The organism is Lacticaseibacillus sp. 30 (assembly GCF_053819265.1).
On the sequence record NZ_JBSOQX010000022.1, the window covers coordinates 1 to 44,005 of the forward strand.

The following is a 44,005-nucleotide window of genomic DNA, read 5'->3' on the forward strand; positions in this document are numbered from 1 at the left end:
AAAGTCTTTCTTTCGAAAATAAGACTTTGTACCAGCAATTTCTTTGTAAATCTTCAGCATTTCATTGTGATTTACCAACAACTTGTTGTCTGTGCCAGCCAACTCGCCGCTTGTCGCACGGGCAGCTTTTTGCAACTGCGCAAAAGCAGCATCCAACACCACACTTTTACCAGCACCGGCATCACCCGAAATGATCAATAGATGCGTTGACGTTGTGTTGTGATTGTCGTTGATAAAGGTCCAAATTCGCTGTTCCAATGCTGACTGTTCTGAGGTCAGTGTCGCATCTTGCGGCAAAATAAACGTTGACTGTGCTAAATCTGGCATACGAACACCTCCGTTAACAACAATACAGCATTCTGGCGTGCAAACACTGCTGTGACTTGATTTTGTCGGTACTTTTAAAACATTTTAAAAAAGAACATTAAATATACACAACAATTAACAGCATATTACATACTTTAACCCAGTAAACCGGTTACACTAGAGATAGTCAGTTTCTCGAAAAAGTTATTCAAGAACTAGGAGTATTGAAATGCCTTCAATTGCTGATTACCCTCAACGCCATAGCTTGGCGTCATTTCAACAAACACCGCTCACTGAACTTGATGCGGGTTTATTTGCGCAACTCGGTTATTTGAACTTCAATTACCTGATCGGCCAGCCATATGCGCGTTTTGCCGATTTAAATGACAGTACCCGCCTAAACAGGGCTACCTTGACTACTTGGGCGATTCCAACTCATCAGATCATGTTAGACGCCATGCGCCACAGTGAACGTTTTGCCCGGGTTACTTGGGAAAACTGGCTGGAAACTTGTAGCCATCGCAACGAAGAAGACTTCGCGGCCATCACATTCACATTAGCCCCCGGGGTTTATTGTGTCAGTTTTCGGGGGACAACCAATAAACTGGTTGGTTGGAAAGAAGATTTCAATATGAGCTTCATGCCAACGATTCCAGCGCAGCGTCGGGCATTAAGCTACTTGATTAAACAAATCAGTCAGCATCCCGGCACTTATTACCTGACTGGCCATTCCAAAGGCGGCAGTATCGCCACCTATGCGTTTGACCACTTGCCACAACCATTAGCCAGTCAAGTTGCCCATGTCTATAGCTTCGATGGGCCGAGCGGTGTCCCGCTTGATCCAAGCCATCGTGACCGTGTCACCAAGCTCGTTCCACAAAGCTCCTTAATTGGCGTCAGTCTCGATCCAGCGATGAATTTTGAGGTGGTCAAAAGTCGCGTGAAGTTGTTCGGCCAACACGATGTTCTTACTTGGAACATTGCCGACACGACCTTCGCTCACTTGCCAACCACAACATGGGCATCACGCTATTTCCAAAAAACTTTTGCCCTTTGGTTAGCTGGCCTTGATGCCAAAGCCACCGCGGTTACCGTGGACGCACTTTACCGCATTTTGCGCAGCGGCAATGCCATCACCTTGGATGATCTAGCAAAAACAAAAAATCATTGGCGCCACTATCTTGGGGCTTTCCGGCGCCTCGATAAACATCATCGGCAACAACTTGGCCGCTCATTCCGCTGCCTCCTCGGTGCCATGGCTGGCTCGCTGGTTCAAACGCATTAAGAGGGTCACAAGCTCGGCAGATGCCGGGCTTTTTTAATGCACCCATGGTCGTGAAAGCTGGCCAAATCATCTGCATCCTGGCCAAAAGCTACCCCACATTTTAGCAAGCATTCAACTTATCCTGCGCACTAGTGTCAACAATCATTCATCAGCAATGTGCATCAAAATCGCGTCATATCAATGACTCTATGATTCTCAGACCTCTATCAATTGAAAAAAGCTTGTGTAATTTTATTCCTGCCTCAACAATAATAGCAGGTGGTGAAGGACATGCAATTCAGCGACAAACTCAAACTGGCTCGCCAACAGCAACAACTCACACAAACACAAATTGCCGAGCAATTACACGTTTCCCCAAAAACAATTTCCAGCTGGGAAAATGCGCGCAGTTTTCCTGACATCGGCACACTCGTCAGGATTAGCGATTTTTATGATATTTCTTTGGATCAACTATTACGGGAGGATCAGACGATGACAGATCATTACGACGCGATTGACAAACATGCACAACGGGATCAAAAGTATTTTCAAGTTACCTATTATTTGAATATCATTCTCTTTTTAATTGGCTGGGCACTGATAATCATCTCGCCCAACTTGAAACCATTCGCAGGCTTATTCTCACTTGCGCTCAGCATTAACGTTGTTGTACTAGCAACCCATTATCCTAACTATCGTGCCTGGGTTAACAACATTCCTCATCAACTATTGCTGGGCCTTTTTGTGGTCGGCTTTGGCGCGATCTTCTTCCTTATTCATATAAAAACTATTGGCTTAGTTCCACCCTCCATATCCGGTGGCAATAAATTAGCGGCCGCAGCTGGATTTTATACGGGCACACTTGTTAAACCACTAGCCCAAACTTTTAGTGTCATCTTCATGATTTTTGGCTATGGTGAGCTAAAAGAAACTAAGTAACCCACCAGCTCAGGCTGATACGCCCAATTAGTCAGCATATGTTGCTGACTTTTTTCTTAAATGTGTATCTTGCTTTACAAGGTACCCCCTCACGATTATACTATGCTTAACAAGGTACCAAAAGGAGGTTAAGCCATGCAACCTTCATCGCAAATGTTAAAAGGCATTCTCGAAGGCGCCATTTTACAGATCATCCAACAAGGCGATATTTATGGCTACGGATTACACGAACAGTTAGGTGCGCTGGGCTTTGGCGATATTCCTGAAGGTACCATTTACCCGTTGCTACTGAAACTGCAAAAAAATAAATCAATTGTGGGCGTCCGGCGAGCATCGGAAAGCGGACCGGATCGAAAATACTATCACTTAACCGAGGCTGGCCAACAAACGCTGGCTGATTTTCAACAACAATGGCACCAACTGAGTCAAGCGATGGCTAAGCTCAACCAAGGAGGCACAACATGAAAAAGTTGAACCAAATGCGTATGGCTAACGATCAACAGCTCAAACAAATTCACGGCACAGATTACGCTTATACCGAAACGGTGGTTATCTATCTGCGTGGTGCGCTTCGCAAGAATCCATATGCGGTTGAGCATGCGATTAGCGATTTGTTGACAACTTTGATTGATGCTCAAACAGCAGGACGCAAAGTCTCAACCTTCTTTGGCGATGATCCTGAAACAGCAGCAGATAATATTTTAAAAGAATTGCCGCCTGCCCCGCTTGATTATTTTGTCAGCCTATTCTGGCCTTTTGCCATGTTTCCGCTGATTGACGGCATCTTGATGATGGTGGTCGATCACGAAACCCGCCTCTTACTAACCGACTTTTTCCCCATGTTGATCGTTTCGTTAGGCCTCTTTGGCATTTCATTTGGTCGAGGTATCTCGTTTAATCGGCTTTCTCGTAAAACAATCCGTCGTGTCTTGATCAGCCTATTCCTCATCGTTGGCCTGCCTCTACTAATTGGCTATGTGTCAAATCATGTTTTCAACCTATCGTTTTCTAGCACCACACTGATTCCCATCTGTGGCGGCTTTGTCTTTCTGAATTTAGGGCTTGCGGCCTGCTTTCGAAAAAACGCTTTATTATTCCTTGGGTGGTCAGCAATCTGGGCTTTCACGGCGGCGACGCTTTTCTTGCCAATTTCGGAATTATCCGTTGGCTTGGCCTTTGTTGGCCTAGGCGCTTGTTTGCTGCTACTTTTCTACCGTCCTGAGTCACAGTCACATCTGGAAGTATCCTGACCTGACGATCCTTATCACGACAACGGTGCCAAATGCTTTATGGAGGCTACTCATGAAAAAGTTAAAACAACTCCGAACTGCAAACGATCAACAACTAAAAGCCATTCACGGCACTGACTATACCTACACCGAAACCGTCATCGGCTATTTGCGGACTGATTTACGCAAAGATCCGTACGCTATTGAACAAGCTATCAATGACCTACTAACGACATTGACCGATGCACAAACAGCCGGCCATCGCGTGGCTGCATTCTTTAGTGACGATCCGCAGACCGCGGCGGACAATATTTTGAAGGAATTGCCGCGTGTGCCTGCCTGGTATCTCTTTGATCAATACTGGCCGATTGTCATGTTTCTATTTGCATCCATCATTTTCACGATGCTAGTTGGCCAAGAGCATCGACTTTCATTAAGCAGTATCGCGGCACCTGTTGCTGTCGTGTTTGCTTTCATTGGCGTTCCCTTTGCCCGCGGCATTTCATTCAACAAAGTCTCTTCTAAAACCATTTTCGGCCTTCTAATCGCCTTTGCTCTTTTTATCATCGTCCCTTTGCTAATCGGCTATTTTTCGGCTAAAACAAATGCCTTTTCGTTTTCCCGCCCACTCCTCATTAGCCTTTGTGTTGGCATCGGGCTGGTCAACTTATGTCTGGCTGGCTACTTTCGCACCATTGCTTTACTCCTAATTAGTTGGACTGGCATCTGGCTGCTCGCCTTGCTCGGTTTCCTCTTACCAGCATCCAGTTTAACGGTCGGCCTAGCAATCGCTGGTGTCCTGTGCGCAACAGTACTGCTTTTCTATCATCCTGAGCCAAAATCCGTGATTGCGGCAAATTAAAAAAGCCCTTGCTTGTGCAAAAGCCCTTCTGTAGGTAGTCAAGTTCATCTAAAAATCTGAGTCAATCCCCAGTCTCGATCGTCCATTGGCCCAATCTTCATATAAAGTTTGTTCAGTGCGTCAGGTGCATCCAACTGATGCAAGGCCACGTAGCGTGAAATGCTGTTCTTCAACTTCACAGCAACCATCTGATAGGGATCACCATTTTGCAGATGTTGCGCTGATGTGAACAACAACTTTCGAAGATCATCCTGTTTGGCAATCTCAGGATCTGCATAAGCAACATCGATTGCTTCAAACAATTGTGTTTCTTGTTTTTTCATGGACGTGTCCTCCTTACAAATATTCAAAGCCAAACGCTCAACCCGCCACCTCCGCGCGCTCGCATACTAGCGCCTGCTACCAATTTATAAACTGGCTCAAGTGCAGACGGATACTGAAAGTGATGAACCTGCGAATAAGACGCGATGAAGCTGTCAAGGCGGGCAGCGACGTAACTGAACCGATCACCACTTGCCAATCGCTGGGCTGATTCAAATAAAAAACGTTTAATCTCATCATCCGACTGAACTGCGGCATCATTATAGGCACCATCAATGGCCTGAAATAACCGTGTTTCCTTTCCACCCAATACGATCAGCTCCTAACGATAACGGCAGTTTAACACTTCAAAAAATGCGGCGCAATGTTGATACGGATGACCGATCAGCCACCAACCACCGACATGCCAAACATAACGGCTGGTTTTAATTTTTCAAATTGTCATGTGAACTGAACCATGATTGACTGCTGTTACCGCCCCCAAAACACTGGATAGCTATTGTTAGTAACCATACCGAATATTCGCCAGGGCCATCAATACATCAAGCTTATCCGACTCTGAAACAGTTAACACAATCTGGTTGTTTTTCAGAGCGCTGGAAATGTCAAGATTCATGCGGCTCAGAATGAACGGAACAGCTGAGTCCTTCTTTCTAAACGCCTCTATATAATCACTTAACACTTGTTGTAACGGCATTTTCTGCTGGCTATGATTTAGGTCTGCCACCAGTTCAGTTAAAATACTGATCGCTTGTTCTGCTCGGTCTTGACCGCCAGCATACCATTTTAAAATACTCATTCTTCCTTCACCTCTTAAAAGTCTTTCGGAACACAAAAAGGCCCATTTCGCGCCATGGTACCACGTGAAATGGGCCTTTTGTGTCCAACCAAATGATGCTCTCAATCACTTTTCCGCCATCGCGAATCCATGATCAAGCGGGCCGTAAACAGTCCCAATGGTAAAAACATGATAATCAAAGCGGCGCGGGTCATCCATTCAGCGCCAACGCCGATATTATTTAAGCCGATGTTATAAATCGCTCGATAAATATACAAGCCAGGCACCATGATCACAATGGATGGCACTGTGAGCGAGATCCGTGGGTAGCCGTCAATTCGATTGATCGCCGAAGCAAGTAACCCCGCGACCAATGCGCCAATAAAAGCGGCAGCCGCCGGTGGAATCGTGCTCAAATCGACCAGTTCAAGTCGCAGTGTATTCGCCACTGCCCCAATCAACCCAGCTTGTACCGCCATGCGCTTTGGACTGTTAAACATAACCGAGAAACCAAAGACGCCACTGAAACTGGCAATCAACCGAAAAAGCAGCAAAAGCATTGGATTCAATCCCAGATCAACAAAGTTTTCAGGGCGCAAGTGCACAATCATCGCGACTAACCAACCGACCAGTGATGCGACAATCGTAATCATCAAGGCATACAGCAGGCGCTCCATCCCTGACCGCATATCTTGCTTCGAAATATCTAACATACTCGTGATGAACGGAAAACCGGGAATCACGAACAGCATGGCACCAATATAACCGGCCTCATGCCGCGCAGCGATGCCTAGACTCATTTCCAATCCACGAAAAACAAGGAAGTACGCTAAGCAAGCAACAGCAACACTGACGCCAATGCAGGCCAACAAGGTCCAGCTGCGGCGAATCATAATACCACGCAACCAATTGCCGATACCCGCACCAACAAAACAGCAAACCATCTCAACTGGACCACCGCCAAGCAGAAAAACGAAAGCGCAACACGCCAGTGCCGCAGCCAATCCTGCTCGCAGCGGATCATAATTACCCGACATTTTCTGGATCTGATCGAGCCGATGATGAATCTCGCGCACCGTTTCCGTGGTATATTGCTTTTCAAAATTGCGCACAAACCGTTCAAGTGCATCAAGTTTATCTGTGTTCACGCCGCTTTGCGATAATGAGAGAACTTCGGAGTAGGCGTGGTTGTTACTAAAACAAGTGTAGGATAACGAAATGAGGCCAATATCAGCAGAACACGACATTCGCAAAGCACGCGCAACCGTGTTCATAGCTTCACGCACGCGCCATGCCCCAGTTCCACACGCCAGCAACATAATCCCCACCCGACCAACGAGTGAAGCACGTTCCTCAAGCGTGGCATGATCTGCCTGCCGTTCTTCGCTGACAATCACGTCATACCATGGAATCTGCATGTGATGTTTTTCTGAAAGTGGCCGCGTTCCTCGCGCTGTCTGATTACTTTTTGCCGTCATAACTTGTGCCGATCCTTCTTCTTATAGGAATGTGTTATCTTGAAAAAATGAAAATAAACATTCACTATTTTAGCACATCTAACGTACACGCGTTGGCGATCAAACCAGGCCTCGTCTCTTACCCCGACAGTTTACGCTGAAATACGGCACTCAAATGACACTTTTTAAAGCAGCTAACACAGCAGCTACGAGATAACAAATGATATGCCCATCATTCAAAACTTAACCTCCTTCGTCTACGCCACTAGCCGCAAAAATGGGTCGGGTGCCTCTAGGCTAGTTTTGATTAAATCACCAACGCGTCGTCAAACCCTAGCTTTCTGTTCTTTAATTAGACGCAGTTCACGCCTCAATTGACGCAAGTTGCCTAGCCACAAAAATGAAAAATCCAGTTCACCATTTTCATCAGCAAATACCATATAAGGATTTTCCGGATCAATTAATTGGCTCATGGCTTTGCTTGATAACTGCAATCCTTGATTCAGGGTCTTAATCTCGTGAATCAGGTGTCTGCGAAGTATTCTTTTCCAAAAGACCGGCACCGCGTAACAAATGACACCGCCCATCACCATCAAGCTCACCATACCTGCATCGACCAAAGCGTCTATCTTCAACACCCCAAACTTGTGATCCTGCTGCCGATCAAACGATCGACACGCTAAGCGACAACCAGTGTGTTTCCAATGTTTTTAGTTACAGCCAAACAAATGGGCAAAAAAGCGTTGTATGCCACGCCTTTCCGGTTCTGGCTTGCCAAGTGGTTCCCCGTTCGCCAACCGTCGAATGTCATCAATCGCATCCCGCCCCAATTGACTCAACTGGATACTTTGGGTTGACAAAATGAAATCAATTTTTTGGGCAAATCTAAACAATTGGCGATCAAACTCCGGCCCATGCGGCAGTTCATTGTCCATATCACCGGCGACTCTATCAACGACGTACGCCATCTCCGGTGACCGATTGAGCGGGTGTAACTGATGAATTTCATGACGGAGAATCATAATCAATTTCCTAGCTTCCATTTCAAGTTGATATTCCATACCCCTTTACCTTTCCCTTAACAAAAGATAACGCCCATCCCAACTTTAACAAGCACTTGCTTATTGTAAGATTACCATCTCCCGCGTTGTGTGACGCAATCTGTCGATTAACGTCGTGTTTTGGCCGATTAACGTCGTATTTTTCATATTTCACCTAAAAATGAGCCTTAATTTTACTGGTGATTAAACATTTTATCGACAAAATATTGCCAGTAAGTTTTCGTTCCCGTGATAACGGCGGCCTGTCCTGCGATACCGTAGTGCAAGGTCTGCCGCTGTCGTTCACTCAGTGGCACTCGGGCCTGTACTTTAAAGTAATTGCCAACCTTAGCATTCACAGTTGGTGCGACATCAATGGCATCAATCCGGCCAGTCAGCGTCATCGGTGATGGGACATTCTCCGCAATTCGCAGTCGAACGCTTTGACCACGTTTCAAACTCATGATTTCCGCTGGCGAAACCGCCAGCTTCAACTCAGCTTCTTTTTGCGTGGCTAAGTCTGGCAAGATTTGCGCCAAAACGGTGCCAGCTGGAATGTACTTGTTGCCACTTAAGGATGCTTCAAGATGCAAAACACCGCTTGCTGATGCTTTGACTTGGTAGTTCTTACTTTCGTCCTTTAGTGCCGCAAGTTTCGCCTCGCCTTCTTGGGTACCTTGTTGGACTTTCACCTGTTCTGCAGTCATGGTTTGCTGCATATGGCTTTGCAACGAGGCCAGTTTTGCCTCGTTCTGCCCTGTTTGCTGCACTGAAAGATCGGCCTGCTTCTGGTTGATGCGTTGGGTGCGCAAGGAAGCGAGGGTTTCCTTTTCGGTTGTCAATAAGTTTTGCAACTGTGACTGGTACTGACCTTTCAAACTGTTCAAATTAGCAGCATCGGCATTCTTAGCCTCGGCTTTATATTGCAAATAAAGATAGTTGTACGTGTGATTGTCACTTAATGGCCGATCGGTTCGTATGGCCGTTTGGGCCTCACGAATCGCCGTCATTTTAGCCTCGCTTGCCTGCATACTGGTTTGCAACAATTGATCGATTTCTTTGCTCTTACCATCGGCCACACCTTGGGTCGCATGCAAGGCTTCCGATTCCAGTTCGTAAACCCGACGTTGGCTGAGATAATCGCGAACTTGTTGCTGATAACCGAATTTATCAGGACTCGCAAAAAGGTTTTTATTGGCAGCAATACTCTGGTTGAGAACTTCGAGCTGCGCTTTTTGATCTTTCAACGTCGCCAGTTGCTGTTCAAGCACTTTCAATTGGGCCGGATGAGCCACATCGTGATACACCAGCAGCGTGTCGCCGCGTTTGACATGCTTGCCTTCCTTCATATGATTCGTCACAATTCGATTCGCCGCCGTCCCTTGAACCGTGACCGCCGTTTTGACCGGCGCAATTTCCGCCGCTGTTAAAACGGTCACCTCGCGCTTGGCGAAGATCAGAAAAAGCAACAACAAAACAAAAAGGATCGCGGTCGGCACAATAATGACTGTTGAAAAATTACGGTAGCGATGGTTATAAAACTCGGTTGTCTCTAACTTCTTTAGATCAATCATCGCGGCCTCCTCACTCACTTACCAACCGAGCATAATAGCCTTGTTTGGCCAATAACTCAGCATGATTTCCTTGTTCAACAATCGCACCATGATCCATGACCACAATCTGTTCCGTTTTAGCAGCAATAGTGAGCCGATGAGCCACAAAAATAATGGTTCGATCAGTCATCGCTAACAACCGATCAACAATTTTTCGCTCGGTGATCGTATCTAAACTGCTGGTCGATTCATCAAAAATCAACACTTTTGCCGGTGATAATAACGCGCGGGCAATTGCTAGGCGCTGCTTTTGTCCACCCGATAAAATACTGCCGCTTTCAGAAAGTTTGGTCTGCCATATCTGCGGCAAATTCGAAATATCTCCGGCAATTTCCGCCACTGAACAGGCAGCTTCAATATCGGCTTCAGTGATATTCGAACGGCTACCCAACGTTAAGTTTTCAATGACTGAGCCAGAAAAAATAAACGGATCTTGTGGTACATACTCGATATATTGTCGTAACGTTGTCAGATCAACATCACTGATGGGAACCCCATTAAATGTGATTTTCCCTTTGCCAGTGTCCACTGGATAGAAACCTACTAGCAACTTGGCTAAGGTCGATTTCCCTGATCCACTCATGCCGACAATGGTGTATTTGGCATTCTCCGGGATTTCAAGGTTGATTTGTTTCAAAACATCTTGCCCAAAACCATACTTAAAAGACACATCGGTCACGTTGATAGCGCCATCAATTAAATGCCGATCATTCAAACTTCGCTGTTCTTTAAACTCCGATTCAACCAAATACACTTCATTCAGCCGGTTATTCGCGACTTTGGCCATTTGCAATTTTGGTTGCAAATTAATGATGCTTTCTAACGGATTAGTGAAATATGCCAACAACGCATTGAACGTCAGCATCTGTCCTAGACTCATCTTGTTAGCCATCACCAAACTCGCACCAATCCACAGCACGACCACATTCAAAACCAACTTCAGCAGTCCCTTGATCGCCTGCTGCAGTTGATCAGCTTTTGTATAATTGAACGACTTTTTCAAATACGTGACGAATTCACGGTCAACCCGTTCATAACTGACTTTCTCACCGGTCAGTGATTTAATCGTCTCAATCCCGTTCAAATCCTCGATAATGGATGAACTCAATATGGCATTGCTTTCCATCGTCTCTTGATTCAGTCGATTAAATGGCCGCTGAAAAGCGAACACAATCACCAAATAACAAGGCACAGCAATTAAAGACACCAAGAATAAGGTGGTGTTTTGAATGCCTAACACGATCCCTAAAATTAAGACAATCCAAATATCAAGAAACAAGGTCATAATTGTGTTTGCCAGCGCATCAATAATCTTATTAGCATCGGAAAACCGCGATACAATCTCCCCAGTCCGACGCGTGGAAAAGAAGGACATCGGTAATTCATAAAGATGCCTAACGTAACCCAAAATGACATCAATCGACAAACGCTGTCCTAAAACAGCCATCAAAAAATTTTGCCCATAGGTTAAAACCGACTGCAGGACATAAGCAAGGATGAGACCACTGGCAATCATTCCCAAAGTTGTGCGCATCCCGTTTGGAATATAAGTATCAATAATCGACTGAAGAAAATAAGACCCGACAATACTAATCAACGTAATCAACACAGCGGCGACAATAATATTGGCAATGATCCCTTTTTGTCGCGCTAGTATCGGCACAAACGCAAAGAGACTGCCTTTGTCCTCTTTGCGTGGTTGATATTGCGGTTCTGGCGCAATAAAAATAGCGACCCCCGACCACTCCTTCGCAAAGCGCTCTTTGGGAAGCCAGGTCATCGCTACTGATGGATCAGGATCGCCAATCAAGATATGATCCTTTGTCGCCTTAAACACCACATAATAATGAAGCAACTCGCCACGCTTCAAAACATGGACAAGAAACGGATAAGGAACATCATCAAGATCAAACAGCGTCATATCCGCCTTGACCGCCTTGGTTTCAAAATGAAGCGCCTGAGCAGCGCGGACAATCCCTAATGCCATCGTCCCTTCCTGATCCGTCTTCGCCAACTGTCGCAGATGCGCTAGCGAATAATCCGAGCCATTAAATTGCAGCAACATATTAAGCGCCGCAACCCCGCAATCGCGCTCATCCACCTGAGGCGTGTAGTAACGCTTGTAATACTGTGCTTGGCCGAGCTTTAGGTTGTATTTGATCATGGGCATGCCTCCTGGTTGGTGCTGGATTTTTCTAAATAAGTGATACCTTGAACTGTTTAAAAAATGGGTTGTCGTTATGACAACCCTTAACCTTACAGAGGAGAAGACTGTCCCAGAAGCCACTAATCAGTCAAATTCTGCGAAGGCTTGTGGAACACCATTTTCTCTGTAAAAGCGTTTAACATAAAACTTAAAATCCAAGAAAATTGTGCAAAGCATGAAATTGTTTAGAAAAGATATGATATACTGTCACCGATAACGCGGTACCCGATTTAATAATATATAAAGTTATTTTTATATATTATTATCGTAGTAATATAATCTTTTAATTAAAGAAATGATCAATAATCTAATTCTTTTGTTTTAAAGAGCTGCCAGAACAAGTTGGTTACCGGCCTTACCTTTATTTCATCTACCTTAATGATTTAGATGCGAGCGAAACCTCGTAAACACGATTTCCCTGATTTATTTAAACAAACCATCAAACCATCTTCTTATTTTGTTGAATGTTGGCGAAACATCACGGATGCTGTCACCTCCAATGAATCCCAAAAGTTCTTCGTCACTCATATTGACCATTTTCTGCTCATCAAACTGTTTCATTTCTTTTTCCTCCTCATTCAAGTTGAAGTATTCTTTTGCTTTACATGAATTCAATGTAACAGACTTTTGGCTTGTTCTTGTTTTCCAAAAATAAACGTAGGGTTTTCGCCGATTAACGTCGCTTCTACGTCTCTTCTTAGTTTGTTACAATGATTTTTTAACCCTACTCAGCATTCAGAGGTCAACTCCATGGAAACTTATTCTGATCTAGCCTATATTCTTTTAACATCACCCGTGTTCATCCTAGGCATAACGTTTCTGTCATATATTTTTTTCAACCGAATTAATCTCATTCACATTTTTTTTTGGTCCATCTTAGCGATAGTGTTGTCTACAACACTATCGCTACTTGGTGAAATCTTCTTTGGATTGATCTATGCCTACTACATGTCAAAAACTCATAACCGATCTGATGTATTCTGGGTTTTCCTATTTTTGGAAATCAACTTGATTATTGTCAATTTTCAAACACTACTGGAAAAGTCCTTCACGTTATCAATGACCAATAACTTTTTCTTTATAAGCATAACGTCTAAATTAATCACCAATATCGTACTGCTCATATTGGCTATTTGGTTGTTTGGTACGAGGAAAAAAATTGTCAATAATATGCGTCATTTGGTTCAAGAAAAAGATGGTATTTGGATGTCGGCTATCTTTTACCTAGGTGCTTCTTGCACTGTCATGTACTTTCTAGAGTTTACCTTTATACTCCTAAAGCTTGATAATGTTCTTGCTCTACTCATACTATCTGCCTTCATTTTTTTCATGGTTGTCAATTTATGCTCTCTATTTTTTATTTTGAGATCTTACCGATACTATCTTGAGCTACTGGTCGTTAAACACACAAATGAATCACGACGAGCTTACTATGCATCACTTAACCAACAAAGGGAAAATACTAGCAAGCTTCTTCATGATTATAAGAACCTACTAGCAACGCTCCAACTTTCATTGCAACAAACTTCAGCAAGTCAATCTTCTGACACGAGCAATATCATCGCGCAAGCTCAAAGGTCAATACAACAAGCTGAAAGTGGCAAGGACTCATTAGCAGCAATCGAAAGTGATCCGCTTCGAAATCTCCTCTATTTGAAGTGGTCAGAAGCGACGAATAGTGGTATTAGATTACACATCCACACCGAAGGAACAATCCAACCGCTGAGTAATAATGCCGGTTTTGCCGTCATCAGAGCACTTGGTATCTTAATCGATAACGCCTTAGAAGAATCTATCAGGATTAACAAGACTCATTTCAGCGTCCTGCTAGTGGCTTCAGATCGGGGGCTAGAAGCAAGCGTCGTCAACGATATCAATGATGATTTTAATCTAGCAAAATTTACAGAACCCGGTTTCACAACCAAAGGCCGCGGGCATGGCAATGGCTTGACCATCATAAATGAGTTAATTCAGCAGAATAAAAATATCGTCATTAAAAAGACCGTTATTAACAAGCAACTAAAGATCACTTTGTTTATAGGGAGATGACTTCATGACCAACCACCAAACGATGCTGAAGATTTTCATTTTGGAAGACAATGCTGACTTCTTGAATTTCCTAGAAAGTACACTTCGCAATTATATTATGATTGAGGCATTGCATGCCGAAATCAAATTCACCACTCAGTCAGCGACAGATTTGTTAGATGCTGTTGATCTAGAAGAGATTAATGACTGCCTTTTTCTGCTGGACATTGACATCCCTGGATCTTCTGTAAGTGGTATTGATATCGCCACCATCCTTCGAAAAAAGTCCTTATACGCTGACATCATGTTTATCACCAGTCACACTGAAGAAGCCTTGTCGATTCTGGCCCACAAAATTGCGCCTTTAGACTTAATTGATAAAAGTGTCCTTTTTGAAGTTGAAGCGCGACTGCGATCAAATATTGTTTATGCCATCAAGCGATTGAAGGCGCGTCAATTGCAATCGCCACGACTTTTTAATTACAGCATTGATTCAAATCTTTTTACGGTTATATTAGATGAGCTACTTTACATTCAAACAACCCCTGGTATCTCTGGCACGTTGGAACTACATGCAGAACGCGAAATCGCAACCTTTCCGGGAAACTTGAAGGAGGTATCGCTCCAATACCCAACATTGTTTCGCTGTCATCGAAGCATTTTGCTCAACCCAACGCATATTTCTAAATTGGACACGCATGGCCGTTTTGTTTACATGGATAATCAAGACAAACTTGAGGTCAGCATTCGTAGAGTATCGGCCCTGCGTCAGGTCATGATGACCGCGAATAAACCACAGTCTGCTACCAATGATCTGTCAAATGATGCTTGAATGGTATATCTCTTTTTTCGCGTCTCCACTAGAAGCGAATCTAAACGGTGATGAAAATAAAGGTCACTTGAAAAAACTCCAATATTCCAATAACCTGGCAGAAATATCAAAGTTTCTAGTAACTGTTTCATTTAACTGCTGAATACGACAACAGATTCAGTGTTGTTTCCTCTGAATCTCTTACAGCAGTGCTTACTCATTAATGCTGTTTAATTTTGAGATATAAATACACCTTAGTCCAGCTGATTAGTTCATGAGAAACAGGCGCTGCAATCAAAAACTGTTTCAGTCCTTGATTGCAGCGCCTGTCTATTTGATGACACCTTTAGAATAACTTTTAAGAAGCGACAGATTCTCAAACCTATTTCTTTAACTTGCCCTGTCTCTTGCCCGATTTTGAAGAAGCAAAAGTCAAAGAAGAAGTTGTTAATATTAACAACGGTACGATAACGTCAACTTTAGGAATCACCTTTAATACAAAGGCAAGCATGTACACGGGTAAAAAAACAATACCGAGCCATCTAATAAATCTTGCCATTTTATCTCCAGTTATGATCATGTTGACCTCCTGATTAACTATTTAAGCGACTGCCCACTTTCCCAGCTGGTAGCCAAAGCTCAATATCATGCTTCAATGCCTTTTAACACCATGCCAAGTAACAAGTCCACTAATTTTCAGTGCCTGCTTAGCTACCTTACACACAGTATACGTCCGACAAATGGTTCTGTGGTCCTAAAATTTTTAACGTTGGTAATTTAAAGTTTTTCGTTAATTCTTTTAAAAAAAGTGCAAAAGTACTGCGGAATAGACAATTTTGCGACGTTTACTTCTTCGGCTTTTAAACTAGTTTATGATAGACAAGGCATCGAAAAAATTCCTAATTTTGTCTACGTTGCACTAGAAATAAATCCGCATTATCACAACCTAATCTCTTGTTATCTGTTACACTCTTTCTTCGAATGGGCGTGATAAGGATCAATCAATAAAAGAATTAGGCTTGATATAACCGCATCGCATCCAGTTAATAAGTGCCTATAAAATGACTACCACAAAAACACCTCCAACTTTCTTGATAAATCAAGAAAGTTGGAGGTTGTCTGGATTTTGAAAATGGAACTAATTGCTGCCTCAAAAATGAACTTCGGTAAACATCCCATGAGCAGGCACTTCAATAAAAGATCCAAAACTGTCTTACACGTTTGTCGATCAACCACACGTGTGACAAAGAATAAACTTAAATTGAAGCATCTATTTGAGACGCCGAGCTATCCCTGGTCACTGCTAATCGAAGTTAAAATGATTGAAGTAACTAAAGCAATGGCGCAGATACCGACAATCTTGTGACAACTTTTAAGAGATATATGGTATCGATAGGCAGTAGTAAGCATAGGTACGATGCTTACTGTCAGCAAATTTCTTCGTACGCTATCGCCATGTGCAAGCTAGGTCATCATATTGATAAGCCAAAATAGTATACAAAGTTGAAAAAATCTCCTTTAAGTTGGTAGATGTTGTCCTCCTTGAGTATATCAAGCATCAGTTCTTAAGATCAGCTTGCGTATGAAACGAGATGGCTAACCAATTCTACAAACCGATTGACAAATCACAAACTGTGGGACTTGTCAGCTAGACTCCAGCCACTTGTGGCACCACCAGCAATTTCATCTGCGTGACTCCACGCATCCGATGCTAGGAATCCCAGAATGGCAGCCACCGGGATCACAAATGCAAAACCGCCAGTGATCTGGCTAAGTTCTTTATCTTTTAAGTTAGTCATGGTGTACATCCTTTCTTCCTGTTTAGCTTAGAAGTTAGTTTTTAGGGGTTAGTTGCTTGACAAGATCTATTACAGGACCCCTCGAAGGTACAAACAGACTACCAGTAAGCACGCTTCGCGCGGAGAATCCAAGACCGAAGCCAATGATTGACCATAAACCACCGTTTTCGCCACCAGCAATCTTTTCCAAGCTGCTGTTATCTAAAGTCATGAATTGTTGCATTGTTATCCCTCCATTTTCTTTGAGTGATTCATTGCTAAACATTTGGTTCTTAGGTAAAACGGTCGGGGGTGCTAGCTACCCTACACACAATATACGGCTAGCAATTGCTTTTGTGGTGACTTAAATTTTAACGTTGATATTTTCAATTTTTTTGTCAGTTCTATCGTCAAAAAATCTAAAATGCGACGAAAAAAGGGGATTTTACGACGTTTATTTTTTGATGACCCATTTTTCTTGAACACTAGTTATTATGAGTATGAAATGATGTAATGATACTGAAAGTTTAAAGATGCTGAGCATAACCCAATGGAGATGACTTTCATGAATGCATACAAGCAGTTGAAACAACCACTGTCAATGTGGATCATTAATTGTTGCTTAGTGGCGTTGCTCTTTCTTGTTCCCGATGATTCAAGTATCTTTGTCTATATCGTGATTGACCTCGCAATCGTTGCTAACGGTTTTGATTTATTAAAGAAACTATTTGGTCTGTCAAAGCATGCGGACTGGCACCACAACACTTGGAATCGTGATGAATCAAAATAAGCCTACAAACTAAGCGTCGCCTCGTCATCGCTTAATTTGTAGGCTTGTTTTTTTGACTCTTTTCACACACCACAATAAAAATAACGAGAAAGATCAAATAGTAGCGATCAATAAATGAAATGTGAGGTAACAAATCTAGATCACTTAAAATCAGCCAAACTATAGCAAATAAAAAGCCGCCACCAACAATAAAGCTGCTCATTTTTCTAAAACTCATAAACAGACCCACTCTCTATCATTCTTCAATGTTTATTTTTGCAATAATACAAACGTTTCATTTGCCAATTGAGGAGATTAAATGCATATAGACATCATGATCCGCTGACTTGAATTATCTGTTCAACAGTTGCAATAACACCTTGGTCTGGCAAAGTGTTTAAGTGTGCACGAGAAAACGAAAGTCATATTCACAGATGAAAATCATTTAGAGTTTCCTTTTTTGAATAAACCACTCCTCAAAAAATCGAATACAGACACCAAAAGAGACGAGCTTATCATGCTCGCTATAAAGGTAAACAATATCACGGCTATGATAACGAATCTCATTGTATTGTTAGCGTTGACTTGATAAATCATAGAAGCGAATTCTTTTGGATTTATAATCCTGTACAGAATACTGAGTATCATTACCTGTATTGCTGACAAAGCAAGGATCATAATCATTCTTTGACTTTTTTTAGATTTGGTCACTTGATTCAGCTCCTCTTTTTTGGATCTTCCTATAATTAAATAAGCGATTATCATATCCAGTAATAAAGTTTTCCGCAATTGCGAGTGAATGTGTCCAAGATACTATAAACTTATTTGATTGCTTGGCCTGCTAACCTTGCCATGAACCCTTCTTCGTCATGACAGTGCCATAGGACCCACATGGAAATGGCCAAGTAAATCGTAGCCCAGATCAACGAAACAGTTATGAGCGTCGCTTCGTCACTTACCCCATTTAATTTGCTAGGATAAGGGCCGTGAATCAGCGTTACCAAGCAGTCGATCATGAAATGAACAAAAATCGGCATCAGTAATGTGCCATAACGAACGTAGAGAGCAGCCAGCAGCATACCCATCCCGCTGACTTGAATCATCTGACCCACAGTTGCAACAGCACCTTGGCTTGGCAGATTACTCAAGTGTGCAAGCGAAAACGCCAGACTGCTTAGTAACATGCAATAGAGAAAGTTACGTTTGGTACCACCACGGTTAGCAAGGTAAAAGGCGCGGAGCAATCCACCGAAAATAACCCCGCGATACAGGTACTCTTCAGGAACAGCGGCGATGGTACCAATGACACTTGCTTGTAAAATATCTAGGAAGTTTCGGTTGGTAAAGATTTGCCAAGCTACAAGGCAGCCCACAATATCCCAGAACACAAATTTCTGCCAGCTTGGCCAGCCAAATGACGTCCTAAAGATAATCTTTTGTCTTAACAGCAACAGATTGAGCCCCAGAATGATAACTAAACTAAGTACTTTATAGAGCACAATGTCTGCCCAAAAATCCAGCTGTAGAAAACTTAAAAATGGGGTGAACACAAATGCTTCTATAAATTCATCCAAGATAAAAATGTATAAAACCCGTAATCCAGGCGTGAACAACCGTTGCCGTTTCTTTTCCATTCCGTCACCTTCATCCAAGTTGACAAAGCCGGCTTTTTCCGACATTGCTATGAACAATATACCGGTTAATGAATGGCTTTTAGTCAACTAATTTTAAACGTCGTGTTTTCGCCATTTAACGTTGACGATCATCCGTCAAAAATTCGCTAGCGATCATTTATTGACAAAAAAAGCCACTTCACTCGGCAAACGACGCTACGCTAAGCCAAGAAGAAGTGACGCTGCAGTGTTGAAAAAGTCGCGGAGCTTGCAATTGGCGCAATTCTTCACCGGTCACAAACACCTACATGCCCTGCCATCCCTTTAAAAACCCCGCAATAATTTGGTCAGTGTGTGACCAAGCATCTATCGCAATCAATCCTAAAATCAGCATTGTCAGGAATTTACGTCAGGTCATCCCGTCAATCATTTGTTGCAAATCATCATTCTTTATTCGATGCATCTCATCGTGCTCCTTCCCCAACCAGTCTAAATCAAGTGGTAAGTCACAGTATAAACAGCGTAACACTCGACTTCCGACTTCGCATTTGCATGTGCCAATATTGGGAACAAACCGATCAAGTAATGAAGTGCGGTCCGCCAACCTGACTCAGCTCTTCATGAATATCATTCTCCATAAAATTTTTCAGTTGTTGCCACCACTGATCAGCTTCTGGGGATAATTTCATCCCCTGTAGGCCAATTAAGCGAACGAACCGAGAATACAGGCGCGCTAATGCGTAATCAATGGCTCTATTTTGAAGCACATTTTCTTTTTCCAAAATATGTAGCGCATCATCAATGACCTCTTGTGCATCGGTATTCATGACACTGACGGTTGCAGTTTTTTGAAAGCTTTCGTTGAGCCCTGTCATAATAAAATAGACTTTATTTCGCTGAATCATGTTCATAATATGTCACCATTCCTTTTGATGTCGTGACAATTTTTCTATAGAAATGTTTGAAAAGTATCGATGCTATGGCTTTTAGGCAAAGCACCGGAAAACAATGGCTTTATAGCCTGACTGATGGATCTTGATACCGTCTTGTATCTGAACTCTTTTAGATATGAGTCATCGTAACCGATTACATTTTAAAATCAGTTTGTCCTTGTGTACAGAAATTCGGCTTCACGTTTTTCTGCCTTCTAAGCAGACCCAATTCAATGCCTCGCTTTTTCATATCCGGCATCAGTTTCCCGCAACAACGTGAGTCCTGCCGCCAAAAGCAGTAGTGGCAGCGCAAAGTCACCTTGGTTGACCCAGCCCATGGCGGCAGCCAGCGTAAAAAGAAAGACACCACTGATGCCTATCAGTAAAAGATAATGAATTGCTTTATTCAACGTCATCGCCAACTTGTATCCCCCCGTCCAGATGAACTTCGACTTTTTCTCGCGGATGCTTTTACGCACACTATACTGGATAGTTCACACAACAGCGCAAACTTTTTTTAAACGTAGGGTTTTGCCCGATTAACGTCGCTTTTTTGTCAAATATCGACCAAATTTTCTCTTTATCGATCTGCTACTCGGTTTTTCTTAACTGGTGTCAACAAGTTTCATGGCAAAAAAATAGCCGCAGATCTTAGTCTGCGACGTTTTTTTGCAAATGATAACTGATTGCTTGATCATCAACTTTAGCCTCACCGTTTAAAATTCACAGTTGTACATCGGCTAATGCCCCCAAACAATGGGAATGGCAACTAAGCCAGCGGCCAAGGCTTGCGCGCGATAACGTGCTGCATCAATATCGGCAGCAGGTACATCTTTTTTGATGTAATTGAAGACGGCCACCAGCTCTTCTGGTACGGCGTGATGAATCAGATAGTATTTGGAAATGTCGTGGGACAACTGAGTGACAGCCGTCACATAAGCCTTTTCGTCATCACCTTCATCAACCTTTTTGGCGTTGGTTTCGATAAGCGCCCGTAATGCCGGCTCTGCTTTGATCGTTGGATTAGCGTATGCCTTGCTTAGCATCGACATTAAAGTTTCACGTTTGTCTGTCATCCTGCACTTCCTTTCGATGATTAACTTGGCAATTCATGCTCACTCGGAGCACCTTAGTCTTTGTGAATATTGTTAGGATGCGCTTGTCGATTGTTAATTTCAAGTATCGATTTGGCGTTTAGATCATGTCATGCCCTGCAAACCCTGTTTTATCAGCAGCCGTGATCTCGCGCAGCACTTCGCAAGGATTACCCGCCGCAATCACGCGCGCTGGGATGTCGTGGGTGACAACACTACCTGCCCCGATAATCGTCCCCGCACCAATCGTGACGCCGGGTAGCACCGTCACATTGGCAGCGAGCCAACAGCCATCCCCGACTACAATCGGTTTAGCAATGCAGCCACCAAGTTGTCGTTCAAGTGGATCAAAAAGGTGGTTGCTGGTGTACAAACCGACTTTCGGGCCAAACAAAACGTGATCGCCAATGGTCACCGGCGCCCCGTCCAAAATGGTACAGTCATAATTGGCATAAAAATGATCACCTACGCGGATATTCCGGCCAAACTCACAATGAAAGTTTGGATTCACAAACGGTTTGACGCCAGTTTGGCCTACCAATTCCCTAAACAAGGCATTGCGTTTGGCTGGATCGTGTTCATTGTTAAGCGCATCAGTTTTGGCAGTTGCTTCATCCCGCACAGCCAGTAACAAAGGGTCCATGTCGTCGTATGGCTTACCAGTTGCCATGAAAGCAAATTTTTCTTCTAGATTCATTGCGCCACCCCTCTTTCTTGGCTCAAGTTTACCAGACATTTGCGCACTGCGTTGATAATTGCCAATATGTTAAGGTGTGCTTATCGGTACGCATGAAGTCTACAAAAAGCCACCACTTCTTGAAGAAATGGTGGCTTGAAAACAATGACATCGCGTCTGCACACAGAACCACGCCTGTTTTGTTACAAACAGAAACATACAGTTACAGTCTTCATCGTCACAAAATTCTGGCGTTAGGAAATTTCAGCTACTTCCTCGGACTTTATCAGCTTAATCCATAGACTTAATCTCAAGTGACATTAACTCAGATTTTAGCTTTTTTAAATTTGACATAGAGATAAATGTAAAGTCAAGTCTTCCATCTAGAGTAGTGAGAACTATATAAGGGTTCTGGGGATTGATTAACCTACTCAGCCCCTTACTAGATAGTTTCAAATCTCGATTTAACAAAAGTATCTTGGCAATGACTTTGCTTCTTGCTGCCCCTTGCCAAAGTCCTCCAACAAATGGTGCTAGATAAAAAGCGATCGTCGCCAGTAAAATCAAGATAACTATGATGATACTTATTATCTTATCCATTTGTATTTCCTCTTCCTTTTGCACAAATAGACTAATTTGAAATCGATCTTTGACTAAGACAAGAAAAAGTGAGCACTACCAAGGTGTTAGTTATATTGAACAGTTGCGATAGGAGCTAACCGTCTTTGTCCAATATTAGGCTGGGTGAATGTAATTAGTGCTGAGACACAAGGATAATCCTATTGCAGCGCCTGCAACAGTTGTAAATGGATTTAATCCAGCTGCCCCTGCTACCGCTCCCCCGATCGTGGACACAATACACCCACTAGGTTTATTGCGTCGCTTGGCTCCTCCTTGGATTAAGACCAAATCATGCTGTTTTAAAGTAATGCCCACTTCTTTACTTATCATTGCATCCCATCTCCTAAGCATTTAATAGCTGACCCAACCGCTCCTAAGTTTCCACCAACTACGGCGCCGCCGATTATCCCAAAAGGACCACCAGCTAGGCCAGTAATCGTTCCTGATCCAATACCTGCCGTGATGCCAGTAACAAATGTAGCAGCACAATCAAATTTCTTTTTCCCACCTGAAACCCCTGACAACTGAAAATCGTCGAGCTGGCGATAATTATAAGACATAATTTTCCTTTTTTCTTCAAAAGGCAACAAGTTATTTTGTGTAAGGTCGACTTTACTGTCTTTAACATACATTAATTATTTGTGTAAAATGCCAAAATTTTTTAAACGTAGGAAATTTCCAGTTTAACGTCGTCTTTACACTTTTATTGTTCAGTTGCGCTTTAAAAGTCAAAAATTCTTAACGTTTAAATCTCCTTGCTTGGTAAAAACTTCAATTTTTTGCAAAAAAAATCGTCTCAGCAATTTGAGACAATTTTTTCATATCATCAACTTACGGCAAATCATTCCCCGCCGCAAAGTAAATGTCATACCATTCTTGTCGGGTCAACGTGCTGTCCGCGCCTTCCGCACTTTCCTTGATATGTTCAGGATTCATAGAGCCGAGAATCACCTGCACACCAACTGGATGGCGTAATAGCCAAGCGACTGCGATTGCATTTTTATTGGTGTGGTAGTGGTCAGCGACTTTCTGCAGTTCATCATTCAACGCCTTAAACTTCGGGCTATCGATAAAGGTGCCTTCAAACATGCCGTATTGGAATGGTGACCATGCTTGTAAGGTCATGTGTTTGCGTTGTAAGTATGGTAATAGGCTGCCATCATGATCGACCGAGGCAGCGTCGGCCATGTTGGTGTGCATCCCCGCATTGACCATGCCAGTATGGGCAACGGAGAATTGAACTTGGTCAATCAGCAAAGGCTGCCGAATGCCGCTTTCAAGCAACGCAATTTGTTCAGGGTTAAAGTTGGAGACGCCAAAATGCCGAACCTTGCCACTTTGTTCCAATGCATCAAAGGCCGCCGCAACGTCATCGACTTCCATTAACGGATCTGGCCGATGCAGCAAGACCGAATCAAGGTAATCAACCTGCAACCGTTTCAAAATGTGATCAACCGCTGACAGTAAGTGATCTTTTGAAAAGTCGTACCGTTTGCCGAATACCAAACTGCCATGAGAGCGTTTTGGATCAACGACGATCCCGACTTTCGATTGAATGAATAACTGATCGCGGGAAACGCTGGCTTGCTTCAAGGCTTCACCAAAAACTTCTTCGGATTTGCCTTGGCCATAAATGTCGGCCGAGTCGATAAAGTTGATGCCGTCATTGTACGCACTATCCAGCACATTGGCCGCTTTGTCGGGGGCCAGCACATTCATCCGCATGATGCCCAAGGCCACACTTGACGCCTGCCAATTGGATCCGCCTAATCGAACTTGTTTCATAAACACAAAACTCCCTTCGATACGTCATTTCAAATTATGTTACTGACGACAAGTTAAGTCTAGCCCCTAAAGTCCACTTGAGGTCAAGCCAATATTAGAATTTCAATAAAACAGCTTGCATGGTGCTGAGCTGCGCGGTAGGTTAAACTGTGTTTGTTACTTATTTTTTCTTAGCAGGATAAGCCCATAAAGGAGGCCGTGATTTTGACAGTTAAAGATAAAGTGGTTGTAATCACAGGTGCATCGAGCGGGATTGGCGCGGCAACGGTACAAGTGTTGGCCGAGGCTGGTGCAAAACTAGTCATCGGTGCGCGGCGCACAGAACGGTTGGCTGAATTGGCGGCCAGCTTTACGGACGGTCAGGTGCTGTATCAACAAACCGATGTGACCGACCAGCAGCAAGTGAAAGCGCTGATTGATTTGGCGTTGGATAAGTTTGGTCATGTGGATGTTTTGTATAACAACGCTGGCCTGATGCCACTTTCTGAAATGGCCGAACTCAAAGTCAACGAATGGGAGCGGATGATTGACGTCAACATTAAAGGCGTCTTGTATGGGATCGCCGCGGTTTTACCGCCTATGATTGCCCAACACAGTGGCCAAATTATCACAACAGACTCGGTCGCCGGTCACATTGTTCACCCTGGAACCGCCGTTTACTCTGGTACCAAGTGGGCTATCCAGGCGATCATGGACGGCCTGCGACAAGAACAAGCGGCTAATCATATTAAAACGACCATGATCTCGCCCGGTGCCGTGAATACTGAGCTTTTCAGCACAATTACCGATCCTAAGCGCCGTGAAGCTGTTGAAGCCGATGAAAAAAACAATGGCCTCAGCGCCTCGGATGTTGCCAAGGCAGTTTTGTATGCCATTGATCAACCGGCCAATGTTGCCATCAATGAAGTGCTCTTACGGCCAGTCACGCAAGAACGTTAATTTTCGTCTAAAGGAGTGTGATTGCATGTCGGGTTATCATTTTTTAAAACCGTTCACCTTCAAGCACCAAACCATCACGTTGAAAAATCGCATTGTCATTCCGCCGATGACAACGCGCCTGTCGTTTGAAGACGGCACTGTGACGCGGGACGAAATCAGGTATTACCAGCAACGGGCCGGTGGCGTCGGCATGTTTATTACCGGTACCGCCAATGTCAATGCGCTTGGCAAAGGATTCGAAGGTGAGCTAAGTGTCGCTGATGATCGATTCATCCCCGGTTTGAGCAAACTCGCCGCTGCGATGAAAACAGGCGGCACCAAGGCTATTTTGCAAATCTTCAGTGCTGGCCGCATGAGCAATAGCAAGATTCTGCGCGGTGAGCAGCCAGTCAGTGCCAGTGCGGTTGCTGCGCCACGGGCGGGTTACGAAACACCGCGCGCATTGACACCGGCAGAAATTGAGGCCACTATTCACGATTTTGGTCAGGCCGTGCGCCGCGCCATCCTTGCTGGTTTTGATGGCATCGAACTGCATGGTGCCAACACATATCTGATACAGCAATTCTATTCGCCAAACTCTAATCGCCGAACCGATGAATGGGGCGGTGACCGCGATAAGCGGATGCGTTTTCCGTTGGCAGTCGTTCATGAAGCAGAAAAAATGATTGCCACAATTGCTGACCGGCCATTTTTGTTAGGCTACCGCATTTCGCCGGAAGAGTTGGAACAGCCTGGCATTACCTTGGATGATACCTTGGCCTTAATCGCCGCTTTGAAACAAACCAAGATTGATTACCTGCACGTCTCCCAAAGTGACGTTTGGCGAACCTCATTGCGCAACCCCGAGGACACAGCCATCATGAATGAACAAATTCGTAACCACGTCGCCGGTGCTTTTCCAGTGATTGTGGTCGGTGGCATTAAAACCCCCGCCGATGCTGAGAAAGCGGCAGAATCCTTTGATTTGGTCGCGATTGGTCACGAAATGATTCGCGAGCCGCACTGGGTTCAGAAGGTCTTAGACCATGACGAAAAGGCGATCCGTTTCCAGATCGCCCCTGCTGATCTTGAAGAACTTGGCATTGCGCCGACCTTCCTTGATTTTATCGAAAGTATTTCCGGTGGGGCAAAAGGTGTCCCGTTAACAACTGCGCAGTCTGTGACATCAAGCAACGTGACTCAAGATTAATCTAGCATTTCAAATCATCGTGCGAGTCGAGCTGTAAAAAGCTCGCCTTTTTTCTTGCCGTCTTCAACTTACGCGATGGTGCCTGAAGCTACCAGTGATTTATAAGTTTTAAATCAAGGTGTGATCATCACCTGCTCACGCTCTGATTTAAACGCGTTCACCAGCGCAGCTCGGCTATGCGAAGAACAGTGACACAGATGGTCCAAAGCCCAGACCATCTGTGTCACTGCCACTTCGCTACGCCGAGCTAACCGCGCCAGTTCACGCTCTTGTCATTTTTAACGGGTCGACCCATTTATCAAACTGCGCTGCTGTGACGTCGCCGCTTTTGATGGCGGCTGCTTTTAGATCGAGGTTTTCTTGCTCAGCCAATTGCGCGATGGCGGCACTTTTTTCGTAGCCGATGTGGGGTGCGAGGGCGGTGACCAGCATGAGCGAATGATCAACGAGTGCTCTCATATGCGGTGCGTGGATGGTCAAGCCGGCAGCTAATTTTTCAGTGAAACTCGTGACTGTTTTGGTTAGTAGATCAGCTGACTCTAAAAAGGTACTGATGATAACCGGCTTGTAGACGTTCAATTCAAAATTGCCTTGTGAAGCGGCCACCGTGATCGTCGTATCGTTGCCCATGACTCGAACAGCGGCCATGGTTAGCGCTTCGGCCTGTGTGGGATTCACTTTGCCCGGCATGATGGAACTACCAGGCTCATTGGCCGGAATGCGCAACTCGCCGTATCCAGCACGTGGACCACTGGCAAGGAAGCGAATGTCATTGGCGATTTTAAGCAGATCAGCCGCTAGCGTTTTAATGGCACCATGAACAACGCTAATTTCTGAGTGAGCCGCTAAAGCAGCAAACTTATTGGTTTTCGCCGAAAGTGGTAATTGATAAACATCGCTCAATCGGCCCGCCACAATCTTGCCAAAGTTAGGGTCAGCGTTAAGCCCCGTTCCGACTGCTGTTCCGCCAATGGCTAAGTAAAAAAGATTGGGCTGAAGCCGCTTTAAAGCAATCTGATCATGTTCCATCATGGCCACCCATCCGCTGATTTCTTGGCCAAACGTTAGCGGCGTTGCATCCTGTAAATGAGTTCGACCGATTTTAACAACACGAGCGTAAGTGACGGCTTTTGAATATAAAACACTGCACAGTTGGTTGACAGCGTGCAGCAACTGATTCACTGCAATAGCCGACGTAATATTCATCACAGTTGGAAAAGTATCATTGGAGCTTTGACTGTGATTCACATCATCATTCGGTAAGATCGGCAAGTCGGGGTTGAGTTTTGCAGCTTGGTGGCTAATGACTTCGTTCACATTCATATTTGTTTGTGTGCCAGACCCGGTTTGATAGACATGCAGTGGAAAATCTTTTTGCAGTTTTTCGTCTGGCAAGGCCAACAAGGCATCGACTGCTCGCGTGATTAATTGGCCTTTTGGTGCCGGTAAAACATCAGCGGCCACATTTGCTCGCGCTGCCGCTTTTTTGAGTTGCAGCAAGGCCCTAATCACTGGCATCGGCATCAATGGACCAGCCTGAAAATTATGGCGGCTGCGCTCTGTTTGCGGTCCCCACAAAGCGTTTGCCGGAATTTCAACTGGTCCTAATGTGTCCGTTTCTGTTCGATATTTGCTCATGTTTACCTCCGTCATCACCATCAGAAAAATTCAACCAACATGCCTATTTGCATAGACCTATTTTACACGAATTCGCCCACGGTTAAACAACTCAAGTAAAACAAAAAGCCACCCAGCACGGCTAATCGCCGTTTAGTGCAATATTGTTTCGACAAGTTGTGCCGCTTCGGTTTGAGCTTTGATAGAACCAGTGGTCAGTAATGACAAGTAGAGATGGATCGGATCTGCCTGTGGTGTCGATATACCACCATGCAGCCGACGACTCACCGTAGCCGGATCAACTGACCATGTTTGAATGATGACTGCGCGACTATCATCGACACGATGCTTGCTATTGGCAATTTTTAAGGTTAATTCCGCCTTCAGTAAACGATCATAAGCAGCCTGTGAGACAGCATAAATCAACGGTTGGTTACTGCCAAATATCGCTGCCTTAATTAGAACGGTGCCAGCCGCCTCCAAAGGAAAGTTTTCACTGAAGTCACCGCTGATTTTCAGCAACTGTTCAAACTCATCAGCAGTGTATGTGCGGGTTGCTAGAATTGGCGATGTCATTAGACCGTTATATTGCTTGAAAAGCGTCCATGGATCATTTGCCAGTTGATAATGCTTATGAGTTCGATGGCGATCGGCCAATAAAGCGCCAGATACCTGTAGTTCCAATCTAGCGCGCTTCATGATTGTTCGACTGCCAATACCTGCTAATTGGCCAAAATCTTCAAAAAACTGCCGCCCGCCGCGAAACGACAGACGCTTCTTGCTGCCGCTTGCCTGAGAACCCAGACGATCAGCATACATAAGACTGATCAGCAAATCCGTTGCATGTTGCGACAACATGGCTGGCGTTTCTAATAACTGTGTTGACGTGCTTGTTTCTTCTCCCTGTGCCATCCCATCACTCGCTTTCTATATTGTTTACCTATTCATGAGACTATGAAACTTTAGTTCCTATGCTTTCTGTCATGACGTGCGCCGGCTTGTACTTAAAAAAGCCGCTTTGATCAACAAACAGATGATCAAAGCGGCTTTACTAGGAAAACTGACAACGATAATGATTATTTGGTTGAATGCGTGGCCGTCTAAGATTGCATATGATCTAACCCAAGAATGGCGAATAGCCAAGGATCGTACCCCACAGATTCCTCGATCCCATCGCAACTCATGGCCAAAGATTCAAACAAATCATTGTTCGTCAACATCTGCCTTCGCCTCTTTTTCATCGGCTACAGCTGCAAGATGTGCTTCATAACGTTGATTGCCTTTATACAGATCCCAGATCGTCCAAGCGAGTAACGCGAGGATAGCTACGATCAGAACAATGGCAATGATGTTGGCCATGTTGGTTTGTGTAGCCGTTGGATGATCGCCGAAGAATCCGGCGATTGAATCTGGCAGGCCTTTAAGGTTCAGTCCAGTCAAGCCGAGAACGGAAATCCAACCGAGCACTTTGACCCAACCAGTGTTCTTGAACCGATCGCCCATTTCGACTTTACTGTTTGTGAACATCAACAGTGGCAACATTGAGAATGGTAACGCAAACGCTAGAAAGACCTGTGAATTGTTCATCAAGGTATTTAACGCCTCATGTTGCTGAATTGGCGTGTCTCTAGCCGTCAACATAACACAGACGATAACTGGAATGACGGAAATAATCCGGGTAACCAACCGTCGTGCCCACAGAGGCATTTTCATATGGACAAAGCCTTCCATGATGACCTGACCTGTTAAGGTACCGGTGATGGTGGAGTTTTGACCTGATGCCAGTAACGCAACCGCGAACAGAATTGACAGAATACCAGATTTAGCAACGGCAATTAAAACACCATTACTTAATGTTGAAGAATCTGACAAAGCTTGGAACAAGCCGAAGAATGATGGATCTTTAACGGCACCACTCTTGAAGACTGCGACCCCCATAACCAACAGCAAGCAGTTAACAACAAAGGCGAATGACAGCTGAATGTTAGAATCCCATGCTGAGAATTTAACAGCCTGTGCCACATCATCTGGGTTCTTGTGATCAATTTTCCGCGTTTGCGAAATGGCACTGTGCAGATAAAGGTTATGCGGCATAACCGTCGCACCAATAATGCCAAGTGCACCTTGGATAGGACTCATGCCGTTAATCGAAGGTGAACTAGCGAATGTTTCACCGGTTGGAATGAATCCCTTCAGCAAAGCACCCATGTTCGGATCGGACAAAGCAACCTGATAAACGAAGACCAGTAAAATGACAAGAATAAGAGCAACAACAATGGCTTCGATCTTTCGGAACCCGATCTTGGTCAACAGCAGCAGCACTAGCACATCGAGGACCGTTACCAGAACGGCGATGACTAGTGGAATGTGGAACAACAGATAAAGCGCAATGGCAGCACCGATAACTTCAGCGATATCAGTCGCCATAATGGCCAACTCAGTCAGGATCCACAGCACAATCCCTAACTTCTTCGACGTCCGTGCGCGGATAGCCTGTGCAAGGTCCATTTGGCTAACAATGCCAAGTTTAGCTGCCATGTATTGCAATAGCATCGCAATCAAACTTGACATCAGGATAACGGAAATCAGTAAGTACTGGAAGTTTTGCCCACCTGTGATGGACGTTGACCAATTCCCGGGATCCATGTAACCAACGGCAACCAACGCCCCTGGCCCGGAATAAGCAAAAAGCGTGCGCCAAAACCCTTTCCCGTGCGGCACCTCAACAGTACCGTTAATTTCTTCCAATGACGGCCCATTCGCGTATTGAATGAGCTTAATTGGATGGCGCTTCTTGTGATCATCACTCACAATAACTCTCCCCTTTCGTTTGAAAAAAGTTAAGTCCCTGGGGAACAAGGCCTTTTAGGTCTCCCTAACTTAATCCTTTCTTAGGATATGCCTGTACTGATATATCGTCAACCGTTTTATGAAAATAATTTGTGTTTTTAAAGGAAAAATTGTGAAAATGACCATACAAGTTATTGCTTAGAATTGCCGTTATTGTTAAAAAGTCACTAGTGTGAGGATGTTCAAACGTCTTTTCGGAAAATTTATCGACCCATCAGGTCTTTCAACTTTTCTGCAAATGCTAGTGTCCCCATAACCGCCATTAACAAATTGTTTGCAACCAGTTTAGGCATACCATATTATATAGTTAGCAACAAAAAATTTATATTATGAAATGAGGAATCATGCATGGAAGAAGTTCCTGACTCGCAACCACCTGCGTCTGCACACAGTATCAAGGACCTGCAGCAATCGTTGCAGGTCCCGTCCCTTGACCACGGCCTTTCTAAAGAAGAAGCCGCTAAACGCCTGAAGGCAAATGGACCGAACTCAATCGAGTCGCATCCAACGCCAAAATGGCTAATTTTTCTGCGTCAGTTTAACAATCTGATCATCTATATCCTGATCATTGCCGCGATTTTGACAACCGTGATAGGTGATGTGACCGATACCTCAGTTATCGTTTTGGTCATTATCATCAATGCCATCATCGGCTACTATCAGGAAAGTAACGCCAGCGATTCCTTGGAAAAAATCAAGAAAATGCTTGCTCCTGAAGCCACGGTTTACCGTGACGGTGAAAGGCTTGATATCCCTAGTGCCAATCTTGTGGTCGGTGATATCGTCTTCCTTGAAGCAGGCGATAATGTCCCGGCTGATTTGCGCTTAGTTGATATTGATAATCTCACCATTCAGGAAGCTGTCCTCACTGGCGAAGCCAATTCCGTCATCAAAACCACCGCAACATTGCCAGCTGACACGCCATTAGCTGACCAAAGCAATATTGCGTTCGCCTCCACTGCCGTTGCTGGTGGCAGTGGCATCGGCATCGTCGTTGCCACCGGCCATCACACCGAATTCGGTAAGATTTCCCAAGCGGTATCGGATGTCCGCAAAGGCCGCTCGCCGATGATGCGTGAAATTGACGGCATCGGCAAAGGCATCTCCTATGCCATCATTGCCGCTGCCATACTGTTGTTCATTTTCGGCCTCGTCATTGGCAAATACAGTCTGCCGGTTCTCGCCTTAGCCATTGTCACGATGGTCGTCGGCTCCATGCCAGAAGGTTTGCCAGCCACCACCTCGGTCATCTTGGCCATGGGCGTGTCCAACATGGCCAAAAAGCAGCATGTCATTGTGAAAACCTTGCCAGCTGCTGAAACGCTTGGCTCAGTGGATGTCATCTGTACCGACAAAACTGGTACACTCACCAAAAACGAGATGACGATTACCACCATCGTGACACCGCAAGCAACCTACGATGTCAGCGGTACCGGTTATGCGCCGACTGGTGACTTTTCAATGGCTGGAAAATTGATTGATCCAGCTGAACATGCCGATTTATCAGCATTACTGACTGCTGGATTTGAAGCCAACGACACGGAATTGCACCAAGAAGACGGTCGTTATGTCATTAATGGCGAACCCACAGATGGCTCGTTTCTGACTGCCTACTACAAAGCTTTCAAACAGGAACCGGCGAACACCGAGCGCGATCTGATGCCATTTGATTCCAACAACCGGTACATGGCGAAGTTAGCAAAATGTGTCGATGGCCAAACGAGACTATTTGTCAAAGGTTCCCCTGATAAAATTCTACCGTTAGTCGCCACAGCCCATCCTGATTTTGATCAAGACCGCTACTTGAAGCTCACCAGCCAGTTCAGTGTTCAAGGCCAACGGGTCATTGCAGTTGCCGAAAAGGTAGTGCCAAACGCCACAACCGAAATTACCCCTGAACTGCTCAGCGAAGGACTTGATTTTCTCGGCATCACCGTGATTATCGACCCGCCGCGTGAGTCTGTCATCACGGCCATCAAACAAATGCGCCGCGCTGGCGTGAAGGTGAAAATGATTACTGGTGATCATCCAGAAACTGCCATCGCGATTGCCAAAAAACTCGGACTGGCTGATTCCCCAGAAGCGGTCACCGGTGCGCAATTGGCGGGCCTATCAGATGAAAAACGTCGACAATTGATTCTTAACGCTGATGTTTTTGCCCGAACGACCCCTAAAGACAAGCTGACCATCGTCTCTGTACTGCAAGAAGCAGGCAATGTCACGGCAATGGTCGGTGATGGTGTCAATGATGCGCCAGCCCTTAAAAAAGCCGATGTCGGCGTTGCTATGGGCCAGTCTGGTACTGATGTTGCCAAGGATGCAGCGGATATGGTACTGACCGATGATCGCTTTGCTCGCATGGAAACTGCCATCGCGCAAGGGCGGCGGATTTACCAGAATATCAAAAAAAGTATTCTGTTCCTGCTGCCGACTTCATTTGCTGAAGGCTTGGTCATCGTGTTCACCATTCTGACGCAACAAGAAATGCCATTGCGTGCCAGTCAACTCCTGTGGATCAACATGGTCAGTGCTATTACGATCCAATTTGCCTTCATTTTCGAACCTGCGGAAGCCGGCACCATGGATCGACCACCACGTAAGAAGAACGCCGCGATGATGCATAAACACGATGTTTTCCAAATTGCTTATGTTGCCATGTTAATTGCAGGCATCGGCTTGTGGGCGTTTGACTGGTTGACCGCCAATCATCTAACCGACCGCACGACGGCAAGTACCATGATGGTTAACATGATTGTTTTAGGTAAAATTTTCTATCTGTTTAACATTCGCACCAATACATTGGCACTCTCAAAGAACCTGTTCAGTAATCCCATGGCCTTTGCCATCATTGGGATCATGCTAGCATTGCAATGCTTCCTGACCTATGTGCCGTTTATGCAAGACATTTTTCAAACCGCACCGATGTCTTGGCGTGAATGGGGACTGGCGATACTTGCCGGCTCAATCATTCTCATTGTGACCGAAATTGACAAAATCATTCGGATCCGCCGTCAGCGTATGCGCGGCCATGGTGCCTTTCGGTCAGTAACCAAAACACAAGGATAATGTTTGGCCTCCCTAATTTTTTTCTTCCAATTTTGGATTAATCATGGTAATACTATAAGTAAGGTTTCCCTAACAAACCTTATGCGTATTTAGAAGGCCTGACAGCCAGATCGACCATCACTCAGGCTGTCAGGCTTTTTGAATACCTTTTTTCTTTTAAATAAAGGCATTATCGGTTGAGCAGTCCCGAATCCTGCTTAGTCACATCGCTAAAAAATTATTTCAGGCTTACCTAATATTTCTCTTTTAAATATCATCATAACTGCTATACTAAAAGTGAAAAGAAGAGGAGTGATCGTTTTGAAATTGTATCAAAGCCTTACCCAAGTCCAAATCAACGAACAATTCGCTGGTCAAGCAACCGGCTACAAGCTTTCCACGACCCTTGATAAGCCGCTGAACTACGATCCAACGATTCTCTATCAGTATTTGGATACCGTCCTGAAACCAGGCAGTCGCCACGACGAAAACAACTTGCGCTACGTGACTGATCCGGGCTATATCGGCGAAAACTTTAATTACCAAAGCGTCCCGTTTACTTCGCACATGACCGAATTCGACGAGAAGATGGCCTTCGCACGCAAACTGGTGGCCGACCTTAATCGTCATTTATCTGTCAACATCAAACCAGAAGATGAAACTATCGAACTGGTCTTTGTTGACTAAAGCAACCGTGTTACCCTCCTTTCCTAGTCGCGATGCTTCTCTCCTGATCATTTGCGGCTAAGTACCCAGTCAAGCATGCTTAGTTGCAATAAAAATGACCGTCTACTTTTTGGTAGACGGTCATTTTTGTAGATGCAAAGCACGAATTCGCAGCTATACCGCTTTCTTCGCGACTTCCTTTGGTAACGTCAACGCCAACAGCAAGCCAATCAGGCCCACGCCAGCAAACACAGCGAAGGTAACAGCAAAACCGCCAGCATGACTTCGCAGCGTGGTTTGCATGCCATCCAACAACACTGTGGCGAACATGACACCGGCAGAACCGAATAACTGACGAGCCGTCGTTGTAACCGCAGTGCCGTCTGCCACGAGCTCATTCGGCAAAGCATTCGCGCCAGCCGTCACTGAAGGCATCATCACAAAGGCATTGCCGGCTTCAGTCGCCATCGCCAATATAATTGCCCCAATCAGTGGTAAATGATGGGCAAAGACTGCTAACAGACCAAAGCCGCCAGTAATCAACAACATGCCAATCATGGCCACGACACGCGGTCCAAAGCGATCCAGTAGGCGCCCGCTAATTGGATTCAAAATACTCAGCAACACCGCAGCTGGCACTAAGGACAAGCCAGAAATCAACGGTGACAAACCAAGTAGCGTTTGAAAGTAAAGCGGCATCAGGATAGTGGTGACAATCAAACCGACGTATGAAATTCCGGTCAGAAACACCGCTTTAGTAAACATACCAGTGGCAAAAACTCGCATTTGCAACATTGGTGGTTGGCGATTCAATTGCCGAACAACGAAAATACCAGCTGCCAGAACGCCTAAAATCAACAAACCAACCACGCCAACAGTTAAGCCTTTTTTCGACAAAGCACCCAAGGCATAAAGTAGAATTGGAAAACTTGCGGATAAAAGGAAGGACACCCAGTCCAGTTGCGTCGGTTGCAATGGCATGACAGACGCAATGGTCACCGTTGAAACGGCCAGCACAAGCAGCGAAACGACCAAGAAGAACAAGAATAAAGCCTGCCAAGGGAACCATGTCAGCAAAACACCGGAAATAATCGGACCGACTGCCAAGGCTGAGCCCATGACCAATCCCGCCGTGCCCATCACCCGACCACGCTCACTATGCGGCGTAATCGTCAGCAACACGGTCTGGAAACTCGGGAAAATAATCCCGACCGCAATCGCTTCAAGCAACCGGCCAATCATGAGCACGGTAAAACTCGGTGCCCAGATACATAAGCCTGTCCCAATGGCAAAAATGAGTTCAATCGCTTGGAAAAGCCGTTGGAAAGGAACATTATGCAACAGCCATGGACTAACCGGAATCATCAAGGTCATCACCAACATAAAGCCGGTTGTCAGCCAAGCAACAGTATCCGCTCCTAAACCAAAAGCTTTCATAAAAGCAGGATAAGCGGTGCTTAAAGAAGACTGCGAAATTGACATCGAAAAGGTGCCTGTCAGTAACGTGGCGACAAAAGCCCCGCGATGTTTGATCGTTGGAGAGTGCATATTAAAATCATCTTTTTCTATATTAGTATTGTGGGACGTTTACATTTTCATCCCCATTTTTTCATAAGACTGCATACCGCCCATCCAAATCTCAGATGGTTTGACGCCACGTTCTTTAGCCAAGGCCATCATTAACGTATCCATATCCATTAACTTATATTCTTGCTTCGGCTTGGCTGGATCAAAAGTTTCAATCTGCGCCATCATGCCGCCATCTTCGTGTTCAATGATATGGCAGTGATACATATAAACCCCTGGCAAATCAAAGCGAACCAGCAGTCGAACCGTTTCCCCGGGATTTACGCCAACGGTATCTTTAAATCCATGTTCATTTGGATACGGCGCATGCCCATTCCGCGACAAGACTAAGAATTGGGTTCCATGCACATGGAATGGATGAACCATTCCAGGCGCATCATTGCTATTGGTAACATCCCAGTACTGGGCTTTGCCAATTGGTTGCGTGGCATCAATCCGCTGCATGGCGAACTTTTTACCGTCAATCGCAACACCTTCGTCCATCCCCTGCATCACAACGTGGCGAACTGGCAAAGCCGGATCAACCACTGGTGCCTTCACATCGAACAACTTATCAGGCAAGGTCGTCTGATCCGGTTTGAACGCATGAATGCGGAATTTTAGCAATGGCACATCATCCGTATATAAGGTGACCTCGTCGCCTTCATGGTATTGGCCAAAATCAACAATCACTTCGGCACGCTCAGCACAAGTCAGCATCAAATGGGTAAATTTGACCGGCTCCGGTAACAATGAGCCATCTCCGCCAATTTGCGTAAATGGTAGGTCATCGGAAAAATGCAACCGCCATTCACGGCGATTAGCACCATCCAGAAAACGCAACCGTACCTTTTGCGTGGTGACATCAAAATAGGGATTGATTGTACCGTTAATCATTGCAGTTGGCCCAGCAACACCGTCAGGATCATAATCAGCCCGGTAGTCCCACTGGTTGTTCTCGTGAAAACGCCGGTCTTGCAAAATGACCGGAATATCGTCAACGCCATAGTTCCTTGGCAATGGCAGGCTGGCTTCATGGTCGTCTTTGACAATCACCATGGCAGCCAAACCATGCCAAACCTGCTCGGCTGTGGATGGGCACGGATGCGCGTGCAGCCACAAAGTCGTCGCCGGTTGGTCCAACGTGAAGTCGATATGCTTACTTTCACCCGGATAAACCGGCGCATGGCATCCGCCATCAACATAAGGGCCACTGACATTAGCCCCATGCCAATGAAAAGTGGTCAACTCAGGCAAGGTGTTTTTCAGTGTCACATGCGTATGCTGACCACGGCGATACACAATCGTCTGACCTAACAGACTGGTATTATAGCCCCACGTCTTGGTCTTCGCCCCTGGCAACAGTTGTGTTTCCCCAGCCTCTGCTGTCACCGTGTAATAAACGTCGGTCGCTGTCTCTTTATCCGGTTTCAACAACGGTGGCACATTTAAGGGCTTCTCAGGCGCATCACTGACCTCAAGCGGCACGTACCCGCCATCGTGGAGATCAAACGCTGGCTCATCAAAGAAATAGTCCGTATAGGTTTTCATCGTGATTTCCCCCTCTGACAAGAATTTTAACACTTTTTAGGGTTGCCATAAACATAATTTAGAATTAATCTAAAGTAGTATCGAAAAATGGTATAGGTCTTATCCATACACTTGAGGAGGATTTTCATGCAACAAATGTCGAAAACAATGGGCTGGCTCATGCTGGCGTTAAATGTGGTGCTGCTGATTCTAATTGGTACCATGCACAATATGGCAGCGATGTGGTTAATGGGTCTGATTATGACTTTGGACGCTGTGACCGGGTTAGTTACCGCTTATCGGCCCCAGTCAAGTCAACAACACGCCCACCAGCACTAGTTTGTTAAGAAGTTGCTGCAAGACCTTTCATGGAGTCATTGATCAGTGTTATATGTTGACATATACATATGTTGAATATATCATGTGTCTGTACTTAGATGAACAGTCACATGAAAGAGGGTCGTTTAATGCAGCAACTGTCAATGACGCAGAAACAAACCATGACGTCAGCCTTACGGGTTGAATATTTTTCAACGGCATGGATGGCATTTGAGTTCATAGTCGGTTTTTGGTCCGGTATGCAAGCAGGTTCCATTCTCTTAATTGCGTTTGGCCTCGATAGTTTTCTTGAAATTATTTCTGGCAGTGCCCTCATTTGGCGTCTTAAAAAAGAAGCCAATGGTGCGCCATCTGCGGAGGTTGCTCAAGCAGAGCAACGTTCCAGTCTCATTGTCGGCAGTGTTTTATTATTACTCAGTCTTTATGTCATTGGCGTTTCCGGCTATAATTTGGTTACACATGCCGCAGCTGATACAAGTTACAGCGGCATGGCAATCGCAATTGCTTCCGTGTTCCTGATGCCTGTTTTGACCATTAAAAAGCGGCACTTGGGAGAAAAGTTAACCTCTCCCGCGCTGATTGAAGATGGCATGTGCAACATCACCTGTGCTTATATGGCCGCGACTGTTCTGCTTGGCAGTTTGCTGACTTGGTTGTTTAACTGGTGGTGGGCGGATTCTGTCGCTGCTTTAGTCTTGGTTTATTTTGTGGCTAGTGAGGGCTGGGAAGCGTTGCAAACGGGATTGGGACACGGTGATGACGCTTAACTAATGGAGGTTTCGGTCACATGGACACAGACACTTTAGAACTGGTCACGACAGCTAAATTGACTGAGGCGGAACGCATTTTTAAGTTATTGAGCAATCCGATTCGCCTACAGATGTTAAAACTGCTCGAACAACGGGAACTGAATGTCGGTACCATTGGTGACTTGTTAGGTTTGGAACAGTCGGTTGTTTCCCACCAACTTGCTTTGTTGCGAAAGCACCAGCTGGTGAGCGCCAAACGGGTGGGTAAAGCCAATTTCTACCGCCTCGATGATCCGCATATCATCACCGTCATCGATGCTATGCTCGCCCATGCCGACCACGTGGCTCGCGGCAAGCGACACGGCGAATAATGCAACAATGGGTTTGCAGTCGGAGAAGGCTACGAGTCAGCCATAAAAAAACGTTACCTTTACCATTTTCGGCAAAGGTAACGTTTTTTTTAATGGTTCAAACGAGCGTCTTGGTCGCGATTATTCCGCCAAACCGTCGTGAATCTTATCTAGGTTCCATTTCATCATGCTGTAGTACGTATCGCCTTTGGTGCCTTTTGCTGCCAAAGAGTCAGTAAAGATTTTGGCGTGAATCGATAAGCCGGTTTCTTTAGCAACTTTGTTCATGGACTTCGGTGAAACAGAACTTTCGACAAACAAATGCTTAACATCGGAGGCGCGAATTTTTGCTAAAACCGTCTGCATCTGCTCAGGCGTACCTTGGGCTTCGGTGTTAATTTCCCAGATGTAGGCCGGGGTGACGTGATAAGCCTTAGAGAAATACTTGAAGGCGCCTTCTGATGTAACGAGCAACCGCTGGCGTTCCGGAATATCAAGGAACTGAGATTGGGCGGTTTGATGCAGTTTTTGCAACTTAGCAACGTATTGATCTGCATTCATCTGGTAATAATTGGCATTCTTGGCATCTTTTTGCTTCAACACCTTGGTGATGGTTTTCACGTATTGAATCCCGTTGGCCAGATCAAGCCAAGCGTGCGGGTCTTGTTCCTTCGTATTGGTCGTCAGGTACATCGGATTAACCCCGTCACTGGCAGCAAAAACGTCTTTGTTAAAAGCTTTATGCGATGTTTGAACTAACTTTTTGAACCAACCATTTCCGCCAGTTTCAAGGTTGAGGCCATTGTGGAAGACAACATCGGCTTCACTAGTGGCAGCAACGTCGGTCGGTCGCGGTTCATATTCGTGCGGGTCGGTGCCGCGCTTGACGATACTATAGAGTTCAATGCGATCACCGCCGACATTGTGCACCATGTCTTCAAGAATCGAGTTGGTGGTGACGACACGTAATTGTTGGTTAGTACTTGCTGAATCTTTCTGAGTCGTACTGCGGTTGTTTACAAACCAGAAAACCCCTGCAACCATGGTTAAAACAGCAACAACACTGATTAGAATCTTTTTCATCGAACAGCCTCCTCGGCAGTGTGAGTAGCAGCAGCGGTTTTCTTTTCTCGTTGTTTTTTACTGAAACTGAAGAACGCCTGCTTCGGTGAGAAGACGAAGGAAATGGCGAACAGGACCGCAGCTACGAGCACAATGGCCGGCCCGGATGCCCAGTTAAAGGTGAAACTGAAGTAAAGTCCGGTGATGGCCGAGAAAACGCCTACGCTAGCGGACGTGATCAACATCGTTTCTAACCGATCCGTCCACAAGAAGGCAGTTGCTGCTGGCGTAATCAGCATCGCCACAACTAGAATGATCCCAACTGTCTGCAAGGCTGAAACGGTGACAAGCGTCAACACCAGCATCAAAGCATAGTGAATCATGGTGGTATTCAAGCCATACGTTTTCGCAAACGTATTATCAAACGAGGTGATCAGCAGTTCCTTATAGAACAGAACCACGAACAGGATCACAATTCCCAACACGACAGCGGTGGTGACAATGTCGCTGTCGCTGACGGCTAAAATGTTACCGAACAGAATATGGTGCAAGTTAGTCGCACTTTCAGCCATTGAAATCAGAATAAAACCCAAGGCATAGAACGCACTGAACACGACCCCGATAGATGTGTCGGTTTTGATTTTACTGTTGGCTGCCACAAATCCGATCAGCAAAGCCGCAATAATTCCGAAAACCGATGCCCCGATCATGACGTTAATACCGAGCATATAAGCAACGGCTACCCCGGGCAGGACCGCATGGGAAATCGCATCCCCCATCAGCGACATGCCGCGTAAAATGATGAAACTTCCGATCAAGCCTGACATGATACCAACCATGATGGCGGTGATCAACGCACTTTGCAGGAAATCATATTTTCCCAAAGCGGTAAAGAATTCCATTATTGATGTCATACGCGCGCACCCTCCTTTGCCGTAAACAAGACGGACGACAGGTCGGCTGAAAATGCCCGTTCGATATTTTGGGCGGTGTAAACTTCCTTGACCGGTCCTTCCGCAACAATACCGTGGTTCATGACCACAAGTTCGTCAAAATATTTTGAAACTTTATTCAGATCATGATGGACCACAATCAGCGTTTTACCGGCATCGCGCCACTGATTCAAAATCGTCATGATCTCTTGTTCACTTTTCATGTCGATCCCCACAAACGGTTCGTCCATGATGATAATTTCTGCATGTTGCACAATCGCCCGCGCAACGAAAACGCGTTGCAATTGACCACCTGATAACTGGCTGATCTGACGTTTCTTAAAATCCTCAAGACCGACTTGGGTCAGGGCGTCAAGCGCCGCCTGTCGTTCCTTTTTGCCAGGACTTTTCAGTAAGCCCAATCGGCCATATGTCCCAGTCAGCACAAGATCTTGAACATTGATCGGAAACGTCAGATCAAGATCTTTACGTTGCTCGACATAAGCGATTGACTGCTGTACCTCTTTGAGTGTCCGGCCGGAAAAGTCGACCGTTCCTGATTGTACCTTGATCAATCCCAAAATAGCTTTGATCAAGGTCGATTTACCTGCTCCGTTAGGCCCAATGATTCCGGTGATCTTACCTGCGTTAAAATGAACGGCAACATCAGCAAACACCGGTGTGTCAGCGTAGGCAACGGTCAGGTCCTTAACTGTTAACATAAGAGCCTCCAATTTTTAGGGTGACCTAATTTGCTTTCATCTTAAGCTTACAGAAAATCTCAAATGCTATCAAGTGTTTTTTAAGGCGAACTTAAAAAAGCTAAAGAACATGAACCAGTGACTATCACGAATCTAATGCTTAAATGGCTTACTTCTCGACAACTGCCGTAGATAAAAGTATGTAATCGCATTCATTAATAAACGCTGAACATCATCAAAAAAGAGAACCATGATCGAGATAAATGCTCGCTCATGGCCCTCTGGTTATCGCCTAGTTATTTTAAGTTTTCTGGGTGACGCTGTAAATAAATGACATGTGTGTTGGTAAATTCTTCAACACCGTGAATACCATCGGCGCCTCCGACACCAGATTGTTTCCAACCAGCATGGAAGCCTTGGATGCCTTCAAAGTTGAATCGGTTAATGTAGGTCTCGCCAAACTCAATCTCGTTAGCAACATACGAAGCAGTTTCCAGATCACGCGTATAAACGGAGCTGGTCAGGCCATATACCGTGTCATTCGCCATTTCGATTGCTTCTGGAATGCTCTTGAATGTCAAAATCGGTAACACCGGTCCGAAGATCTCATTTTGCACAATCTCTGAATCCTGCGCGACATTGGTAATCACAGTTGGTTCGTAGAAGAAACCACCGTCAATGTCAGCTGGGTGACCACCTGTTTGAATCTGGCCGCCTGCTTCAACCGCTCGCTGAACCAAACCGTCCACTTTATCAAGGGCGCCTTGATTGATCAACGGACCCATTTCGGCATCTGGATCAGTGTTCGGATTACCGACTTTCACCGCCGCCATCTTGGCCGTCATTTTCTTAATAAACTCATCCGCAACATCTTCTTGCACATAAATCCGTTCAGCGTTGTTACAAATTTGCCCATTGTTATCAATTCGCGAGTCAAAAATGGCCTGCACAGCTAAATCGATATCAGCATCCTTAGCAACAATTGCCGGTGCCTTCCCACCAAGTTCCAATGACATCTTTGCCACATGATTCGCCGCAGCTGCCATGACCTTCTTACCGGACGCGGTGGATCCAGTCAGGCTGATAATGCCGACTTTGGGGTTCTTCGCCAAATCATCCCCAATGATGGACCCGCGACCACTCACAAAGTTGGCTACCCCTGCCGGCAAACCGACTTCATCAACCAGTTTTGCAAATGCCAACGCCAGTCCTGGGGTGTCCGAACTTGGTTTGATCACGATGGTATTGCCGGTTACCAAAGCTGGCCCCATTTTCCGAGCAATCAGGAAGAACGGGAAGTTCCAAGCAATAATACCAACCGCAACACCGATTGGCTGACGGGCAATGATAATATTTTCGTTTTCATTGTCAGATTGCATCACATCGCCGGAATAAACGCGTGCGGCGTTGGCCATGTAGTCAAAATAATCCGCCGAAAACTCAATTTCGGTTTTCGCTAAGGCATGAATTTTTCCTTGCTCTAACATCAAAATCTTCACCAGTTCATCTTCACGCTCACGCACTAAAGTAGCAAGCTTGCGCAAGTACGCACCGCGCGTTGGAGCAGGCACGCGCCGCCAAGCATTCTTAGCCGCCCAAGCAGCATCCACGGCTGCGCGGGCTTCCTCAATTGTCGCTGCCGGTGCCGTCCACAATTTCTTGCCTGTGGAAGGATCGATCACGGTTTCAACATCGCCTGATGCCGAATCCATGAACTTGCCATTGATATACATCTGATAGTGCGTTGACTGCAATTCAGCCATTGTGTTTTTCCTCCTTGCAAACGTCTTTTCTGTCCGACGAACATCAGCAAAGCCACTTTGCTCATGTTATGTAAGCGTTAACTTAATACATCTTAAGTATAACGTCATATTCAGGCAAAAGACATGATAATTGCTTGTGAGTTAGCAAACATGAGGAAATAAAAAACACAAAACGAATTCATCGCCGGTGGCTTCAGGTTTCACCAACTGGCTTTCCGCACCCCAGGAATTTGACCTTTATGGGCGAGTTCACGGAAATTAAGCCGGGACATGCCAAACTTCCGCATATAAGCATGTGGTCGCCCATCCAAAACGTCACGATGATGTAACCGAACTGGGCTTGAATCACGTGGGAGTTTGCTTAGACCAATATAGTCACCTTTCGCTTTTAATGCAGCGCGTTTTGCCGCGTATTGTTGAACAAGTTTTTCTTGTCGTTTTGCTTTTGCAATTTTAGATTTTTTTGCCAAAAGAATGCCTCTTTCCTTCACTGATGGTCTTTAATCTCCCGCAAACGAGTCACTCAAAGTATTCAAATGACCACCAATTATTGATACATTACCGATTTTTCTGTTGCTTACGCTT

At 45.1% G+C, this 44,005-nt stretch carries 48 protein-coding genes; 16 read left to right on the forward strand and 32 right to left on the reverse strand.

All coding sequences use genetic code 11. The features are described 5' to 3' along the window. Window positions 1-327 (reverse strand): DNA/RNA helicase domain-containing protein (locus ACWPAB_RS12430; RefSeq protein ID WP_337451889.1); only part of this gene is annotated, 327 nt, incomplete at its 3' end. Between the two features lie 208 nt (window positions 328-535). Here ACWPAB_RS12430 and ACWPAB_RS12435 point away from each other — a divergent pair. The 5 genes from ACWPAB_RS12435 to ACWPAB_RS12455 all read left to right on the forward strand — a co-directional run bounded on the left by ACWPAB_RS12435 (window position 536) and on the right by ACWPAB_RS12455 (window position 4,600). Further along, window positions 536-1,591 (forward strand): Mbeg1-like protein, encoded by a 1,056-nt coding sequence (locus ACWPAB_RS12435; protein WP_003585559.1) that lies wholly within the window; start codon window positions 536-538, stop codon window positions 1,589-1,591. A 270-nt stretch (window positions 1,592-1,861) separates the two neighbouring features. Beyond that, window positions 1,862-2,509, forward strand: a complete 648-nt coding sequence (locus ACWPAB_RS12440; RefSeq protein ID WP_003580838.1) for a helix-turn-helix domain-containing protein — start codon at window positions 1,862-1,864, stop codon at window positions 2,507-2,509. A 135-nt stretch (window positions 2,510-2,644) separates the two neighbouring features. Next, window positions 2,645-2,974, forward strand: a complete 330-nt coding sequence (locus tag ACWPAB_RS12445) for a PadR family transcriptional regulator (RefSeq protein WP_003567322.1) — start codon at window positions 2,645-2,647, stop codon at window positions 2,972-2,974. Then, on the forward strand, window positions 2,971-3,759 hold the full coding sequence (locus tag ACWPAB_RS12450; protein WP_003580841.1) for a hypothetical protein: 789 nt from the start codon (window positions 2,971-2,973) through the stop codon (window positions 3,757-3,759). Before ACWPAB_RS12445 ends, ACWPAB_RS12450 begins: the two co-directional genes overlap by 4 nt. A gap of 52 nt (window positions 3,760-3,811) precedes the next feature. Next, complete coding sequence (locus ACWPAB_RS12455) at window positions 3,812-4,600, forward strand: hypothetical protein (protein WP_003580842.1); 789 nt, start codon at window positions 3,812-3,814, stop codon at window positions 4,598-4,600. A gap of 44 nt (window positions 4,601-4,644) precedes the next feature. Here ACWPAB_RS12455 and ACWPAB_RS12460 read toward each other — a convergent pair whose 3' ends face one another. From ACWPAB_RS12460 to ACWPAB_RS12500, 9 genes are all read right to left on the reverse strand, one after another. Next, window positions 4,645-4,923, reverse strand: a complete 279-nt coding sequence (locus ACWPAB_RS12460) for a bacteriocin immunity protein (protein ID WP_003567328.1) — start codon at window positions 4,921-4,923, stop codon at window positions 4,645-4,647. A 23-nt stretch (window positions 4,924-4,946) separates the two neighbouring features. After that, a complete protein-coding gene (locus ACWPAB_RS12465; RefSeq protein WP_003580845.1) occupies window positions 4,947-5,231 on the reverse strand; it encodes a bacteriocin immunity protein in 285 nt (94 codons plus the stop codon). Between the two features lie 192 nt (window positions 5,232-5,423). Beyond that, entirely contained in the window at window positions 5,424-5,720 is a 297-nt protein-coding gene (locus tag ACWPAB_RS12470) for a bacteriocin immunity protein (protein ID WP_003580847.1), read from the reverse strand. Between the two features lie 101 nt (window positions 5,721-5,821). Further along, window positions 5,822-7,177 carry a threonine/serine exporter family protein gene (locus tag ACWPAB_RS12475; RefSeq protein WP_003567335.1) on the reverse strand — a complete coding sequence of 452 codons (1,356 nt, stop codon included), beginning with the start codon at window positions 7,175-7,177 and terminating at the stop codon, window positions 5,822-5,824. Between the two features lie 305 nt (window positions 7,178-7,482). Then, window positions 7,483-7,794: a hypothetical protein gene (locus ACWPAB_RS12480; protein WP_003580849.1), complete on the reverse strand. Its 312-nt coding sequence runs from the start codon at window positions 7,792-7,794 to the stop codon at window positions 7,483-7,485. A gap of 72 nt (window positions 7,795-7,866) precedes the next feature. Beyond that, complete coding sequence (locus ACWPAB_RS12485) at window positions 7,867-8,217, reverse strand: hypothetical protein (RefSeq protein ID WP_003567340.1); 351 nt, start codon at window positions 8,215-8,217, stop codon at window positions 7,867-7,869. 173 nt (window positions 8,218-8,390) lie between these two features. Next, on the reverse strand, window positions 8,391-9,770 hold the full coding sequence (locus ACWPAB_RS12490) for a bacteriocin secretion accessory protein (protein ID WP_003585563.1): 1,380 nt from the start codon (window positions 9,768-9,770) through the stop codon (window positions 8,391-8,393). 10 nt (window positions 9,771-9,780) lie between these two features. After that, entirely contained in the window at window positions 9,781-11,973 is a 2,193-nt protein-coding gene (locus ACWPAB_RS12495; protein ID WP_016381944.1) for a peptide cleavage/export ABC transporter, read from the reverse strand. A 465-nt stretch (window positions 11,974-12,438) separates the two neighbouring features. After that, window positions 12,439-12,576, reverse strand: coding sequence for a bacteriocin-like peptide, LSEI_2386 family (locus ACWPAB_RS12500; protein WP_003571414.1), 138 nt, complete (start codon window positions 12,574-12,576; stop codon window positions 12,439-12,441). Window positions 12,577-12,765: 189 nt separating this feature from the next. Here ACWPAB_RS12500 and ACWPAB_RS12505 point away from each other — a divergent pair, with 189 nt between their 5' ends. Together ACWPAB_RS12505 and ACWPAB_RS12510 are read left to right on the forward strand one after the other, a co-directional pair. Next, on the forward strand, window positions 12,766-14,064 hold the full coding sequence (locus ACWPAB_RS12505) for a GHKL domain-containing protein (RefSeq protein ID WP_003580853.1): 1,299 nt from the start codon (window positions 12,766-12,768) through the stop codon (window positions 14,062-14,064). A gap of 4 nt (window positions 14,065-14,068) precedes the next feature. Beyond that, window positions 14,069-14,875: a LytR/AlgR family response regulator transcription factor gene (locus ACWPAB_RS12510; RefSeq protein ID WP_003567351.1), complete on the forward strand. Its 807-nt coding sequence runs from the start codon at window positions 14,069-14,071 to the stop codon at window positions 14,873-14,875. Between the two features lie 361 nt (window positions 14,876-15,236). Here the strand turns inward: ACWPAB_RS12510 and ACWPAB_RS12515 are convergent, their stop codons facing one another. Next, entirely contained in the window at window positions 15,237-15,434 is a 198-nt protein-coding gene (locus tag ACWPAB_RS12515) for a hypothetical protein (RefSeq protein ID WP_016383118.1), read from the reverse strand. A 546-nt stretch (window positions 15,435-15,980) separates the two neighbouring features. Between ACWPAB_RS12515 and ACWPAB_RS12520 the strand changes: the two genes are divergently transcribed. After that, the gene (locus ACWPAB_RS12520) at window positions 15,981-16,220 is read left to right on the forward strand and encodes a hypothetical protein (protein WP_003580868.1); all 240 of its coding nucleotides are present in this window, start codon (window positions 15,981-15,983) and stop codon (window positions 16,218-16,220) included. Between the two features lie 259 nt (window positions 16,221-16,479). Here the strand turns inward: ACWPAB_RS12520 and ACWPAB_RS12525 are convergent, their stop codons facing one another. Both ACWPAB_RS12525 and ACWPAB_RS12530 read right to left on the reverse strand, forming a co-directional pair. Then, complete coding sequence (locus ACWPAB_RS12525) at window positions 16,480-16,653, reverse strand: bacteriocin (protein ID WP_032675994.1); 174 nt, start codon at window positions 16,651-16,653, stop codon at window positions 16,480-16,482. Window positions 16,654-16,687: 34 nt separating this feature from the next. Continuing rightward, entirely contained in the window at window positions 16,688-16,876 is a 189-nt protein-coding gene (locus ACWPAB_RS12530) for a ComC/BlpC family leader-containing pheromone/bacteriocin (RefSeq protein ID WP_003567358.1), read from the reverse strand. Window positions 16,877-17,197: 321 nt separating this feature from the next. Here ACWPAB_RS12530 and ACWPAB_RS12535 point away from each other — a divergent pair, with 321 nt between their 5' ends. Further along, window positions 17,198-17,422 carry a hypothetical protein gene (locus ACWPAB_RS12535; protein ID WP_003567359.1) on the forward strand — a complete coding sequence of 75 codons (225 nt, stop codon included), beginning with the start codon at window positions 17,198-17,200 and terminating at the stop codon, window positions 17,420-17,422. 800 nt (window positions 17,423-18,222) lie between these two features. Here ACWPAB_RS12535 and ACWPAB_RS12540 read toward each other — a convergent pair. The 9 genes from ACWPAB_RS12540 to ACWPAB_RS12580 form a co-directional block, all read right to left on the reverse strand. After that, window positions 18,223-19,035: a CPBP family intramembrane glutamic endopeptidase gene (locus ACWPAB_RS12540; RefSeq protein WP_003580872.1), complete on the reverse strand. Its 813-nt coding sequence runs from the start codon at window positions 19,033-19,035 to the stop codon at window positions 18,223-18,225. Window positions 19,036-19,592: 557 nt separating this feature from the next. Beyond that, window positions 19,593-19,925 (reverse strand): hypothetical protein, encoded by a 333-nt coding sequence (locus tag ACWPAB_RS12545; RefSeq protein WP_003580874.1) that lies wholly within the window; start codon window positions 19,923-19,925, stop codon window positions 19,593-19,595. A gap of 251 nt (window positions 19,926-20,176) precedes the next feature. Next, on the reverse strand, window positions 20,177-20,368 hold the full coding sequence (locus ACWPAB_RS12550; RefSeq protein WP_003576306.1) for a hypothetical protein: 192 nt from the start codon (window positions 20,366-20,368) through the stop codon (window positions 20,177-20,179). A 318-nt stretch (window positions 20,369-20,686) separates the two neighbouring features. Then, entirely contained in the window at window positions 20,687-21,022 is a 336-nt protein-coding gene (locus tag ACWPAB_RS12555) for a bacteriocin immunity protein (protein WP_003580886.1), read from the reverse strand. 118 nt (window positions 21,023-21,140) lie between these two features. Continuing rightward, window positions 21,141-21,737, reverse strand: coding sequence for a sugar O-acetyltransferase (locus ACWPAB_RS12560; protein WP_003580888.1), 597 nt, complete (start codon window positions 21,735-21,737; stop codon window positions 21,141-21,143). 270 nt (window positions 21,738-22,007) lie between these two features. Further along, window positions 22,008-22,316, reverse strand: coding sequence for a hypothetical protein (locus ACWPAB_RS12565; protein WP_003659595.1), 309 nt, complete (start codon window positions 22,314-22,316; stop codon window positions 22,008-22,010). A 135-nt stretch (window positions 22,317-22,451) separates the two neighbouring features. After that, entirely contained in the window at window positions 22,452-22,667 is a 216-nt protein-coding gene (locus ACWPAB_RS12570; RefSeq protein ID WP_003567374.1) for a hypothetical protein, read from the reverse strand. Then, complete coding sequence (locus ACWPAB_RS12575; RefSeq protein ID WP_003567376.1) at window positions 22,664-22,897, reverse strand: Blp family class II bacteriocin; 234 nt, start codon at window positions 22,895-22,897, stop codon at window positions 22,664-22,666. The genes ACWPAB_RS12570 and ACWPAB_RS12575 overlap by 4 nt, the downstream gene beginning before the upstream one ends. A gap of 271 nt (window positions 22,898-23,168) precedes the next feature. Then, entirely contained in the window at window positions 23,169-24,122 is a 954-nt protein-coding gene (locus tag ACWPAB_RS12580; protein ID WP_016380549.1) for an aldo/keto reductase, read from the reverse strand. A 204-nt stretch (window positions 24,123-24,326) separates the two neighbouring features. Between ACWPAB_RS12580 and ACWPAB_RS12585 the strand changes: the two genes are divergently transcribed. Continuing rightward, window positions 24,327-25,061 (forward strand): SDR family oxidoreductase, encoded by a 735-nt coding sequence (locus ACWPAB_RS12585; protein ID WP_003580891.1) that lies wholly within the window; start codon window positions 24,327-24,329, stop codon window positions 25,059-25,061. A gap of 25 nt (window positions 25,062-25,086) precedes the next feature. After that, window positions 25,087-26,250, forward strand: coding sequence for an NADH-dependent flavin oxidoreductase (locus ACWPAB_RS12590; protein WP_016380884.1), 1,164 nt, complete (start codon window positions 25,087-25,089; stop codon window positions 26,248-26,250). Window positions 26,251-26,511: 261 nt separating this feature from the next. On the opposite strand, the gene ACWPAB_RS12595 is transcribed toward ACWPAB_RS12590, so the two are convergent. From ACWPAB_RS12595 to ACWPAB_RS12605, 3 genes are all read right to left on the reverse strand, one after another. Further along, a complete protein-coding gene (locus ACWPAB_RS12595) occupies window positions 26,512-27,888 on the reverse strand; it encodes a class II fumarate hydratase (protein ID WP_016381946.1) in 1,377 nt (458 codons plus the stop codon). Window positions 27,889-28,020: 132 nt separating this feature from the next. Further along, the gene (locus ACWPAB_RS12600; RefSeq protein ID WP_003567386.1) at window positions 28,021-28,779 is read right to left on the reverse strand and encodes a hypothetical protein; all 759 of its coding nucleotides are present in this window, start codon (window positions 28,777-28,779) and stop codon (window positions 28,021-28,023) included. Between the two features lie 291 nt (window positions 28,780-29,070). Next, the gene (locus ACWPAB_RS12605) at window positions 29,071-30,678 is read right to left on the reverse strand and encodes an Nramp family divalent metal transporter (protein WP_003567390.1); all 1,608 of its coding nucleotides are present in this window, start codon (window positions 30,676-30,678) and stop codon (window positions 29,071-29,073) included. A gap of 387 nt (window positions 30,679-31,065) precedes the next feature. On the opposite strand from ACWPAB_RS12605, the gene ACWPAB_RS12610 reads away from it, so the two are divergent. Both ACWPAB_RS12610 and ACWPAB_RS12615 read left to right on the forward strand, forming a co-directional pair. After that, window positions 31,066-33,783 carry an HAD-IC family P-type ATPase gene (locus ACWPAB_RS12610; RefSeq protein WP_016380888.1) on the forward strand — a complete coding sequence of 906 codons (2,718 nt, stop codon included), beginning with the start codon at window positions 31,066-31,068 and terminating at the stop codon, window positions 33,781-33,783. A 300-nt stretch (window positions 33,784-34,083) separates the two neighbouring features. Next, window positions 34,084-34,449, forward strand: coding sequence for a hypothetical protein (locus tag ACWPAB_RS12615; protein ID WP_003580900.1), 366 nt, complete (start codon window positions 34,084-34,086; stop codon window positions 34,447-34,449). Between the two features lie 153 nt (window positions 34,450-34,602). Here the strand turns inward: ACWPAB_RS12615 and ACWPAB_RS12620 are convergent, their stop codons facing one another. Next, window positions 34,603-35,976, reverse strand: coding sequence for an MFS transporter (locus ACWPAB_RS12620; protein WP_016382205.1), 1,374 nt, complete (start codon window positions 35,974-35,976; stop codon window positions 34,603-34,605). 39 nt (window positions 35,977-36,015) lie between these two features. Further along, entirely contained in the window at window positions 36,016-37,545 is a 1,530-nt protein-coding gene (locus ACWPAB_RS12625; RefSeq protein WP_003585581.1) for a multicopper oxidase family protein, read from the reverse strand. 126 nt (window positions 37,546-37,671) lie between these two features. Between ACWPAB_RS12625 and ACWPAB_RS12630 the strand changes: the two genes are divergently transcribed. From ACWPAB_RS12630 to ACWPAB_RS12640, 3 genes are all read left to right on the forward strand, one after another. Continuing rightward, window positions 37,672-37,863, forward strand: coding sequence for a hypothetical protein (locus tag ACWPAB_RS12630; RefSeq protein WP_003567401.1), 192 nt, complete (start codon window positions 37,672-37,674; stop codon window positions 37,861-37,863). A 128-nt stretch (window positions 37,864-37,991) separates the two neighbouring features. After that, window positions 37,992-38,630 carry a cation transporter gene (locus ACWPAB_RS12635; protein ID WP_003567403.1) on the forward strand — a complete coding sequence of 213 codons (639 nt, stop codon included), beginning with the start codon at window positions 37,992-37,994 and terminating at the stop codon, window positions 38,628-38,630. Between the two features lie 20 nt (window positions 38,631-38,650). Then, the gene (locus ACWPAB_RS12640) at window positions 38,651-38,983 is read left to right on the forward strand and encodes an ArsR/SmtB family transcription factor (RefSeq protein ID WP_003567405.1); all 333 of its coding nucleotides are present in this window, start codon (window positions 38,651-38,653) and stop codon (window positions 38,981-38,983) included. A 120-nt stretch (window positions 38,984-39,103) separates the two neighbouring features. Here ACWPAB_RS12640 and ACWPAB_RS12645 read toward each other — a convergent pair whose 3' ends face one another. The 5 genes from ACWPAB_RS12645 to rpsN form a co-directional block, all read right to left on the reverse strand. Further along, window positions 39,104-40,045, reverse strand: a complete 942-nt coding sequence (locus ACWPAB_RS12645) for a metal ABC transporter solute-binding protein, Zn/Mn family (RefSeq protein ID WP_003567408.1) — start codon at window positions 40,043-40,045, stop codon at window positions 39,104-39,106. Beyond that, window positions 40,042-40,938 carry a metal ABC transporter permease gene (locus ACWPAB_RS12650; protein WP_003567411.1) on the reverse strand — a complete coding sequence of 299 codons (897 nt, stop codon included), beginning with the start codon at window positions 40,936-40,938 and terminating at the stop codon, window positions 40,042-40,044. Before ACWPAB_RS12650 ends, ACWPAB_RS12645 begins: the two co-directional genes overlap by 4 nt. Next, complete coding sequence (locus ACWPAB_RS12655) at window positions 40,935-41,678, reverse strand: metal ABC transporter ATP-binding protein (protein ID WP_003567413.1); 744 nt, start codon at window positions 41,676-41,678, stop codon at window positions 40,935-40,937. Before ACWPAB_RS12655 ends, ACWPAB_RS12650 begins: the two co-directional genes overlap by 4 nt. 275 nt (window positions 41,679-41,953) lie before the next feature. Beyond that, complete coding sequence (gene aldA / locus ACWPAB_RS12660) at window positions 41,954-43,420, reverse strand: aldehyde dehydrogenase (protein ID WP_016380869.1); 1,467 nt, start codon at window positions 43,418-43,420, stop codon at window positions 41,954-41,956. Between the two features lie 200 nt (window positions 43,421-43,620). Then, a complete protein-coding gene (rpsN, locus tag ACWPAB_RS12665) occupies window positions 43,621-43,890 on the reverse strand; it encodes a 30S ribosomal protein S14 (RefSeq protein ID WP_003567416.1) in 270 nt (89 codons plus the stop codon). Window positions 43,891-44,005 lie beyond the last annotated feature (115 nt).

What these genes read in the sequence shown, in the direction of transcription:
- ACWPAB_RS12435 (WP_003585559.1), top strand. Translation starts at nt 536, where the DNA reads ATGCCTTCAATTGCTGATTACCCTCAACGCCATAGCTTGGCGTCATTT.
- ACWPAB_RS12440 (WP_003580838.1), top strand. Translation starts at nt 1,862, where the DNA reads ATGCAATTCAGCGACAAACTCAAACTGGCTCGCCAACAGCAACAACTC.
- ACWPAB_RS12445 (WP_003567322.1), top strand. Translation starts at nt 2,645, where the DNA reads ATGCAACCTTCATCGCAAATGTTAAAAGGCATTCTCGAAGGCGCCATT.
- ACWPAB_RS12450 (WP_003580841.1), top strand. Translation starts at nt 2,971, where the DNA reads ATGAAAAAGTTGAACCAAATGCGTATGGCTAACGATCAACAGCTCAAA.
- ACWPAB_RS12455 (WP_003580842.1), top strand. Translation starts at nt 3,812, where the DNA reads ATGAAAAAGTTAAAACAACTCCGAACTGCAAACGATCAACAACTAAAA.
- ACWPAB_RS12460 (WP_003567328.1), bottom strand. Translation starts at nt 4,923, where the DNA reads ATGAAAAAACAAGAAACACAATTGTTTGAAGCAATCGATGTTGCTTAT.
- ACWPAB_RS12470 (WP_003580847.1), bottom strand. Translation starts at nt 5,720, where the DNA reads ATGAGTATTTTAAAATGGTATGCTGGCGGTCAAGACCGAGCAGAACAA.
- ACWPAB_RS12475 (WP_003567335.1), bottom strand. Translation starts at nt 7,177, where the DNA reads ATGACGGCAAAAAGTAATCAGACAGCGCGAGGAACGCGGCCACTTTCA.
- ACWPAB_RS12485 (WP_003567340.1), bottom strand. Translation starts at nt 8,217, where the DNA reads ATGGAATATCAACTTGAAATGGAAGCTAGGAAATTGATTATGATTCTC.
- ACWPAB_RS12490 (WP_003585563.1), bottom strand. Translation starts at nt 9,770, where the DNA reads ATGATTGATCTAAAGAAGTTAGAGACAACCGAGTTTTATAACCATCGC.
- ACWPAB_RS12495 (WP_016381944.1), bottom strand. Translation starts at nt 11,973, where the DNA reads ATGATCAAATACAACCTAAAGCTCGGCCAAGCACAGTATTACAAGCGT.
- ACWPAB_RS12500 (WP_003571414.1), bottom strand. Translation starts at nt 12,576, where the DNA reads ATGAAACAGTTTGATGAGCAGAAAATGGTCAATATGAGTGACGAAGAA.
- ACWPAB_RS12505 (WP_003580853.1), top strand. Translation starts at nt 12,766, where the DNA reads ATGGAAACTTATTCTGATCTAGCCTATATTCTTTTAACATCACCCGTG.
- ACWPAB_RS12510 (WP_003567351.1), top strand. Translation starts at nt 14,069, where the DNA reads ATGACCAACCACCAAACGATGCTGAAGATTTTCATTTTGGAAGACAAT.
- ACWPAB_RS12515 (WP_016383118.1), bottom strand. Translation starts at nt 15,434, where the DNA reads ATGATCATAACTGGAGATAAAATGGCAAGATTTATTAGATGGCTCGGT.
- ACWPAB_RS12525 (WP_032675994.1), bottom strand. Translation starts at nt 16,653, where the DNA reads ATGACTAACTTAAAAGATAAAGAACTTAGCCAGATCACTGGCGGTTTT.
- ACWPAB_RS12530 (WP_003567358.1), bottom strand. Translation starts at nt 16,876, where the DNA reads ATGCAACAATTCATGACTTTAGATAACAGCAGCTTGGAAAAGATTGCT.
- ACWPAB_RS12535 (WP_003567359.1), top strand. Translation starts at nt 17,198, where the DNA reads ATGAATGCATACAAGCAGTTGAAACAACCACTGTCAATGTGGATCATT.
- ACWPAB_RS12540 (WP_003580872.1), bottom strand. Translation starts at nt 19,035, where the DNA reads ATGGAAAAGAAACGGCAACGGTTGTTCACGCCTGGATTACGGGTTTTA.
- ACWPAB_RS12545 (WP_003580874.1), bottom strand. Translation starts at nt 19,925, where the DNA reads ATGAACATGATTCAGCGAAATAAAGTCTATTTTATTATGACAGGGCTC.
- ACWPAB_RS12555 (WP_003580886.1), bottom strand. Translation starts at nt 21,022, where the DNA reads ATGACAGACAAACGTGAAACTTTAATGTCGATGCTAAGCAAGGCATAC.
- ACWPAB_RS12560 (WP_003580888.1), bottom strand. Translation starts at nt 21,737, where the DNA reads ATGAATCTAGAAGAAAAATTTGCTTTCATGGCAACTGGTAAGCCATAC.
- ACWPAB_RS12565 (WP_003659595.1), bottom strand. Translation starts at nt 22,316, where the DNA reads ATGGATAAGATAATAAGTATCATCATAGTTATCTTGATTTTACTGGCG.
- ACWPAB_RS12570 (WP_003567374.1), bottom strand. Translation starts at nt 22,667, where the DNA reads ATGATAAGTAAAGAAGTGGGCATTACTTTAAAACAGCATGATTTGGTC.
- ACWPAB_RS12575 (WP_003567376.1), bottom strand. Translation starts at nt 22,897, where the DNA reads ATGTCTTATAATTATCGCCAGCTCGACGATTTTCAGTTGTCAGGGGTT.
- ACWPAB_RS12580 (WP_016380549.1), bottom strand. Translation starts at nt 24,122, where the DNA reads ATGAAACAAGTTCGATTAGGCGGATCCAATTGGCAGGCGTCAAGTGTG.
- ACWPAB_RS12590 (WP_016380884.1), top strand. Translation starts at nt 25,087, where the DNA reads ATGTCGGGTTATCATTTTTTAAAACCGTTCACCTTCAAGCACCAAACC.
- ACWPAB_RS12595 (WP_016381946.1), bottom strand. Translation starts at nt 27,888, where the DNA reads ATGAGCAAATATCGAACAGAAACGGACACATTAGGACCAGTTGAAATT.
- ACWPAB_RS12600 (WP_003567386.1), bottom strand. Translation starts at nt 28,779, where the DNA reads ATGGCACAGGGAGAAGAAACAAGCACGTCAACACAGTTATTAGAAACG.
- ACWPAB_RS12610 (WP_016380888.1), top strand. Translation starts at nt 31,066, where the DNA reads ATGGAAGAAGTTCCTGACTCGCAACCACCTGCGTCTGCACACAGTATC.
- ACWPAB_RS12620 (WP_016382205.1), bottom strand. Translation starts at nt 35,976, where the DNA reads ATGCACTCTCCAACGATCAAACATCGCGGGGCTTTTGTCGCCACGTTA.
- ACWPAB_RS12625 (WP_003585581.1), bottom strand. Translation starts at nt 37,545, where the DNA reads ATGAAAACCTATACGGACTATTTCTTTGATGAGCCAGCGTTTGATCTC.
- ACWPAB_RS12630 (WP_003567401.1), top strand. Translation starts at nt 37,672, where the DNA reads ATGCAACAAATGTCGAAAACAATGGGCTGGCTCATGCTGGCGTTAAAT.
- ACWPAB_RS12635 (WP_003567403.1), top strand. Translation starts at nt 37,992, where the DNA reads ATGCAGCAACTGTCAATGACGCAGAAACAAACCATGACGTCAGCCTTA.
- ACWPAB_RS12640 (WP_003567405.1), top strand. Translation starts at nt 38,651, where the DNA reads ATGGACACAGACACTTTAGAACTGGTCACGACAGCTAAATTGACTGAG.
- ACWPAB_RS12645 (WP_003567408.1), bottom strand. Translation starts at nt 40,045, where the DNA reads ATGAAAAAGATTCTAATCAGTGTTGTTGCTGTTTTAACCATGGTTGCA.
- ACWPAB_RS12650 (WP_003567411.1), bottom strand. Translation starts at nt 40,938, where the DNA reads ATGACATCAATAATGGAATTCTTTACCGCTTTGGGAAAATATGATTTC.
- ACWPAB_RS12655 (WP_003567413.1), bottom strand. Translation starts at nt 41,678, where the DNA reads ATGTTAACAGTTAAGGACCTGACCGTTGCCTACGCTGACACACCGGTG.
- aldA (WP_016380869.1), bottom strand. Translation starts at nt 43,420, where the DNA reads ATGGCTGAATTGCAGTCAACGCACTATCAGATGTATATCAATGGCAAG.